Source organism: Nitrospirillum karajorum (genome assembly GCF_036348415.1).
Lineage (GTDB): Bacteria > Pseudomonadota > Alphaproteobacteria > Azospirillales > Azospirillaceae > Nitrospirillum > Nitrospirillum amazonense_B.
The window spans coordinates 487,501-544,358 of the sequence record NZ_JAZBQB010000003.1; the positions used below are offsets into that span (position 1 = coordinate 487,501).

A 56,858-nucleotide genomic window follows, 5' to 3' on the forward strand; every position below is an offset into this window, starting at 1 on the left:
ACCGTGGTCGGCTGCCTCCTTGCGGTTAGCGCACCGGCTTCGGGTAAAGCCAACTCCCATGGTGTGACGGGCGGTGTGTACAAGGCCCGGGAACGTATTCACCGCGGCGTGCTGATCCGCGATTACTAGCGATTCCAACTTCATGCACTCGAGTTGCAGAGTACAATCCGAACTGAGATGGCTTTTGGAGATTAGCTACCCCTCACGAGGTCGCTGCCCACTGTCACCACCATTGTAGCACGTGTGTAGCCCAGCCCATAAGGGCCATGAGGACTTGACGTCATCCCCGCCTTCCTCCGGCTTGTCACCGGCAGTTTCTCCAGAGTGCCCAACCAAATGATGGCAACTGAAGATGGGGGTTGCGCTCGTTGCGGGACTTAACCCAACATCTCACGACACGAGCTGACGACAGCCATGCAGCACCTGTCTTACCGTCCCCGAAGGGAAAAGTACGTCTCCGTACCGGTCAGTAGATGTCAAGAGCTGGTAAGGTTCTGCGCGTTGCTTCGAATTAAACCACATGCTCCACCGCTTGTGCGGGCCCCCGTCAATTCCTTTGAGTTTCAACCTTGCGGCCGTACTCCCCAGGCGGAGTGCTTAATGCGTTAGCTGCGACACCGAAGTTCTAAGAACCCCAACGTCTAGCACTCATCGTTTACGGCGTGGACTACCAGGGTATCTAATCCTGTTTGCTCCCCACGCTTTCGCGCCTCAGCGTCAGTATCGGTCCAGTGAGCCGCCTTCGCCACCGGTGTTCTTCCCAATATCTACGAATTTCACCTCTACACTGGGAATTCCACTCACCTCTCCCGAACTCAAGCCGCCCAGTCTCAAGCGCAATTCCCAGGTTAAGCCCGGGGATTTCACGCCTGACTTGAGCAGCCGCCTACGCGCCCTTTACGCCCAGTAATTCCGAACAACGCTAGCCCCCTTCGTATTACCGCGGCTGCTGGCACGAAGTTAGCCGGGGCTTCTTCTCACGTTACCGTCATCATCGTCACGTGCGAAAGAGCTTTACAACCCTAAGGCCTTCATCACTCACGCGGCATTGCTGGATCAGGGTTGCCCCCATTGTCCAATATTCCCCACTGCTGCCTCCCGTAGGAGTCTGGGCCGTGTCTCAGTCCCAGTGTGGCTGATCATCCTCTCAGACCAGCTACCGATCGTCGGCTTGGTGAGCCGTTACCTCACCAACTACCTAATCGGACGCGGGCCCCTCCTTCGGCGATAAATCTTTCCCTGACAGTCTCCACAACCATCAGGCTCATCCGGTATTAGCTCCAGTTTCCCGGAGTTATTCCGAACCAAAGGGCAGGTTCCCACGCGTTACTCACCCGTGCGCCACTAAGGCCGAAGCCTTCGTTCGACTTGCATGTGTTAGGCATGCCGCCAGCGTTCGTTCTGAGCCAGGATCAAACTCTCAGGTTCTGTGCGGTATCCCAATCGCCGTCGCCGGCAATCAAGAACCTCGGCGGAAACCAACCTTCGTCGGCACCTAAACCCAAGTCCGTTCCTGAACCCCCGATCGCCCGAGGGTCATTTTCAGAGCATGTATTCAAGATGCGTTCTGGTCGTTTCCATGTTGCTGCCCGTACCGGGCCCATCATCGGAACCGCCGTCTGCGCATCCCTTCTCAAGACGTTCACTTGTTCAAGAACCCGTGACCCAAACGCAAATACGCGCTCAAACCACAACCCCATCCTTGACCGATCCCCAGAAGGATCAGCCCACACCCGGACAGGAAGGGCAAATTCCGTTTCGTCCAGCGGCGTCACCGCCAGAACCGCAACCCCTCAATCACCAGCGTCAACCGCCAGAACTCAGGGATCGCTTCGCCGTCGCGCCGTTCGTTGTCGCCCGCCGCGTCGGTGAACGGGGTTATAGTGACCCCACCGGGGGCCTGTCTACAGCTTTTTTCGTCCGACCCTCACTTTTTTCGAAACGCGGCGTAGCCCCTATCCAGGTTCCACCCCAAGGCCCGCAGGGCGCCTGGAAAAACGGAACCTAGGCCAGACCCAGCTGGCGCAGTTCCGCCAGGATGTGGGGCGGCAGGTCCTGTCCGCCGCCGGCTTGGTCCAGGTCGGGCGGCGCGTCCTCCGGCTTCAGGTAGCGCCAACCCTGGAACGGCCGTTTGGGCTGCGGCACCGTTTCCACCAGCTCGGCATCCAACAGCATGCGGCAGACCTCATCGCCCTCGGGCGACCGCAGCAGGTCGAAGCCGACGAAGCGCGCCCGGCAGCACAAGATGCCCTTCACCACCCAATAGAGGGACCCGCCATCCAGCAATTCCGCCGTGCGGGTGGGCATGCGCCGCGTGTAGGTCGGCACCACGCGGTGACCGTTCCAGTCCATCTGATTGCGATTGCGCCAATCACGCATGTCGGCAAGGTCGGGGGCGCCCACGGCGAGGCGCAGCATATGAAGGGGCATGGTCTCACGAAGCCGATATCACTCAGGGTCCGTGAGACTACGAGCTTAAACCCTGGGGTCAAGGCACCCCATCACAGGGGCGCCGTCACAGGGGCCCCAAAGGGAGAAGCCCGAGGATCAGGCGGTGGCCGAGGCGTTCAGGGAACGGCACTTGGCCTCGAACCCTTCGGAAATGAATTCCGGCCGCTTGAACATGCCCTTCAGCCAAGCCGCCAGCAGGCACAGTTCCTCCAGCTTCAGCACCTCATCCAAGGTGCCCTGGGGGAAACGGATCGAGAAGCTGTCGGCAACGATGTCCAGCACCTCTTCCACCTGCTCGATGGTGAGGCCGCAGTCGGTCTCCAGCACCGCGGTGCGGGTCAGGATTTTTTCGTCGACGCCATAGTCGTCGCGGATCAGTTTCACGATCCAACGAAACAAGTGCATCCAGTTGCTGACGCCTTCGATCGACCGGCTCACGGCATCCCGCCCCTCAAGTTTCAGGCCCCGCATCGGGGCGGTCGCCCCTACCCCGACATGGCTTTCGGCCTCAACCCCTATCAGAGAAGCGTTAAGACTTTTTTGACATGGGCACCAGAGATGTTTGGCGACAATTCATCGTTCGGGGGGGCGCCGGCTACTGGAATAGCTGAAAATGGCGTTGAAGCCGAACAGCAGCAGCAGCATGCCGACGATGACCTCGGCCGCCACCACCAGCCGGATGAAGCTGCCCACCGGCACGATGTCGCCATACCCCACGGTAGACAGGGTGACGACAGAGAAATAAAGGCTTTCGGCGAAGCCGATCCGCTGCGGCATGCCGCCGATCATGAATTGGTTGAGGGGCGCGAACCGGTCAACCACCGTGTAAAGGGCGGCGAAGATGATCACCAGCAGGGAATAGAAGGTGAAGAAGGCGAAGGCCGGCTCCGCCAGTCCCGCCACCTGCTCGAAGAACTCCTCGAACAGCAGCCCCGTCTCCAGCAGCAAGACCACCACGTCGTAGCTGACCAGCAGCACGATGAAGGAGATGAACCCCATGGCGGCGACGAAGGCGTCGCGGACCACGGGCTGGGATGTCTCCGGTGTCAGCAGGAAGGTGGCGGCCCCCACCACGCCCAGGGGCAGCACCCAGCCGAAGGCCCGGCCGAAGCGTCGCAGATCGCGCCGGGTCGGCCCCTGAGGACGGCCATGGACGATGGCGCGGATGCCGGCGCGCCGGATGACCACGCCCGCCAGGAACGCCGCCAAGGGTAGGACGAAGCCCAGCCCCAGCAGATAGGCCGGCAGTTTGGCGAAGTGCGCCTCGACGAAGAATTCGAAAATGATGGCGTAGATGCCGACGAAGTTGGCCAAGCCGATGGTGAAGAAGCGGCTGCCGGGAAACAGCAGGTGGCAGGAGCCCACGACCACGACCACGGCGCCCAGCAACGCCAGCGTCAGGCCCGGATCGGCCCCCTGGATGGTGAGGGAAATCAAGGCCAGCAGACCCACCGTCAGGGCGATGGGCGTCACCAGCGAGCGCTTGCGACGGCGGCGGGGCGTGGCGCTGGCGTTCATCACCAACCGCCCTGCGCCAGCCAGCGTTCCACCTGCACCAGGCGGTCGGCGCCCCAGAACCCCTCCCCCTCCACGAAGATGAAGGGCGAGCCGAAGACGCCCCGGGCCATGGCCGCATCGGTGGCGGCGCGCAGCGCATCCTTCACCGCCGGTTCCTGCACGCCGTTCCGCACCGCGTCCCCATCCATGCCGATGCCGGCGGCAACATCGGCCACCGCGTCTATCCCAGAAATGTCCCGCCCCTCCCGCCAATGGGCGCGATACAGCGCCTTCGCCAAGCTCCGCGCCAAATCGACGTCGCGGGCGGCTGCCCAGTAATAGGCTCGTGAGGGCGTGACCGCGTTGATCGGCATCACCTCAGGCCAGGTCAGGGGCAGGTCGTAATAGCGGGCGCAGCGCACCACGTCATGGCGCAGATAATCGCCCTGCAAAGGGCGTTGGACAGTGGCCGCCACGCTCGTGCTTTTGAACACCGCCCCCAGCAGGATGGGATGCCAGGCGACTGTCCGGCCATGACGCGCGGCCAGTTCATCGATGGCCATGGCGGCGAAATAGCCGTAGGGCGAGGCGAAGTCGAAATAGAAATCCAAGGGCTGCGCAGCCATCGCGGGTGGCCCCATCCTGATAGGAGGACGGCCGCCCCTGCCGGCGCGGCCGTCCCCAGTATGCCCACCTGCCGGATGAGATCCAGCGTGTCAGTGCAGACGCTCGATGGCCACGGCCGTCGCCTCGCCACCCCCGATGCACAGGCTGGCCACGCCCCGGGCCAGGTCATAGCGCTGCAGCGCCGCCAGCAGGGTCACGAGGATGCGGGCCCCGGACGCCCCGATGGGATGGCCAAGAGCGCAGGCGCCGCCATGGACGTTGACCTTGTCGTGCGGAATGTCGAACTCCCGCATCGCCGCCATGGGCACCACGGCGAAGGCCTCGTTGATCTCGAACAGGTCGACATCCCGGGCCGACCAGCTGGTCTTGGCGAACAGGGTTTCAATGGCGCCGATGGGGGCGGTGGTGAACCAGTTGGGTGCCCGGGCGTGGCTGGCGTGACCGACGATGCGGGCCAGGGGCGTGAGGCCGCGCTTCTCCGCCACGCTGGCGCGGGTCAGCACCAGGGCGGCGGCGCCGTCGCTGATGCTGGCGCTGCTGGCCGCCGTGACCGTGCCGTCCTTGCGGAACGGGGTCTTCAGGGTCGGGATCTTCTCGGGCTTGCCTTTCAGCGGCTGCTCATCGCGGGTGATGACGACATCGCCGCCCTTGCCCTTGACCGTGACGCCCACCGTCTCGCCATCGAACCAGCCGCCCTCCACCGCGGCCTTGGCGCGGCGCAGGCTTTCGATGGCGTAGGCGTCCTGCATCTCGCGGGTGAACTGGTAATGGGCCGCCGTATCCTCGGCGAAGGTGCCCATGGCGCGGCCGCGGTCGTAGGCGTCCTCCAGCCCGTCCAGCGCCATGTGGTCATAGATGGTGGCATGACCGTAGCGATAGCCACCCCGCGCCCGGTCCAGGAGATAGGGGGCGTTGGACATGCTTTCCATGCCACCGGCCAGCGCGATGTCGACGCTGCCCGCCACCAGCAGGTCATGGGCGACCATGGCCGCCTTCATGCCGCTGCCGCACATCTTGTTGAGGGTGCTGCAGGGCACGGACTGCGGCAGGCCGGCGGCCAGCGCCGCCTGGCGACCGGGCGCCTGGCCCTGCCCGGCCTGCAGCACGCAGCCCATCACCACCTCGTCAATGGTATCGGGCGCCAGGCCCGCGCGGTCCACCGCCCCCTTGACCGCGGCCGCCCCCAGCTGGGCGGCCGGCAGGCTGGACAGGTCGCCCATCATGCCGCCCATGGCGGTGCGGGCGGTGCTGACAATGACAATCGGATCAGTCGACATGGCTTATCTCTCCCGTTTGATTGTGTGTGGCGGCAGCCGCGTCCGTGACCTGGGCATGCCAGGCGCGGCGAACGAAATCCAGGCCCTCCGGCTCACCCAGCAGGCGGCAGGTCATGGTCTGGGCGAAGGCGATACCCACCATCTGGAACGCGAACAGGGTGCAATCGAGGTCGGGGCGAAAATGGCCCGCCGTCACCGCCATGGCGGCACCCTGCTGGATGAAGGTGCGCAGGCGGCGCTGCGCGCCCGCGATCTCATCGCGCAAGGGGCCGGGCCGGTCATCCAGTTCCAGGCTGGCCGCCTGGATGGGGCAGCCGCCCGGGAAGGGCGGGGACTGGTTCCAGGCCCACCAGCCCTCGGCAAAGGCCTCCAGCCGGGGCAGGCCGCGCGGCAGGGGCAGCACCGGCCGGATGACATGGGTGGTGAAGCACTCCTGGGCCTGCCGCAGCACGGCCACCTGCAGCTGCTCCTTGGACCCGAAATGGGCGAACAGGCCGCTTTTAGAGAGGCCGGTACGCTCCGCCAGCAGGCCGATGGTCAGGCCTGACAACCCGTCCGTGCTGGTGAGGCTCAACGCCTCCTCCAGGATGGCGGCGCGCGTGCGGACACCCTTGCTCATGGATGAAAAATAAACGAACGATCGTGCTATTGTCAAGGCGAGAGGCGGCAGCGGGAACGGAAAAGGCCGCCCCGGATCACTCCGGGACGGCCCTTTTCGAATCAAACCTCCAGGCGCTGTGGGCGCCGGATCAGTTCCCCTCACCCGCCTCATGCATCTGGGCGTCGACCACGGCCAGGGCGGACATGTTGACGATGCCGCGCACGGTGACGGACGGGGTCAGGATGTGGGCCGGTTGGGCGGCCCCCAGCAGCACCGGCCCCACCGGCTGCCCCTCGCCCAGGGTCTTCAGCAGGTTGAAGGCGATGTTGGCGGCGTCGCGGCTGGGCATGATCAGCAGGTTGGCCATGCCTTTCAGGCGACTGTTGGGGAACACGCGGTTGCGGATGTCCTCGGAGATGGCGCTGTCGGCATGCATCTCCCCCTCAACCTCCAGCGTCGGGCACTGCTGCTCGATCTTGGCCAGGGCGGCGCGCATGGTCAGGGCCGAGGCGTCGCCGTGGCTGCCGAAGTTGGAATGCGACAGCAGGGCCACCTTGGGCACCACGCCGAAGCGCCGGACCTCTTCCGCCGCCAGCGCGGTCATGGCCGCGATCTGGTCGGCCGTCGGCTCCGGCGTCACATAGGCGTCGGCCAGGAAGAAGGTGCCCTTGGGCAGGATCAGCACCGACAGGGCGGCCGGGATGGTCGTGCCCGGCTTCAGCCCGATGACGTCCAGCACATGCTTCAGGTGCCAGTCGTACAGGCCGACGGTGCCGGCGATCATGGCGTCGGCGTCACCCTTGCGCACCATCAGCGAGCCGATGACGGTGGTGTTGTTGCGCACCACCTGGCGGGCGCGGTCCGGGCTGACGCCCCGCCGCTCCATCGTGGCGTGGTAGCTCTGCCAGTAATCGGCGTAGCGCGGATCGTTCTGCGGGTCGACCAGTTCGACATCGCGGTCCAGCGCGATGCGCAGGCCCAGCTTCTCGATACGGCGGGCCACCACATCGCGACGACCGATGAGGATGGGCTTGGCCAGGCCATCGTCCACCACGAACTGCACGGCGCGCAGCACCCGCTCCTCCTCGCCCTCGCAATAGACCAGGCGCTTGGGCGCCTGCTTGGCGCGGGAGAACACCGGCTTCATCAGCAGGCCGGAGCGGAAGACGAATTGCGACAAGCGCTCGCGGTAGGCGTCGAAATCGGTGATGGGCCGGGTGGCCACGCCGCTGTCCATGGCGGCCTTGGCCACCGCCGGCGCGATCTCCAGGATCAGGCGCGGATCGAAAGGCTTGGGAATGATGTTGTCCGGGCCGAAGCCGGCGGACTGGTCACCGTAGGCGGCCGCCACCACGTCATGCTGCTCCGCCATGGCCAGGCGGGCGATGGCCTCCACCGCGGCGATCTTCATCGCCTCGTTGATCTGCGTGGCGCCCACATCCAGGGCCCCGCGGAAGATGAAGGGGAAGCACAGGACGTTGTTGACCTGGTTGGGATAGTCGGAGCGGCCGGTGGCGATGATGGCGTCGGGCTGCGCCGCGCGCGCCTCCTCCGGCATGATTTCCGGGGTGGGGTTGGCCAGCGCCAGGATGACCGGCTGGCCCGCCATCTTGGACACCATGGCCTTGGTCAGCACGCGCGGCGCCGACAGGCCGAGGAAAATATCAGCGCCATCGATGATGTCGTCCAAGGTGCGGGCGTTGGTCTTCTTGGCATAACGCGCCTTGCGCGGGTCCATCAACTCGGTGCGGCCGTCATAGACCACGCCCTTGATGTCGCTCACCCAGATGTTGTCCACGGGCATGCCCATGTCCACCAGCAGGTCCAGGCAGGCCAGCGCCGCGGCGCCGGCGCCGCTGGCCACCAGCTTGACCTCGTCGATCTTGCGGCCGCGCAGCTTCAGCGCGTTGGTGATGGCGGCGGCGACGATGATGGCGGTGCCGTGCTGGTCGTCATGGAAGACCGGGATCTTCATGCGCTCGCGCAGCTTGCTTTCCACGTAGAAGCATTCGGGCGCCTTGATGTCCTCAAGGTTGATGCCGCCGAACGTGGGCTCAAGCGCCGCGATGATATCGACCAGCTTGTCGGGGTCCTTCTCATCGACCTCGATGTCGAAGACGTCGATGCCGGCGAACTTCTTGAACAGGACGCCCTTGCCCTCCATCACCGGCTTGGCGGCCAGGGGACCGATGTCGCCCAGGCCCAGCACGGCGGTGCCGTTGGTGATCACGGCCACCAGGTTGCCGCGCGAGGTCATCTGGCTGGCCTCGGCCGGGTCGGCGACGATCGCCTCGCAGGCGAAGGCCACGCCGGGCGAATAAGCCAAGGCCAAGTCGCGCTGAGTCGCCAGGGGCTTGGTCGGTTGGACGGCGATCTTACCCGGCGTCGGCAGCCGGTGATAGTCTAGGGCGGCTTCGCGAAACTCGTCGGACATGGGGCCGGTCTCTTCTGCGGGGGACTGGGTCCCGAACAGCCTCACAGGCGCCCGTGGCGCCACCGTCGCGGCGGCCCCACCGGCGCCGTCAAGCGTTCGGCGCCCTTCCTGCTTAGGCCCCAGGGCCCGCCATTGTCCAGAGGCGATGGACGGCAAGGTGCCATTCAGCCGGGGCGCGACCGGCTGCCATGCGTTTGATCGGCCTGGAAAAGGCGCCCGGAAACGCGAAAGGCCGAACCAAGCGGTCCGGCCTTTCAGGTGTATGGTGCGGTCAAGAAGACTCGAACTTCCACGGGTTGCCCCACAGCGACCTCAACGCTGCGCGTCTACCAATTCCGCCATGACCGCATCATGTCAGAACCTCGCCGGCAAGGGCTTGCCAACGGGTGAACGGGGGAATAGCAAATCGCCGATCCCATAGCAAGCCCCCGTGTGGCCCTTATGGGATGGGACCCCCTATATAAAGGAGGGGATCCCCGGACCCCGGCGTCGCCCGCATGCGGCGTCGATGAAAAACGCCTTCACACGATGGGTAAGCGCCGCGCCATGTCCCCCCTCCCCTCACCCGCCCAGCCCGAAACCCATGCCCCGTCCATGGAGGGACCGGAATGGCGCATCAGCGACCAGCCGGTGGCCTACCCCGAGGCGGTGGCCGCCATGGAGGAACGGGTGGCGGCCATCCGCGCCGGCACGGCCCCGGAATTGGTGTGGCTGCTGGAGCATCCGTCGCTGTACACCGCCGGCACCAGCGCCAAGGCGGAGGATTTGCTGGACCATGGCCGCTTCCCCGTGTTCCAGACCGGGCGCGGCGGGCAGTACACCTATCACGGTCCCGGCCAGCGCGTGGCCTATGTCATGCTGGACCTGATGAAGCGGGGCCCCGATGTGCGTGCCTACGTCACCAACCTGGAAGAATGGATCATCCGCACCCTGGCCCTGTTCAATATCAAGGGGGAACGGCGGTGCGGCCGCGTGGGCATCTGGGTGGACAAGCAGCCTTATGGCGGCCTGCCGGGCCAGGAGGACAAGATCGGCGCCATCGGCGTGCGCGTGCGCCGGGGCGTCACCTTCCACGGTATCTCACTGAACGTCGACCCGGACCTGAGCCACTTCGGCGGCATCGTGCCCTGCGGCATCACCCAGTACGGCGTCACCTCCATGCACGCGCTGGGTCACTTGGCCAGCCTGCACGAGGTGGATGCGGCGCTGCGCGATGCCTGGGCCGGAGTTTTCGAAACAGCGGAAGGTGGGGCGGCGGCCAGTTGCGGTCCCAGCGGCGGCCAGTAACGGCCGGCCGCCGCCAGCCGGCGCTCAACCCTCGGCTTTCGCCTTCAGCAGGTCGCGGATCTCCTCCAGCAGAACCTCCTGCCGGGGCGGGGCGGAAGCGGCCTTGGTGCGGAAGCGGTTGACCTGCTTCACCAGCAGGAACACGGCGCCGGCGACGATGAAGAAGCGGATGACGACGTTGATGAAAACGCCATAGTTGATGGTGGCGGCGCCCGCATCCTGCGCGGCCTTCAGGCTGGCGTAGTGCTCCCCGTTCAGGGCGACGAAATAGCTGGAAAAATCGATACCGCCCATGAGGTAGCCGATGGGCGGCATAATCAGGTCATTGACCAGCGAATTGACGATGCCGGTGAAGGCGGCGCCGACGATGATGCCGACGGCCAGATCGATCACGTTGCCCCGGCTGATGAACGACTTGAACTCTTCCCACATGGCTCGTCCCCCTTCTTGTGTTGAGGCCCCGGTTGGCTGGGGCGGTTCATGGGTTGATCGCCATACTATGACGCCCGCCGCCCGGCCGGGTCACTACCCACACGATGTAGGGCCGATGGAAGCTGCGGTGGAAAGCGTCACGCGCATGCCGGGAATCGACAGGGCCGGTCCCGTCGCCGGGCCGGCCCTGTGCGTAAACCGTCTCCGGTTCGTTCTTAGGCGAGAATGTACAGCCCGCGCTGGCCGTCCATGGGCTTGAACTTGTCCGTGATGCCCAGCACCGTCTCTGCCCCACCCAGGTACAACACGCCATCCGGCGGCATCTGCTTGGCGATGGCCTCCAGCACCTTGGTCTTGGTCGGCTGGTCGAAATAAATCAGGACGTTGCGGCAGAACACCACATCGAACTGGCCCAAGGGCGACAGGTCGGTCAGCAGGTTGTATTCCCGGAACGTGGCCATCTGCCGTATCTGCGGCGACAACTGCCATTTGTCACCCACCTGCTTGAAATACTTGACCAGCATGGTGATGGCCAGGCCGCGCTGCACCTCGAACTGGGTGTAGATGCCGGCGCGCGACTTTTCCACCATCTCGGAGGACAGGTCGGTACCGACGATCTCGATACGCCAGCCGGCCAGGCGGGCATTGTCCTCCGACAGCATCATGGCCAGGGAGTAGGCCTCCTGCCCGCTGGAGCAGGCGGCCGACCAGATGCGGATGGACTTCTTGGTGGCCCGCGATTCCAGCAACGCCGGCAGCACGACCTGCTTGAACTGGTCGAAGGGCTTCTGATCGCGGAAGAAGGACGACTCGTTGGTCGTCATCGCCTCCGTGATGTCCTTCAGCAGGGTTTCGTCCTTGCGGGCGCGAACCGTGGCCGCCAGTTCATCCAGCGTCTTCAGGTTCCATTTCCGCGCCACGGGCATGAGGCGCGATTCCAGCAGGTAGGCCTTGTCCTTGGTTAGGACCAAGCCCGAACGCTGCTTCAGCATCGTGCAGAACATGTCGAAGTCTTCGACCTTCATGCCGCCGTCCTCAATGCGATCTTGCGGATAAACGGACCGATCTCCTTCAAGGGTAGGATGGAACTGCACAAGCCCGCCGTTGCCACGGCGCCCGGCATACCCCATACCACGCTGCTGGCCTCGTCCTGACCAACAACCATCCCCCCGGCCTGGACCACCTGGTCGCAGCCGCCACGACCGTCATGCCCCATGCCGGTGAGGATGACCGCCAACACCTTACGCCCATAAATCTTAACAATACTGCGCAACATGGGATCGACCGCCGGCCGACAGAAATTTTCCGGCGGGTCCTTGGTCAGCTGCGCGGTGGTGACGCCGTTGCGCGACACCAGCAGGAAATGATTGTCGCCCGGCGCCACGTAAGCGCGGCCGCCGACGATGGGCTCCCCGTCCTTGGCCTCCGCGCACTCGATCCCGCATTGGCGGGTTATGTGCTCGGCCAGGATGGTGGTGAAGGTCGCCGGCATGTGCTGTGTGATGACGATGGGCTGCTGCAGCCCGCCCCGGAAATGGGCCATCACCTCGAACAGCGCCTGCGGTCCACCGGTGGAACTGCCGATGGCGATGATGTCAGGCCGAATGTCCGGCGCGGGCCGGAGGACGACCGGCGCCTGTTCGAACAGGCGGCTGCGGATGGGCGACGGTGCCGCCGCCGATGCGGTACCGGTCACCGGCGCTACGCCACCGGGAACCGGCGCGATGACGGGGCGCGGAGCCAGGGGGCGCGACGGCGTCCCCTTCGACGGGTCCGCGCGGCGCGCGGCCTCGCCCAGGGCCTGGACCTTGCTGACCAGTTCCGCCTTGAAGCTTTCGGCCCCCGTCAGCTCCCGCGTCGACGACGGCTTGGTGACATAATCGGAGGCGCCGGCCCGCAAGGCCCGCAGGGAGATGTCGGCGTTCTTGGCCGTCAGGGTCGAGGCCATGATGACCTTGACCGCGGGGTCGGCGGCGATGAGCTGCGGCAAGGCGGTCAGGCCGTCCATCACCGGCATCTCGATGTCCAGGACGATGACGTCCAGGGACTGACGCTGCAGGGTGTTGATGGCCATCTGGCCATTGGCGACGGAGGCGACGACACGGATGGTGCCGTCGCCTTCCAGCGTACGCGTCAGCAAGCCACGGATGACCGCCGAATTGTCCACAACCATGACCCGGTACGGCTCGGTGGTTGCGGCCGCCGGTGAAGCGGCCTGGGGTCGTCCGGGGATATCGTTCATGATCTTATGATTCCCGGGCGTCAGAGAAGCCCGACCTGCTCGAACTTGGTTTGGATGATCTCGCTGTCGAAGGGCTTCATGATGTATTCATTCGCCCCGGCTGACAGCGCTTCCTGGATGTGGGCCAGATCGTTCTCGGTGGTGCAGAATACCACTTTGGGCGTCTGGCCCCCCGACATCTTACGCAGACGTCGCAGGAACTCGATACCGGTCATGACCGGCATGTTCCAGTCCAGCAGGATGGCGTCCGGCATGGAAACCGCACACGCATCCATGGCCTGCTTGCCATCCTCGGCCTCTGAACAGGTGAAGTTCAGTTCTTCCAGGATCTTGCGCGCGACCTTGCGGACGACGCGGCTGTCATCGACGACCAGGCAGGACTTCATGCAAAGGACCTCGGGTTGCTAAGCGCTCGAAAGCACCGGTGGTTGAAGCCCAGGCTCAGGCAGCTTCGGTATTAGCGAAATTCAACAACCGCGACACGTCAAGTACAACGAGAAGATTTTCACGAAGACGATAAATACCCGTGGACACCTCGCGCCAACGCGCGTCCATGGTGGCCGGCTGGCGCTCGAAATCGTCCGAGGTCAGGCTCAGCACTTCGCCCACGCTGTCGACCATGAGGGAGTAAAGCTCCCCCTTATGGTCCACGACGATGCTCATGCCGGGCTTGTCGGCCGCCCGCGGCGGCAGGCCCAGGCGCAGGCGGACGTCGATGGCGGTGACGATGCGGCCACGCAGGTTCAGCGAACCGGCAACCTCGGGCGGGGCCAGGGGAATGCGGGTGATGCGCTGGGGACCCAACACGTCCTGGACCTGCAGGACGGGGATGCCGAACACCTGGTCGGCGATGGTCATGGTGACGAAGTCTTCGTTCTTGACGACCGCGACTTCAGTGCTGGCGGTGCGCTTGGCGGGCAGGTTGGTACTCATGCGGCACCCTTGGTCTCGGAGATGGTCTGCTGCAGCGTGAAGAGCAGCGCGTCACGGTCGAACTTCGCCACGTAGTCGGTGAAGCCGGCCTGGCGGCCGCGATCGAGGTCGCGCGGGGTGGCGTGGCTGGACAGCGCCACCAGGGGCACGTTCTGCCAGCGGCTGTTGCCGCGGACGGCCTGGGCGAACTCGAGCCCGCTCATGCCGGGCATCTCGATATCACTGACGATGACGTCGAAGTCCTCGCCGGATTCGCAGAGCCCCAGGGCCTCATCCGCGCTCTGCACGGCCGTCACGTTGTAACCCGACACGGTCAGCAGGGGGGTCAGCAGGTTGCGGAAGAAGGGGCTGTCGTCGACCAGCAGCACCTTGTGCAGGCGCTCGTCCTCGAAGCGATCGGTGGCGTTGCCGAACCAGTCGCGGAAGGCCTGGGTCAGGTAGAAGCCCGCATCGATGACGTCCGTCGCCTTGTCGGCGATGATGGCGCTGCCCATGAAGCCGGCGCGTTCCGTGCCCAGTTCCACCTGCAGGCGATCCTCGACGATGTCGATGATCTCGTCCACCACCAGGCCCATGGAGCGGTCGCCGTCGGCGAACACCAGCACCGGCTGGCGCTTGTCGCGCTGCACCTGCCAGGACGGGTCGATCGGCACCAGCGGCATGAGCTTGCCGCGGTACTGCACGACCGGCTGGCCGTTGGACGCCTCGACCTGGTTGAGGTCGATGTCTTCCAGGCGGGCCACCAGCGACAGCGGGACGGCCTTGGGCGCGCCCTCGCCGGCGCGGAACAGCAGCAGGGCCATGCGGTCGTCCTGGCGGGTGGCGTGCTTGGCCTCCGCGGCGGCGGCGGCCGTGTCGTGCATACCGCCCGAGATCTCGCCGGAGAAGCTGGCGATGCCGTTCGGGTCCAGGATCATGATGACGGAGCCGTCACCCAGGATGGTGTTGCCCGAGAACAGCTCGATATGGCGCAGGATGGGGGCCACCGGCTTCACCACGATTTCTTCCGTGTCGAAGACGCGGTCGACGATGATGCCGAAGGTGTAGTTGCCGACCTGGGCCACCACGATGAAGGTTTCGCGGTTGTCCTGGTCGCCGTCGCCCAGCTTCAACAGCCGTTCCAGGCTGACCAGCGGCAGCAGGCGGTTGCGCAGACGCAGAACCGGGGTGCCGTTGATCCGCTCGATCTTGTGCTCGCTGTCGTTGGCGGCGCGCACCAGCTCGATCACGCTGATCTGCGGGATGGCGAAGCGCTCGCCACCGCATTCGACGACCAGGGCCGAGACGATGGCCAGGGTCAGCGGGATCTTGATGGTGAAGGTGGTGCCGCGGCCCTCGATGGACTTCAGCTCGATCGTGCCGCCGATCTTCTCGATGTTGGTCTTCACCACGTCCATGCCGACACCGCGGCCGGAAACGCTGGTGACCTTGGCGGCGGTGGAGAAGCCGGCCTTGAAGATGAACTGCTGGATCTGCTGGTCGGACATGCCGGCCAGTTCGGTCTCGGTGGCAAGACCGTTCTGCAGGATCTTGCGCTTGATCGCCTCGATCGCCAGGCCCTTACCGTCGTCGGCGATCTCGATGATGATGTGACCGCCCTCATGGAAGGCGTTCAGCGTGATGCGGCCGGTCTCGGACTTGCCCTTGGCCACACGCTCGCCCGGCAGCTCCAGGCCATGGTCGGCGGAGTTGCGGACCATGTGGGTCAGCGGGTCCTTGATCAGTTCCAGCACCTGACGGTCCAGTTCCGTCTCGGCGCCCAGCATCTGCAGGTCGATCTTCTTGTGCAGTTCGTGCGCCAGGTCGCGCACCAGGCGTGGCAGCTTGGCCCAGGCGTTGCCGATGGGCTGCATGCGCGTCTTCATGACGCCTTCCTGCAGCTCCGACGTCACATGGTTCAGGCGCTGCAACGGAACCGCGAATTCGCTTTCCTTCTGGCTGCGCAGGATCTGCAGCAGCTGGTTGCGGGTCAGCACCAGCTCGGAAACCATGGTCATCAGGTTTTCGAGCAGGTCGACGTTCACGCGGATGGTCTGGTTGGCCAGCGACAATTCACCACCATCACCACCCCCCCCGGCGGGAGGCGGGGGCGGGGGCGGGGCGGCCTGGGGAGCGGCGGCGGGAGCCGGCGGGGCGGCCTCGGCGACGGGCGCGACCTCGCGGGTGGTGGTGGCGGCCGGCACCGAGGGAGCGGCGGCCACGGGGGCCGGCGGCGGGGCCACGGGCTCGGGCACAGGCTCCGGCGCCGGGGGAGGTGGTGGTGCGGCAGCGGCCGGGGCCGCGGGTGCGGCGGCGGGCGCCTCCCGGCCTTCGGCCAGGGCGTTCAGGCGGTTGATCAGATCTTCGTCGTTACCGGCCGGCTCAGCTTCCGTCTTTTCCAGGACCAGCAGGATCGACTTGATGGCGTCCAGGGATTCCAGGATCAACGTCACCGCGTAGGGGCTGACGTTCAGCTCCCCATCACGGAAGCGGCCCAGCACGTTCTCAGACGCGTGCGCCACCGCTTCCAGCCGAGGCAGACCAAGGAAGCCGCAGGTGCCCTTGATGGTGTGAACCAGCCGGAAGATATTGCTCAGCAGGCTGGGGTCATTCGGGTTCTGCTCAAGCCGCACCAACTCAACGTCCAAGACCGCTATGTTTTCGTTGGTCTCGGTCAGAAATTCGCTCAGCAGATCATCCATGGTCCACGTCCCGTTGCCATGCGCGTATCAGGGCCGTCCCGGGCGGGCGGTCCCGTTTGGAATTGAGGTGTCAGCCCCGGCCCCCGTCCTTAATCGCGACGGGGTGGCGCCACTCCCTACACCCATCTTTTCCAGAAAGACGATTAAGAACACGTTACTCCTGCGAGATTGATGGCGTGCCCTGGGCGACAAGACAAGCGATAAACGCGTTAAGCTTCTCTATCGGCGCGAAAGAACCTTGCGGGCGGATCAGGATGCCCGGCGCAACAGCTGGAAATGCAATGCTTCCGGGGCCTTGGCGTCGACGACGATGTGCCAGCCGCACTGTTCGGCAAAGCGGCCGGTGACATAAGCCTGCACGCTGCGGGGGGTCAGGTCCGCCTGGGCCAGGGCCCCGTCCAGGGCCTGGCGGACCTCCTCGCGCAGGTTGAGGACGGGCCCCTCCGCCGTCACGGAAAGCGCGGGATTCCCGCCCCCGGCGGCAAGCGTGACAACCCCTCCGTGGGGCATGGCCTCCTCCGCCAAAAGCCCCAGGTTCAGCGCCAACTTCAGCAGGCCGTCGTCGGGCTTGGGCATGACGTCGGCCGGCCATTCCAACCGCACCCGCCCGCCCCGGAACCAAGCGCCCAGCACGGTCCGCGCCTCCGCCGCGGTGAAGGAACCGCTGTTGCCCGCCGCCCCGTAGGCCAAACGAAACAGCCGCAGCCGCCGGGTTGCCTGGTCGGCGCTGTCGGCGATCAGGGACATGGCCTCATCCGCCATGGATTGTCCCATTTCCTCAATGAGTTCCACGCCGTTGGCGATGGCGCCCACCGGGCTTATCAGGTCATGGCACAGGCGGGAGCACAGCAGCTCCACGACATGAAGTTCCAGGGAAACCGTCATTCGTAGGGGGCCTTGTCTTCAATGCCGGCGCAGGAAGCCTTGCGCGGAGGGCGTGGCGGTACATAGTGGTTGGAGTGCCAGTATATTAATGATTGGCGGCCCCAAGGCAGGATTTAGCGCCCCCTGGCCCTAGAAAAACGGATAAGGGCAAAAGGATAGGTGAGATGTTTTTTGCCGCCTCCGCCTGCCGGCCCCCGTCAGCCCCAACCCTCTAGCCCAAGGATATATACCCCATGCCCCCTTTCACCCCCGAATCAGGCGCGGTCACGGCACTGCTGACTCCCGGGGCGTATGTCATGCACCCCAATCAACCCGATTGGGGCCTGGGGCAGGTGCAGTCCGCGGTCGGAACGTGGGTCACGGTCAACTTCACCCACGCCGGAAAGGTGACCATGGACGCTGCCGTCATCGCCCTGCGCCCGGTGGAGCCGGAGGATTGGGCCCCGTAACCGCGGACAGGCTTCCGAGGGGGGTGCCGTTGCCGCCATCACAGCGCGACGGGGGCTGAATTGCTATGGTCGCTGTACCATATTGGCGATGACGGGCGGCCAGGCCCTGAAGGTCATGGCTCCAGGACGTTTGGTTTGTGCTTGATTTGAGGATGGCTGAGACGATGGCGGATGGCGCCCTGAATACCGCAGCCCTGAATACCCCACTTGGGCAAACCGGGCCGGCGCGTGACCGTCTTCCGCTGGTGGACCCTTTTGGGCGGTCCATCCGCTACCTGCGCGTTTCCGTAACCGATCGGTGCGACTTCCGCTGCGTCTACTGCATGGCGGAGGAAATGACCTTCCTGCCCAAGGCCCAGGTGCTGTCGCTGGAGGAGTTGGAGCGCTTGTGCGCCGCCTTCATCCAGACCGGCGTGCGCAAGCTGCGCCTGACGGGTGGGGAGCCGCTGGTGCGCCGGGGCATCATGGATCTGGTCCGCCGCCTTGGCCGCCACCTGGATACCGGCGCCCTGGATGAACTGACCCTGACCACCAACGGCAGCCAGCTGGCCAAGTACGCGGACGAACTGCGCGCCGCCGGCGTGCGCCGGGTGAACGTCAGCCTGGACACCCTGGATCCCGACCGCTTCCAGGCCATCACCCGCTGGGGCAAGCTGGCCCCCGTTCTGGACGGCATCCGGGCCGCCAAGGAGGCGGGGCTGCACGTCAAGATCAACTGCGTGGCCTTGCGCGGCGTGAACGATGGCGAGGTGCATGACCTGGTGGCCTGGTGCGGCCGCGAAGGCCATGATCTGACCTTCATCGAGGTCATGCCCTTGGGCGACATGGACGGCGGCGACACGGGCGGGGATGGCGGCCAGGGCGGCAGCGTCCGGGCGGACCAGTATTGGCCCCTGTCCCTGCTGAGGGCGGAGCTGGCCAAGCGCTGGACCCTGACCGACCTGCCCGTCAGCACCGGCGGCCCCGCCCGCTACGCCCAGGTGGCCGAGACGGGCGGGCGCATCGGGTTCATCACGCCCATGACCCATAATTTCTGTGAGAGCTGCAACCGCGTGCGCCTGACCTGCACCGGCATGCTGTACATGTGCCTGGGCCAGGAGGACGCCGCCGACCTGCGGGCCGTCATGCGCGCCGCCCCCGGCGACGACGCGGCCCTGCTGGCCGCGATCAAGGACGCCATCGCCCGTAAGCCCAAGGGCCATGACTTCATCATCGACCGTCGTCAAAAAACCCCGGCGGTGGCCCGGCACATGAGCGTCACGGGCGGCTGACCGATCCGCGGCCCCCGGTCGCCGTCGCCCACCGACACCGTTTCCGGTCCCCGGCATTCCTTTGACGGGCTTGATCCGTTAAGGTGGGCGTCCATTCCGGTTAACGGGCCGTTCCGGTCGCGTGCCCCGTGTCCTCCCTCCCCCTTGTCCTGAACCCAGGCGACCCCGCCATGCTTGACGAACCCACCCGCCCCGCCGCCCCTGCTCCGGGTCAAGCCCCCGGCACCGCGGCGGAGGGATCGGCCGCGCACGGCACACCGGTTCCCCTGCCGGCAAAACCGGCCTTCTGCATCGTCGCCGCCGAAACGCCCGAGGCGGAGGCCGCGCGCGCGACCCTGTCGGAACGCTATCGCACGGTGCGGGCGGAGGATGCGGACGTCATCGTGGCGCTGGGCGGTGACGGCTTCCTGCTGGAAACGCTGCATCGCCACCTGCCCCTGTGCAAGCCGGTCTATGGCATGAATCGCGGTTCCGTCGGCTTCCTGCTGAACAGCTTCAGTCCCCGGGGGCTGACCGACCGCGTGCGCCGGGCGCAGCGGGTGGCGCTGAACCCGTTGCGCATGGTGGCCGTCAACGCCCAGGGCCGGCATGAGGCGCTGGCGTTCAACGAGGTTTCGCTGCTGCGTGAGACGCGCCAAGCCGCCAAGCTGCGCATCAGCGTGGATGGGGTGGAACGCCTGGCCGAATTGGCCTGCGACGGCGCCCTGGTGTCCACCCCGGCCGGCAGTACCGCCTACAACCTGTCGGCCCACGGCCCCATCGTGCCCTTGGGCGCCGGCATCCTGGCCCTGACCCCCATCAGCGCCTTCCGCCCCCGCCGCTGGCGCGGCGCCCTGCTGCCCCATACCGCCAAGCTGCAGTTCGACATCCTGGAGGGTGCCAAGCGCCCCGTCAGCGCCGTGGCCGATTTCACCGAAATCCGCGACGTCGCCCGGGTGGAGGTGTGCGAGGACCGCAGCGTGGCCAGCATCCTGCTGTTCGATCCGGAGATGAACCTGGAGGAGCGCATCCTCAAGGAGCAGTTCACGCCTTAGTTCCGGTCCTACTCGGCCGCCAAGCGCCGGTCGCCCACGCGGGCCAGGGCGAAGGCGTGGATGGCGCGCATCAGGTCTTCCAGGTCGCGGGACAGGCGCCAGTAGCCGTCGTGGCGCTCCAGCGTTTCCTCATCCATGTACAGGCGCCGGTCGATCTCCAGCTGAAGGCTGTGGCGGCCGCGTGTCGGCACGCCGTAGCGGCGTACCAGTTCCACGCCCTTGTAGGGGTCGTTGTGGCGGACGCGGTAGCCCATGCCGCGCAGCTTGGCGGCCACGAAACGGCTGAAGGACGGGTCGCAGCAGGCGCCGTCGCGATCACCCAGCACGAAGTCGGCGCCGGCGTCACCCGTGCCCAGGGTGGGCATGGAATGGCAGTTGAGATGCCAAACCTGGCCGAAACGGGCGTGCAGCCCATCCAGCGCGGTCTTGAGCTGGGCATGATAAGGGCGCCAGTAGCGCTCAATACGGGTCTGGACCTCCCTCACCGTCAGCTTGGCGGCGTAGAGCGCCTCACCGGGGCGGCTGACGGTACGCACCAGGCCCATGCCATGGCGGCTTTTTTCCGAAGGGTTCAAGGGGCCCGGCCAAGGATCGGCCAGGCAGGCGGGGTCGATGTCATCCTCCGCCCGGTTCACATCGATGTAGCTGCGCGGGAACAGCGCCTGCAGCAGCGTGGCGCCCAGGGCGGGGGCGCGGGCGAACAGTTCGTCCACATGCGCGTCCTCCGACTGGCGTAGCAGCATCAACGGACAGCGGGGGGTGAAACCCAGGGGATAGGCGGACCCACTGTGGGGCGAGTCATAGACGACAGGAACGGGCGTGCCTTCCGGATCATGGCGCACCAGTACATCGTCGATGACGTATTTCATACCCACCTCGCAACCGCCAACTGCGGCGGAACAAACAACCGCCGGACTGCCTTATCATGGCCCCGCCAGCATAGCGCAGACCGGGGCGTGCCGTCCCTTTTCATGATACCGTCCCCCATGGCGCTTTCCATGGTTGAAAGGACCCGGCACTATTGCCGAACCAGCCAATGTGGAAAAGGCGGCCATGGTTCCAAGGGGTTCGGACCCGATACTCAGGGATGGGGGCGTATGATGTGGGACCGTCTGGGTCCACCCCTGGGACCGGCCACGCCCCAGCCCCCCTAGCCATGCCCGACCTGCGCGCGCACCGCGCGGGCAACACCGGCGTGCCCTATGTCTGGCGGTTCGAAGGCAAGGCCGAGGGGCCGCACGTCGCCGTCGTGGCGCTGATGCATGGCAATGAGCCCTGCGGCGCCGTCGCACTGGACCGGTTGCTACGACGGGGTCTGCGGCCGACGCGCGGCACCTGGACCCTGGCCTTCGCCAACACCGATGCGGCGGCGGGCGGCCGCCTGTTCGGGCCCGCAGGCACGCCCGCCCGCTATCTGGACCAGGACATGAACCGCCTGTGGGCGGGGGCCCGGGCGTCGGGACCACCGCCCGGCCACACCCATGGCCGGGAACAGGCGCGTGTGGCGGCGTTGGCGCCGCTGATCCTGACGGCGGACCTGCTGCTGGACCTGCATTCAATGCAGGTGCCCTCGCCCGCGCTGACCCTGTGCGGCCGGTCCCCGCGGGGTCGGGCCCTGGCGGTGCGGCTGGCCGATCCAGGCTGGGTCGTGGCGGATGACGGGCATGCCGACGGCCGGCGCCTGATCGACCATCCCCGCTTTTGCGGCCCCGGCGCCGAGGCCACCGCCATCCTGATGGAATGTGGGCAACACGCCTCGCCCGCCGCCGGCGCCCAGGCATGGCGCGGGCTGATCCGCTTCCTGGCGCTGTCGGAAACCCTGGACGCGGCCACGGTCCGCACCTTGCTGGGGGAGATCAACGCCCCGGCCGTGCCGCCCCGGCCGACGGTGGTGGATGTGACCCACGCCATCCAGGCGCAGACGGACGAGTTCGCCTTCGTGCGTCCCTTCCAGGGGTTGGAGCGTATCGCCACCGCCGGCACCCTGCTGGCCCTGGACGGGAAGCAGGCCATCCATACCCCCTACGACGACTGCGTGTTGGTCATGCCCACGCGCAGCGCCCGGCGGGGTCAGACCACTGTCCGGCTGGGGCGCGTCCTCTGATCCCCCTACGGGACGGAGACCCCTTGCCGGGCGCGGGTCACATGAACTGGGCGCGATTCAGCAGATCGTAGAAATTGCGCAGCACGGCGGCCTTCTCGGCCTCGGTGGCCAGACCCTCGACGAACTTGGCGTCGAAATTGGGCTGGCGCAGGTGGCTGATGATCTGGTCGCGCACGATACGCCGCGCCTTGGGGCTGGCCAGCACCTCGGCAGCGGCGAACTGCACCAGGCGTGTCGCGCGGACGCGCAGGCTGGCCGCCGGATCATCCAGCCGCTCGATCACCCGACCATCGACGATGTAGGCCGCCACCAGGTCATCCAGCCGGGACCCCAGCTTTTCCGCCATCTCACCCGGCAGGTCCCCACCTTCCATCACCAAGCGGTAGAGGGCGGCGCTGGCCTCCATCTTCGGCTTCAGCGGGAGGGCCCGGTCCACCAGGTCATTCAGGCCGGCCGAACGGTTGGCGACCTCCAACGCCTGGGCGGCGATGGCCGCGCCATCCGTGGCGGCCAGGTCGGAGCGGGCCAGGCAGGTCAGGTAAACCAGACGCTCCGCGCCGGTGGGCAGCAACTGCAACACGGATTCGAGCGCCAGGCGCCGCCCCTCCGCACCGCCCTGCTCGATGAAACGCTGATAGCCCATCAGCACCGCCTCGGCCATGGCCGGACCGCCCAGCAGCCCATCCAGGCGGATCAGGCGGCCGACGAAGGCGCGGTACTTGGCGATTTGCTGGAACGGCTCACCATGGGACAGGCGCTGCGTCCCCCGTACCTGGCGCCGCAGGAAGTCCAACAGGACCGCGCGGGTTTCCTTGCCATGCGGGCCCGCCACCCAGCGGCTGATGGCCGCGGTGCATTCCGGCGACATTTCCGCCGGCTGCGGCTCGAACGTGCCGCTGATCAGGTCGATCAGGCGATTCAAGGCGGTCACGAGATCCGGCTGGCGGCCCAGCATGTCGCGCACCATGTCGGGCGCGGTCAGGACATCGGCCAGTAACTGATCCAAAAGGGCCGCGTGGTCGGCGGGCAGGCTGTCGTCGGCGGCGAGTTCGATCAGCAATTCCGCCTTGCCCAGAAGGCCGCGGATGTTCACCAGATCGCGGCAGACGATCACCTTGCCCAGGTATGCCGCCTCTTCCGCCGCCGTTTCGGGCGTGGCGGCGGGGGTCGCGCCCAGAATCTCATCCACCTGGCGCATGGTGGCGGCAAAGCCGATTTCCTTGGGATAGGGCAGCGTGCGGTTGGCCACCGCCCTTTCCGCCCGCTGGCGCAATTGTTCCAGCACCCCCAGGATGACGTCGCGGCGGGCGCGGCTGTCCTCCCCCGTTTCCTTGACCTGCAAGGTCGCGATTCGGCTGACGGCGTTGGGGACCAATGCCTCGAAATTCAGGACGCGCTTCGCCTCGTTGGCGTTGTGCAGCAGTTCCGAAGCCGTGACGCCTTTCTCATCCAGGTATTGGCGCAGCACCCGGGAGATCAGCACCCGGCTGTCGAAGGCCATATACTCCTGGGGCACGCGGCAGTAATGCGCCTCATCCACCGGGACCGGCGCGATGGGGCGCTTGGGCTCCTGCCGGTATTCGGTGTGGATGATGGTGTCCACCGTCTCCCCACCCCGGCCAGGGCGGACGAATTCGCGGATGATACGCACGCCAGTGCGGGTGGGCAGGATGCGGGCGGCCAGCGCGCGGGCATCCTCTTCCTTGCGGCAAATCTGCTCGGTAAGCCAATGGTCATCCTTCAGGTATTGCACCTCGAAGGAAATGCCCCGCGGCTCGCTCAGCGGCGGCGGCCGTTTCGCCTTATCCTGTAGCAGCCCCAAGACCATCGCCCGCCCCGACCGGCAATATGCCCGTGGGGCGGGGAAGCCCCTTCCCCGCCCTCACCAGGCCAACCTTCGGCCTATGGGCAGCCCCGCCGCTAAGCCGAACGCACCACCGATGTATGGATGCAGGCTTAAAGGTGACGTCGCACAAGCGGGTAGTCAACCGAATGATGTATGCCCACCGGGGGAGTCGGCTGCTTTTTATCCCAGTTGAACAGGGAGTTAACGGTCCGGCTTGCCCTTTGTCCAGGTGGGGTTGGCGCTGAACAAGGGTACAGTGGAAATGGCCATCTTGGCCGACGCGTCCTTCACCTGGCGGCTGTAGACGACATAGATCAGGGTGTCGTTGGCCCGGTCATAGATGCGCCGGACGGCGATGGACTTGAAGATCAGGCTCTTGCGCTCGGAAAACACCTCCTCCCCATGCTTGGAGGTGTCGATCTTGCCGATGACGATGGGACCCGTCTGTCGGCACGAGATCGAGGTGTTGGACGGATCCTCGAACCAGTTGCCCTTGCGCAGCCGGTCGATGACGCTGCGGGAGAAACTGACGATGTGGCAGGTGACCCCTTGAATGTCGGGGTCAGGCACGGCCTCCACCGTCAGCTCGTTACCTGTCCAATCGTTGCTGAACGATCCCACCTCATCGGCCCGCACCGCGCCGGGCACGACGGAAAGGCCCACCACCAGGGCCGCGACAGCCCCCGCCGCCAGCAGGCGCCTCAATTGGTCAACTCTTCCATGGTCTGGCGGACGATCTGGACGATCTGGCCACCACGGCCGGCCACGTCGAACCCGGCGGCGTTGCTGATGACCGACAGCTCGATTTCCGTCGTGGGGGCGTAGCGCGCGATCTCCGCCACCACGCTGTTGGACAGGATCTCCTCCTTGTCCACGCCCAGCGCCTTGGCGACATCGGTGCGCCAGCTGTTGATGGCCGATATGATGGCCAACTCGATCTGGGCGGTTTCCTCCTTGCGGCGCAGGTCGCGGTATTGGACCAGCACCCGCCAGGCGCCGTCGGCATAGGCAGTATCGATGCGCGAGACTTCCACCGTACGCAGGAACGAGGCCAGGCGGGTCTCGTCCTCGTCATGCACGGCGTCACGGATGGAGAAGGTGCGGATTTCCAAGGTCATGCCCAGTCCCGGTCAGAGTAGCCCGGATGGTCCGCCCGGCGCCGAGGCCGGCGGGCCGCTTCCGTGGATAAGTGGCAATATAACCGAGGCCGGGCCGCTTTACAGGGGGCTGAGGTCCCGACGCGTTGGTTTTTCGGGTTGGGTTTGCGGTTTTTCGCCTCGCGCCCGCGGGCGGATTTCACTAATAGCAGCCAGATCGTTCATCGGCCGACGCAACACCGGTGCCGCCGCCGCCGCTAAAGGGAAAACGACCATGCCCACGATCCACGTTATCGACGCCGATGGCGCGGAGCACGTCCTCGAGGGGGACGTGAAGGCCTCCCTCATGGAGAACCTGTGCGATCACGACTTGCCGCTGGACGCCGATTGCGGCGGCTCTTGCGCCTGCGCCACCTGCCACGTCCTGGTGGACCCCGACTGGGCCGCCCGCCTGGCGGCCCCCAGCCTGGATGAGCAGGCGCTGCTGGAGGAGGAGGCGAGCTACCAGCCCGGCCGGTCGCGCCTGTCCTGCCAGATCGATTTCCGGGCCGAGCTTGACGGCCTGCGCGTGACCCTGCTGCCCCGCCGCTGAAGCGGGCGGCATCGCTAAAAACGAAGGGCGCCAAAAAACGAAGGGCGCGGACCTTGGACAGGTGCCGCGCCCTTCGCTTTTCACCACGCCGGCTCAATGGCCGGCGGGGCCTTACTTGGAAGCCAGCACCCGCTCGGACGCCAGTTCCGCCAGGATGCTCCAGCGGGACAGCGAGATGAAGTGGGAGTAGACCAGGCCCAGGTAGCCGCGCTTGCGCCACTCCAGGAACACGTCGTCCGGCAGCTCGTTGAACTTCTTCTCATCGATGATGGTGAAGCCGGTCAGCGTCATGCGGCTGTTGTCGTGCGACAGCGTCAGGTCCAGGCGCTGTTCCACCAGCAGGCCACGGTCGAACAGTTCCTTGCAGAAGGCGCTGGTGGCGACGGCGGACTGGTTGAAGGTGGCGCAGAAGTTTAGGGCGTCGTTGCCCGCCGGGCCGGCCTTGTCACCCTCGAACAGGGGGACGTCGCCGTCCGGACCCACCAGGTTGGCGTCCTCTTCCAGGCACAGCACCAGGCGCTCACGGTCCGGCGTCTCCATCATCAGGAAGGGATAGCGGCGGACATAGGCCGGGATCGGCGTGTTCTTACGCCAGTTGCCCTCGGCGTCCACGAACAGGTTCTCGTCCGGGCGCACACCGGTCAGCACCACGGCGGCCGGGTTGTTGCCCAAGGTGAAGACGATGGGATAGTGGCCGTTGAGGGAGATGAACTCCTCACCCACGATCGGAATGGCGTTGGCGCCGGCGGCATAGGAGAACGTACGCTGCTGCTTCAGCTTCCAGTCACGGTGACGGCTGATGTCGACGGGAACGGGCTCCCGATAGAACGGGGGCATCTGGCCGGCATCGTTGGCGGCGGCGGCGTCGGTCATGGCAAAAGTCCTGATTTACCGGTTAAATTCCACTGACCGGGAATTGGACCCTGATACGCGCGCCCTCTCCCCCGACAGGATGGGCTTTGAAGTGCCGGAATTGTATGCGCAAGTCAACAGCGCCGCGACCCAGCCATGACTTCAGCGCGTGACAAGATGTGACGCCGCCATGAGGCGGCGGGCCGCGCCGTGGAGGCGCAACGGGGGTTCACCGGCTGCGCAGCATCGCCTTGACGCGCTTGGCCCCCACCTCCTGCTCACCCAGCCAAATGACCAGCGTGGCTGAGCCGGACATGACCTGCAGCACCTTCTCCGCCTTGGCGGGTATGCGAATCTTCCGCGTCATGCAGTAGTTCACCAGGGCCGCCGCCACTTCCATCTCGGCGTAGCTGGTTTCGAACACCGTGCCGTAGTCGTCCTCGATGGGCAGTTGGACGATTACCGGGGGCCCCTCGACAATGACGGGGTCCTTGACCATGCCCACGGGCAGCTTGCGGTTGAGACGGCCCGTGAATTCCACGATCGCCGTCGTCAGCTCCCGGTCAGTGAAGCTGATCGCCCGCAATTCCTGCATGCACCGTCCCCTTGGATACATTAACCCCTGAGTGGGGCCGCCCCTGAGTTGGGGCGCGGCATCATATAGGCGACGCGTCCGCCAAGTCACCCCATCGCAAGGATCATAATCATCCCGGCCCATGACGAAAAAGGCCGGAACCCACCAGGTCACCCTGGCAGGCACCGGCCTTCAGCGTCATGGGTATGGATGGGGATCAGGCGACCTTGGCCATGCCCTGGGCGCGGCCGGCGGCCAGGCGCTCCCGCGCCATCTGGTCGGCGACCTCGTTGGTGGGACGGTCCTCGGCGTCGGCGCGGCGGAAAATGTCCGCCAGCGTGCCATGGATGGCCTCCACCTTGGCCAGGATGGCGTCCTTGCTGTAGGCGCCGCCCACCTCGCCGGCCACGTTGATGATACCGCCGCCATTGATGACGTAGTCGGGGGCGTACAGGATGCCCAGGCCGCGCAGCTGGCGACCGACGGCGTCCACCGAAAGCTGGTTGTTGGCGCCGCCGGCCACCACCTTGGCCTTAAGCTGGGTCAGCGACTGCTCGTTCAGCACGCCGCCCAGGGCGCAGGGGGCGAAGACGTCGACATCCTGGGCGTGGATGACCGACGGTTCCACCGCCGTGGCGCCATGGCGGTCGACCACCCGCTTCACCTGGTCGGCGAAGATATCGCTGACGACCAGGATGGCGCCGTCATCCGCCAGGCGCTGGCACAGGTGGCTGCCGACATTGCCCAGGCCCTGCACGGCCACGCGCACGCCCTTCAGGCTGTCCGTGCCCAGGCGGTGCTGCACCGCCGCCTTGATGCCCAGATAGACACCATAGGCGGTGAAGGGCGACGGATCGCCGCTGGCGGCGGCGCCGTGGTTCAGGCCGGCCACATGCTTGGTTTCACGGCCCATGACCTGCACGTCGGCAACGGTGATGCCCACGTCTTCCGCCGCGATGTAGCGGCCACCCAGGCTTTCCACCATGCGGCCGAAGGCGCGGAACAGGGCGTCGGACTTGGCGGTCTTGGGATCGCCGATCAGCACCGACTTGCCGCCCCCCAAGGGCAGGCCCGCCATGACGTTCTTGTAGCTCATGCCGCGCGACAGGCGCAGGACGTCCTTCACGGCGTCGGCCTCGGTCGCGTACGGCCACATACGGCAGCCGCCGCAGGCGGGCCCCATCGTGGTGTCATGGACGGCGATGATGGCCTTCAGGCCACTCTCCGGGTCACGGCCGAACAGGACCAGTTCGTGATTGTCGAAATCCGGAGCGTCGAACAGCATGGGGGCACTCTCCTGCCTGGTGCCCGGAACCAAGGGCGCCGGGCCGGTGATCCCGCCCCATTCCCATAGGACGGGGGCGGAACTGTCTGCGCGACGAAGCTTAGGGGGCAGGACGGGCCGGGTCGATTTCGTTGTTTTATTGCGCGGCGCAGCTTTGGCGAACCCGCAGGCGCCCGCCGCGTAATGTCCTGTCGCGCCTGCCCGGGAGCAAGCGCCTTGGCGGGGAAAGGCCCGTCAGCGGCCGACGCGCAGTCCCGGCGGGCGGCTGGGACGGGCGGCGCCATCCCCCAGGCGGGGCATGACCCGGCCATCGGGAAGGCGGCTGTCCTCCCCGCTCAGCGACGGTTCACGCCGCGCGTCGGCGGGGCGGCCGCGCTTGGGCGCCTTCCGGCTGGGGCGGCGGCCGCTCCACCACCAGATGCCGGCCATCAGCGCGAACAGGGCGCCAACGAAGCCCAGAAGCGCGTTGCGCGCCCAATCCGGGGCGGTGATCTCGGTCGGCGCCTGTTCCGGCGTGTCGCCGGTGGACTGTGTCTCCACCGCGATGCGGCCGGCGCCGGTGGGGCTGGACGCGTCCTGACCCACCGCCGGCTGACCCCCGGCCGGGGCGTCGCCGGGACGCTGGGTCACGGAGGGCGGCGACAGGTCCGCGGGGGCGGACGGCGTGGCGGACGGCGTCCGCGATACGCTCAACACGGTGCTTTCCTGGCCCTGCGGTCCCCGTTCGACGCCGACGGCGGAGCGGGCGGCCTTGGGCTGCACATCCTCCTCCTTCAGGCGCGGTTGCGAGGCCTTGGCGCGGCTGGTGGGGTCGGCCAGGTTGCCCACGGTCTTGTCCACCGGACGGCCTTCCATCATGCGGGCGATGGTGTCCTGGTCCAGCTTGCCCGTCACCTTCAAGCCCTCGGCCTTCTGGTACTGGCGCAAGGCCGCGATGGTCGGCGGGTCCATGCGCGAGGTGGCGCGGCCCTCATACAGCTCTTTTTCCTTCAGGATGTTCTGGGCCCACTGGATGGTGGCGCTGTTGGGCTCCCCCCGTTGGCGTCGGCAGGGGCGGCCCACGCCTGGCCGGCGCCGGCCGTGATCAGCATCACCGCCAGGATGGCAGAGGCGAACAGGGGCCGGTGGGCGTTGGACATCGTGAAACGATCCTTTTTCCAGGTCATGCAAGGCGGCCTGATGGGGGCAAGCACCGGGCAAATCAACGGGCCGCGGCTGTCCCAAGCGTGTTACAATTCATGCCGCTTTGCCATGCGCATTTTAGCCGCCGACCCCCGTGCATGCTGCATTGCACCGGAAAGACGGTGCCGCCGGAACCGGAGGAACATCAAGACCAATTGGGTATGCCTGACGGCGACATGATGACCATGCGACTATAAGCGTTGCCAAAATCACCCCGGATTGTGGGTAAATAATGGCACGGGCGGGCCCAAGACCCCCGTGGCGCATGCCAAATAACATAATAAACCAAGCGAACTAACGGAAAAGGCCTATGACCGCGCATCCCGAAACCGAAAACTGGCAACTTGAAGACACGCCCGTTCTGGACCGTGGCGTTCTGACCGCCCACATGAACGACCTGGGCGTCGATTTGGTCCGCCAGATCGCGGAGAAATATCTGGAGGATGCGCCGAGCAGCGTGGCCGCCGTGCAGGCGGCGCTGGAGGCGCAGGATCTGCCGCTGCTGCAGCGGCTGATCCATCGCCTGGGTGGCGGCGCCCAGACCGTGGGCCTGGCCGCCCTGTCGGCGCAGGCCAAAAAGGCGGAACACGCCTTGCGCCAAGGGCAGAGTGAGGAGGGTCTGCGCGAGGCGACCCGCCTGCTGGCGCGTGTGAACAGCGACCTGAAGGCGCTGGAGGAATTCCGCGCCGCCCTCAAGGGCTGATGACCGACACGGGTTGGGCCCAATCCGAAAAGGATCGGGCCCGATGGTGCTTAGAGCGTGCGAAGCGGTGCGGCGACTTACACCGGGCCGGTGACGTCGGCGCCCAGGCGGTAGCCCAAGCCCTTCTCCGTCAGGATCAGACGCGGCTGGGCGCCGCCGTCGTTCATCTTGCGCCGCAGGCGGCTGACCAGCACATCGATGGTGCGGTCGCTGGGGTTGCGGTCGGTGCCGCTGACGGCGTCGATCAGCTGGTCGCGGGTGACCACCCGGCCGCCCGAACGGACCAGCAACGCCAGCAGTTCGAATTCACCGCGCGTTACGCGCACTTCCATGCCCTGCGGATCGATCAGGCGGCGGCGCGCCAGGTCGATGGTCCAGCCGCCGAAGCGGCGCACCGTGCCCTCGGCCCGGCGCATCTTGCTGGGATGGGTGCGGCGCAGCAGGTTGCGCGCGCGGGCCAGCAGCTCCCGCGGGTTGGGCGGCTTGGTCACATAGTCATCGCCACCGGTTTCCAAACCGAAGACGCGGTCGTCCTCATTGGCCCGGCGGGTGACGATGATGATGCCGACGTTGGAGATCTCGCGGATGTCGCGGGCGATGGAAAACCCGTCCTCGTCCGGCAGCTCGATATCCAACAGCACAAGGTCGGGGGGCTGCCGGATGATGGCTTCCCGCGTCTGCTTGCCATTGGCGGCCTCGGCGATCATGAACCCGGCCTGATGAAAGTACCCTGCCAGCAAGGCCCTGGTCGCCGGCTCGTCCTCAACGATCAGGACCAGCGGCGCTTCCACACTCTCCGTCATGACTCTTCCAACCCCCCTGCCGGCCATTGCCCCAAATGCACCGCCGGACGTTGGCGACAGAATGTCTCTCGCGGCCTGTTAACGCAAGTCCCTGGCGAACCAAGGCCGTATGGCCTTTTCCTAGGGAAAAAGGCCGAGGCGAAGCCACGAAACCTATCCAAAAAAGCATAGGGCGGGCATCGCGGACAATCACCGCGAGCACCCGCCCCATGCCGGACCCTACCGCCGGAGGATCGTCAAGCCCGAGTCTTTGCCCGAGTCTTGAGGAGGAAGAGGTAAGGGGTCAGCCGCCCAGCCCCAGCAGGTCGGCATTGCCGCCGAAGGCGGTGATGTTGACGGTCAAGGTCTTTTCCGTGGCGAAGCGCAGCAGATAGTGCGGGCCGCCGGCCTTGGGGCCCGTGCCGGACAGGCCGTGCCCGCCAAAGGGCTGCACGCCGACGACGGCGCCCACCATGTTGCGGTTGATGTAGGTGTTGCCGCAGTTCAGGCGCTTGAAGATTTCCTGCGCCCGACCCTCCAGCCGGCTGTGGACGCCCAGGGTCAGGCCATAGCCGGTGGCATCGATGTCGGCCAGCACCTGGTCCAGGCTGTCGGCCTTCCAGCGCACCAGATGCAGGATGGGGCCGAACACCTCGCGCGGCAGGCGCTTCAGGCTGTCGATCTCATAGAGGCGGGGACCGAAGAAGGTGCCGTTGGCCAGGGCCGCGCCCGGGTCGCAGGCATGAATGAGCTTGGCCTCGCGGTCCATGCGCGCGGCATGGGCCACCAGGATATTACGGGCGTCCTCATCGATGATGGGCCCAACGTCGGTGGCCAGATCCAGCGGATCGCCCAGGGTGACCAACTGCATGGCGCCCTTCAGCAGGTGCGCCATCTGGTCGGCCACGTCGTCCTGCACGAACAGGACGCGCATGGCGGAGCAGCGCTGCCCCGCCGACTGGAAGGCGGAGGTGATGCAGTCGTCCACCACCTGTTCCAGCAGGGCGGTGCTGTCGACGATCATGGCGTTCTGGCCGCCGGTCTCGGCGATCAGGGGGACGATGGCGCCGTCGCGGGCCGCCAGCGCCCTGTTGATCAAGCGGGCGGTCTCGGTGGAGCCGGTGAAGGCCACGCCGCCGATGCGGGCGTCGGCCACCAGGGCCGCCCCCACCGTTTCGCCATCGCCCGGCAGCAGGTGCAGGATGTCACCCGGCACGCCGGCCTTGTGGAACAGGCGCACGGCGCGGGCGCCGACCAGGGTGGTCTGCTCCGCCGGCTTGGCCGCCACGGCGTTGCCGGCGGCCAGGGCGGCCGCCACCTGGCCGGTGAAAATGGCCAGCGGGAAGTTCCACGGGCTGATGCAGACGAAGGTGCCGCGGCCATGCAGCGACAGCTCGTTGCTTTCGCCCGTCGGGCCCGGCAGGCGGGTGGGCGCGCCGAACTGCTTGCGGGCGAGGTCGGCGTAGTAGCGGCAGAAATCCACCGCCTCGCGCACCTCGGCGACGGCGTCGCCCCAGGTCTTGCCCGCCTCGCGGATCAGGATGCCCAGCAGGGCCGGGGTGTCGGCCTCCAGCGCGTCGCCCATGGCGTCCAGGATGCGGGCGCGGCCCTCGCCGCCCAGGGCGTCCCAGCCGGGCTGGGCCTTGGCGGCCAGCGCCAGGGCGCGGTCGATATGCTCCGCCGTGGCGTCGGCGGTGGTGCCCACCGTGCGGGTGCGGTCGGACGGGTCCAGCACCGGCCGGGCCTTCTGGCCGGCCAGATCCTGGCCGCCGACGATGGGGCCGGCCGTCCAGGCCTGGGCCAGGGCGGCGTCGATGCCGGCGCGCAGGGTCCGCACCGTGGCCTCATCCGTCAGGTCGACACCGCGGGAGTTGGCGCGGTCGCCGCCATAAAGCTTGTCGGGGGTGGGGATACCGGCATGGCGCAGCACGGGCAAAGCCTCCAAAAGGGCGATGGGGTCGGCAACCACCTGGCCCACCGGGATGGCCGGGTCCATGTAGGCGTTGACGAAGTTGCTGTTGGCGCCGTTCTCCAGGAGACGGCGGACGAGATAGGGCAGCAGGTCCTCATGCGTGCCGACGGGCGCGTAGATGCGCACGCGCGGCACGTTCTTCAGGCGGTCGCGCGCGGCGGCGTACAGCAGGTCGCCCATACCGTGCAGGCGCTGGAACTCCAGGTCGCGGTTGTCGCCCGCCAGGTGCAGGATGGCGGCGATGGTGTAGGCGTTGTGGGTGGCGAACTGCGGATAGATGGCGTCCTTGGCCGCCAGCATCCGCCGCGCGCACACCAGATAGCTGAGGTCCGTGGCCGCCTTCTTGGTGTAGACGGGATAGTCGGCGTGGCCCTGGGTCTGGGAGAACTTGATCTCCGTGTCCCAATAGGCGCCCTTCACCAGGCGCACCATCAGCCGGCGCCCGGCGGAACGGGCCAGCGCCGCCAGCCAGTCGACCAGATGGGCGGTGCGCTTCTGATAGGCCTGGATGGCCAAGCCCAGGCCGTTCCAGCCGGCGAGGTCGCCATCGCGCGCCAGGGCTTCCAGCAGGTCCAGCGAGATGTCCAGGCGGTCCGCCTCTTCGGCGTCGATGGTCAGGTTGATGTCCCAGCGCTTGGCCGCCAGACACAGGTCCTTCACCCGGGGCAGCAGCTGGGCCATGACGTCGGCGCGCTTGGCGAAGACATAGCGCGGGTGCAGGGCCGACAGCTTGATGGAGACGCCGGGGGCGGCATAGGGCCCACGGCCGGCCGCCGCCTTGCCCACCGTGTCGATGGCGTTGAGATAGGACGCCTGGTAGCGGTCCGCCTGTTCCCAGGTGCGCGCCCCCTCGCCCAGCATGTCATAGGAATGGACGGTGCCCTCGGGCTTGGCCTTCTTCGCCTCGGCCACCGCCTCGGCGATGGTGCGCCCCATGACGAAGTGTTCGCCCATGACGCGCATGGCCTTCATCATGGCGGCGCGGATGACGGGCTCGCCCGAGCGCTGGACCAGACGGCGCAGCAGGCCGGGGGCGTCACCCTGCTTCTTGGTGTCGACCTCCACCACCCGGCCGGTCAGCATCAGGCCCCAGGCGGCGGCGTTGACGAAGGCGCTGTCGGACTGGCCCAGGTGGTGGTCCCACTGGCCCTTCGTGATCTTCTCGGCGATCAGCCGGTCGGCCGTGGCCGGGTCGGCGATACGCAGCAGGCACTCGGCGATGCACATGAGGGCGATGCCCTCCTGGTTGGACAGGCCGAATTCCTGCATGAAGGCATCGAGCGGCCCCAGCTCCGACCGGCGGGCGCGGGCGGCGTTCACCACGTCCACCGCCTGGGCGTCGATGGTCCGGCGCTCCTGCGTCGTCAGGCCGTGCGCCGCCAGCAGGGCGCGCACCGCAGTCTCCTCATTCAGATGCTTGGCCCGGCGCAGGGCCGCGCGGGGGCCGTCAAGATCGGGCGTGGCCGGGGAGGAAGAGCTGGACGGGGCGGTCGCCTGGTACATGACACTGCCTGGGGCTGGGGTGGGCGGTTGATGTCGCGGATTATGGCGAGATCATCGGCATATTTCCCGCCAATTTAGGGCATTTTTCAGTATATCATCCGGTCATGGGGCCCTTCGGACGATGAAAATATGACCCGCCAAACCGCCGACCAGTTGGACCGCATCGACCTGAACATCCTGCGCATCCTGCAGGAGGATGGACGCCTGTCGAATGTGGAGTTGTCGCGCCGCGTGAACCTGTCCCCCACCCCGTGCCTGGAGCGGGTGCGGCGCCTGGAACGCGACGGCTATATCCAGGGCTACGCGGCGCGGCTGGACCCGGAACGGCTGGGCCGCAGCCTGATGGCCTTCATCGAAGTGCGGTTGGACCGCACCAGCCCCGACGTCTTCAAAATCTTCGCCGACGCCATCGCCCCCATGGACGAAATCCAGGAATGCCACATGGTGGCCGGCGGCTTCGACTACCTGATCAAGGTGCGGGTGGCCGACATGGCGGCGTACCGCGCCTTCCTGGGCGACAAGCTGTCCAGCATCCCGGGCGTCGCCCAGACCCACACCTATATGGTGATGGAGGAGGTGAAGTCGACGGCGGCCATCCCGGTGCCGGTGCGGTGAAAATTAACCATCTTTGGAATCTGCGGAGGCTGTTGTCGCCTTGCGCTGCTCAGCTTTCTCTGACCAAGAGGCGAACCAGAAAATACCCAGAACCGCAGCAGCCGCTAATGTTATTGAATATATAAATAAAAAATTCCCGACAAACCAGAACAACTCCCCCAAATATTTCCTTAAAAAAATGGTGAGCGAGTTTTTTGAAAATGATTCAATGTTGACAATTGTCAATATGCCTGAAATAGGCCTGGATTTTGCCAGAATAGCATATAACAAAGCACTTACTTGGACCAAAAGAAAATGGACAAATGTTGATAAAATCTGACTGAACGGACTTGGCCTCCCACTTTTAGGCTTCCGACGTAAGGCGGAGATAAAAGAACTATCTCCCCAAGCAGTTAATATGGCTACACCGCCAAGCGTGAACCCTAACATGTTAGGCAATATCGAGAGAGGGGCATCCCACCACCCAACCGATGGATTATCAGGAAGCCCACTCTTATGCCAGGAAGGCCAAGTTATAATTGTTATTATTAGCGACATGTGCGCATATGGCGACGCAATAACAGCCTTTAAGCCTCCATACACAGCCCAATAGCTGGCAAGCTTATCATAAACACTCCTATACGGCCTAAAAAAGCTCATTATAGCCTTCGAAGAGAGACCATAAATTTTTCAGCAACGTTCCAGAACGCTGCCCTTGCAAGCGTAAGCTTAGGATCATAACGACCCGAAACTATCATAGGAATATCTTTCGACGACATCTCAACTAAATTTCCACTTTCGTCCCGACCTCGGGCCTGGACTTTACCATTCCGCAAAGCAACCTCAGCTATTTTTTTTGTACTCTCCGCTGGCGTAAAAGATTTACCAGGAACTGCGGAATAATCTAGTATTAATTTCTTAGCATTCTGACTATCAAGCAGCTCTTCTATTTCCTCATCAAGATCAAGATCGTCGGCATTTGGCCTCTGAATTTCTATTACTAAAGACCTGATATTATAAATAGAAAATATCTTTGACAATCCTTCTTTATCACCAATTACATCGACAGAAACATGCCCGAAGTCTTTTATTATTTCATCATCATGAAAGAGAATATCTAAAAATTTCTCTACGGAATATGGGCTGATCGGCCGATCACCACCTTCTTTTTCGAATGCGAATATATGCCCATCAACAAAGAACATAAAATCAAACGAAACGTAATTCGGCTTCATGAATGGCGGTATATTAATAGACCTGACATCGCCATCATCCGCCTTTTCGAGATTTTCAGAATCAAACCATGGCTGATTCATATCTATTTCTGTGAATCTCGCCACAGAACCGGTGATTACATTGCTAGAATCAGAGTACCTAAGAGAGCTGAGCAATAAATGCTGATCTCCACGAATTCGAATAGGCCGCTTTAATTGGAAAGCGCGAAAGAAAAGATCAACATAGAGTTGACTGGAATGCGGATGCAGTCGCACATTTACACCAGCGACCACAATACGTTTATGACGCGCCATTCTTATTGCCCCATCCATAATGCGTATTTCTATATATTGCCTCTTGAAGCAAATATGTCAACTAATATTAGCACATTGACTATCTATAACAACATAAGGTGGGTAACCATCCCCTCCGCCGCCGCCGCCGCCCCGCTGAAGCAGGCCTGCAGCAGATAGCCGCCGGTGGGTGCCTCCCAGTCCAGCATTTCCCCCACGGCGAAGACGCCGGGCAGGCGGCGCAGCATCAGGTGCTCGTCCAGTTCGGTCAGCTTGATGCCGCCGGCGGTGGAGATGGCGCGGTCCATGGGGCGGATGGCGGTCAGGGTGATGGGCAGGGCCTTGAGGCGCTGGGCCAACGCGACCGGGGTGGCGAGATCGGCGGCCGGGACGCCTTCCCGCAGCAGGGCGGGGATCACGCCCTCCATCCCCAGGGCTTTGCGCAGGCGGTTCTTCAGGCTTTCGGACGGCGGCGCACGGCCCAAGCGCGCCGTGATGGCGGCCAGATCCAGGTCGGGCTTGAGGTCGATGTGCAGCACCGCTTGGCCGTCGCGGGCGATGGCCTCCCGCAGCGGCGCGCCCAGGGCGTAGAGGGCGCCGCCCTCCAGGCCGGTGCGGGTCACCACCGCCTCCCCCCGGCTGGTCCGGCCGGCGAAGGACAGGGCGATGCGCTTCAGGGGCAGGCCCTCCGCCCGCTCGATGAAGGCGGGGGACCAGGCGACGTCGAAGCCGGCGTTGGCGGCACGGAAAGGAGCGAGGTCGATGCCCTTCGCCGCCAACAAGGGCGCCCAGCCACCGTCGGAGCCCAGGCGCGGCCAACTGGCGCCGCCCAGGGCCAGCAGGGTGGCGTCCGCCGGCACCGCCAGCGGCCCCTCCGGCGTGTCGAAGGCCAGCGCGCCGCCGTCGGTCCACCCGGTCCAGCGGTGGCGGGTCTTCAGCGTCACGCCCAGCCCGTCCAGCCGGCGCAGCCAGGCGCGCAGCAGGGGGGAGGCCTTGAGGCCCACGGGGAAGACGCGGCCGCTGCTGCCCACGAAAGTCTCGATACCCAAGCCATGCACCCAGGCGCGCAGGTCATCCGGCGTGAAGCGCCGGATCCACGGCGCCACCACCGGCGCCGCCGCGCCATAGCGGGTGAGGAAGCGGTCCAGCGGTTCGGAATGGGTGATGTTCAGGCCACCGCGCCCGGCCATCAGGAACTTGCGCGCCGGTGACGGCATGGCGTCATAGACGGTGACGGCGATGCCCTTGCCAGCCAACGCCTCGGCCGCCATGAGGCCGGCGGGGCCGGCACCGATGATGGCGACCGATGGGCGTCCCCGTCCCGCTTTTTCCGCCGTTTGCGGCACCGCTCAACCCTTTCTCAACACTCTTAGCCGCTTCTAGGCATGGCGACCCGCCGCCGTCAATGCGCGCGACCCGGCATGGCCCCCGGCACGGGTCCCAGCACGGGCCGTCAAAAGGCGGGTGGCGCCTGCGCCCGACGCATCACATAAAGACATCTTTATGTTTGCATCTGTATCCCCACATCACTAGGGTGGCGAACATTGTTACCTGAGAACCGGCGGCTTCGACGCCCGAAGGCCCGCCGGTGGAGTGCAAGGATCATGGCCCTGACCCGTTCCGAACGCCTGGCCCGCCTGCCGGACCTGCTGAAGCAGCGCATCCTGGTGCTGGATGGCGCCATGGGTACCATGATCCAGGGCTACAAGCTGGATGAGGCCGGCTATCGCGGGGAGCGGTTCAAGGATTGGCACCGCGACGTGCGCGGCAACAACGACCTGCTGAACCTGACGCAGCCGCAGATCGTGCGCGAAATCCACCAGCAGTATTTCGACGCCGGCGCCGACATTGTCGAGACCAACACCTTCAATTCCACCAGCATCAGCCTGGCCGATTACGGCATGGAGGATCTGGCGTACGAGTTCAACAAGGCCGGCGCCGCCCTGGCCCGCGCGGCCGGCGACGCGCTGGAGGATGCCGACCCGTCGCGCCCGCGCTATGTCGCCGGCGCCATCGGCCCGACCAACCGCACCGCCTCAATCAGCCCGGTGGTGACCGACCCCGGCTTCCGTAACGTGGACTTCGATGAGCTGCGCGCCGCCTACCGCACCCAGGTGGAGGGCCTGATCGACGGCGGCGCCGACATGCTGCTGGTCGAAACCATCTTCGACACCCTGAACGCCAAGGCCGCCCTGTTCGCCGTCGAGGAGGTGCTGGAGGAAAGGGGGCTGGAACTGCCGGTCATGATCTCCGGCACCATCACCGACCGCTCCGGCCGCACCCTGTCCGGCCAGACGACGGAGGCCTTCTGGAACAGCCTGCGCCATGTGAAGCCGTTGAGCATCGGCCTGAACTGCGCGCTGGGCGCCGACCTGATGCGCCCGTATGTCCAGGAACTCAGCCGCATCGCCGACACCTATGTCAGCGCCCACCCCAACGCCGGCCTGCCCAACGAGTTCGGCGGCTATGACGAGACGCCGGAACAGATGGCCGACGCGCTGCGCCACTGGGCCGGCGACGGGCTGGTGAACATCGTCGGCGGCTGCTGCGGCACCTCCCCCGTCCATATCCGCGCCATTGCCGAGGCGGTGAAGGGCATCACCCCACGACCGCCGGCCGACCGCCCGGCGCGCATGCGCCTGGCCGGGCTGGAGCCGTTCGAGATGCCGGCGTTCTGATCCACCCCACCCAGACCCCAGCGCCTCACCCCTCGTTTCGCTTCCGGAATCAGCCGCCATGACCCAGCCCCGCACCGCCGTCTTCATCAATGTGGGTGAGCGCACCAACGTCACCGGATCGGCCAGGTTCAAGAAGCTGATCCTGAACGGCGATTACGAGGCGGCCCTGGCCGTCGCCCGCCAGCAGGTGGAGGGCGGCGCCCAGATCATCGACGTGAACATGGACGAGGCCATGCTGGACAGCGAGGCCGCCATGGTCCGCTTCCTGCGCCTGATCGCCTCGGAACCGGACATCGCCCGCGTGCCGGTCATGATCGACAGCTCGAAATGGAGCGTGATCGAGGCGGGGCTGAAAAACGTCCAGGGCAAGGCCATCGTCAATTCCATCAGCCTGAAGGAAGGCGAGGACGCCTTCATCGCCCAAGCGCGCAAGGTGCGCCGTTATGGCGCCGCCGTGGTGGTCATGGCCTTCGACGAGAAGGGCCAGGCCGACACGGAGGAGCGCAAGGTGGCCATCTGCCGCCGCAGCTATGACGTGCTGGTCAACAAGGTTGGCTTCCCGCCCGAAGACATCATCTTCGACCCCAACATCTTCGCCGTCGCCACGGGCATCGAAGAACACAACAACTACGCCGTCGACTTCATTAACGCCACGCGCCGCATCCGGACGGAGCTGCCGGGCGCCCATGTCTCCGGCGGCCTGTCCAACGTCTCGTTCAGCTTCCGCGGCAACGAGACGGTGCGCCAGGCGATGCACGCCGTGTTCCTGTACCACGCCATCGCCGCCGGCATGGACATGGGCATCGTCAACGCCGGCGAGCTGCCGGTGTACGAGAACATTCCGGCCGAGCTGCGCGAGCGGGTGGAGGACGTCATCCTCAACCGCCGCGAGGACGCCACCGACCGGCTGCTGGAAGTGGCGGAGAAGTACAAGGGCGGCGGCGCCAGGAAGGAGGCGGACCTCAGCTGGCGCCAGGCGCCGGTGAACCAGCGCCTGACCCACGCCCTGGTGCATGGCCTGACCGACTGGATCGACGAGGATGTGGAGGAGGCGCGTCAGGCCGCCGACCGCCCCCTGTCGGTCATCGAGGGCCCGCTGATGGACGGTATGAACGTGGTCGGCGACCTGTTCGGCGCCGGCAAGATGTTCCTGCCCCAGGTGGTGAAGTCGGCCCGCGTCATGAAGAAGGCCGTGGCCTACCTGCTGCCCTACATCGAGGCGGAGAAGGACGGCGCCGCCAACCGCAGCAACGGCAAGGTGCTGCTGGCCACCGTGAAGGGCGACGTGCACGACATCGGCAAGAACATCGTCGGCGTCGTCCTGCAATGTAACAATTACGAGGTCGTGGACCTGGGCGTCATGGTGCCCTGCGCCCAGATCCTGGAAACGGCGCGCAAGGAAAAGGCCGACATCATCGGCCTGTCCGGCCTGATCACCCCGTCGTTGGACGAGATGGTGTTCGTGGCCAAGGAGATGCAGCGCGAGGGCTTCGACCTGCCGCTGCTGATCGGCGGCGCCACCACCAGCAAGGTGCACACCGCCGTCAAGATCGACCCGGTGTACCAGGGGCCCGTCGTCCATGTCATCGACGCCAGCCGCGCCGTGGGCGTGGCCGGTAACCTGGTCAGCCTGGCGGCCAAGGCCGACTACATGCAGAATGTGAAGGGCGATTACGCCCGCATGCGCGAGGCGCACGCCCGCGCCCAGGCCAACCGCGCCCGGCTGCCCCTCGCCGATGCCCGCGCCAACCGCGCCAAGCTGGACTGGACGGCATACGAGGCGCCGCAGCCGCTGAAGCCCGGCCTGACGGTGTTCGAGGATTACGACCTGGCGGAGCTGGTGTCGCGCATCGACTGGCGCCCCTTCTTCCAGGCCTGGGAACTGGCCGGCACCTTCCCCGCCATCCTGGAGGACGCCGTGGTGGGCGAGGCGGCGCGCAACCTCTACGCCGACGCCCAGGCCATGTTGCAGCGGATCATCGGGGAGAAGTGGCTGACGGCCCGCGCCGTCATCGGCTTGTGGCCCGCCAACGCCGTGGGCGACGACATCGAGGTCTATGCCGACGCCAGCCGCACGACGGTGACGGCCACGCTGCACACCCTGCGCCAACAGATGGCGCGGGAGGCCAGCCGCGACCGGCCGCATCTGGCCCTGGCCGACTTCGTGGCGCCCAAGGAGACGGGTGTCGCCGACTGGATCGGCGGCTTCGCCGTCACCGCCGGCATCGGGCTGGAGGAACGGGCCAAGGCCTTCGAGGCGGCGCATGACGACTACAGCGCCATCCTGCTGAAGGCCCTGGGTGACCGCCTGGCCGAGGCCCTGTCGGAGCGCATGCACGAGCGCGTGCGCTCCGAACTGTGGGGCTATGCCGCCGGCGAGGATTTGAGCAACGAGGATCTGATCGCGGAAAAGTACCGCGGCATCCGCCCGGCCCCGGGCTACCCCGCCTGCCCCGACCATACGGAGAAGGGCATCCTGTGGCAGTTGCTGGACGCGGAGAAGAACGCCGGCGTCACGCTGACCGAAAGCTACGCCATGACCCCCACCGCCGCCGTCAGCGGCCTGTACTTCGCCCATCCGGACGCCAAGTATTTCGGCCTGGGCAAGGTGGAACGCGACCAGGTGGCGGACTATGCCGCGCGCAAGGGCATGGACCTCGCCACCATGGAACGCTGGCTGGCCCCCAACCTGAACTATGAGCCCACCGCCGCCGGGGACGCGGCGGCGGCGTAAGGCTGCACCCCCGGCGTTTCCAGGACAGGCCCGCCACCAGGACGGCGACGCGGGGCGATGGCGCCAAGATGAGCCAGTTGGGTACGGAAGGCGTTGCGGGTCATGCCCAGGCTTTCCGACGCCCGCATCTGGTTCCCCTCGGCAAGTTCGAACGCGCTGCGCACGGCGGTCTGAACCAAACGTTCGTAAATATCGGGCTCGCCATCGGCGACGGCGCGGGCGACCAGTGCCCTGACCGCTCTTTCCAGATCATGGGGGGGCGGTTCCCTCGTGGCGGGTCCGCGGCCGTGCGCTTCGCAGCGCAGCCGTATATCATCCGGAACGATCAGCGGGCCAGGGGCCAGCAAGACGGCGTTGTGCAGCACATTGCCCAACTGACGGATATTGCCCGGCCATGGAGAGCGGGCAAGCTGGTCCAGCGCCTCCGCACTCAGCGTCAAATCCGGCCGACCGAGCCGTTCCTTGTGGAGATCGACGAAATGTCGGGCCAACGGCGGAATATCGCCCGGCCGCTCGCGCAACGGGGCCAACCGGACCGAGGCCACGTTCAGTCGGAAATAGAGATCCTCCCGGAAGCGTTTGGCCTCGACCGCCGCCTCCAGGTCAACGTTGGTGACGGCGATGACGCGGACATCGATGGGAATGGCCTTGCGCGAACCGACGCGCACCACCTCGCGTTCCTGTAACACGCGCAGCAGCTTAACCTGAAGGGCGGGCGGCAGGTCGCCAATCTCGTCAAGCAGGAGGGTGCCGCCGTCGGCCACCTCGAACCAACCGGCCTGCGTTTTATGGGCGCCAGTGAAAGCCCCTTTCTCGAAGCCGAACAGGTCGGCCTCCGCCAGCGTGTCGGTAAACACACCGCAGTTGACGGCGACGAAGGGGCCCGTGGCGCGGTGGCTGCGGCTGTGGATGTAACGGGAGACAAGTTCCTTGCCGGTACCGGTTTCGCCGAACACCAGAACCGTGGCGTCGCTGGGAGCCAGCCGGTCGAGATCAGCCTGCAACCGTTGCGACTGCGGATCCTGGAACACCATTGCGGTGTCGCTGATCCCAGGCTTGCGCGCATGGCTGGCCGGGTCGAACACAAGGGCGCGGCGCTGTTCGTCGCCAGCGACATCGGCAGGTGTCGAGGCGGACCAGCGGTCACAGGGTAGGATCCTGGTCATAAGGGCTCCTGCGTCCTGGGGTGGGTATCGTCGAGCCATCCCGACAATTGCCCGTTCTGGGTGTTGGTAAACGCAGAAATATCACACAAATAATTGGTTTATATAATCGTTATTTGACAGCTCAATATGCATATCTCCTGCTGCATGCGCACCAGCGTCAATGTTATTTCTGTTGCGTTTGCAGCAGGAGAGGCTGCACGACTAGAGGAATTATATTTAAATATCAATGCATTAACTCATTGGCACATCCCTTGCCATTAAGGACCGACCTGTGTGGCAATGGAGATTGTGTAAAATGGGCAAGATCAAGGTCGTTACCATTTCCGGCAATTTCGGCGCCTGGTCCCGCACCCGCGTTCTAATCGACACCGTGGTGGAAAGGATCGAGGCGCAAATCGCCATCCAGCGCACCGACATCGTGGTCGGGGATCTGGCACCGGACTTGGGAGCGCTGACCGATCCGAAGGCGATTCCGCCACGCGTGGCCGGGGCGCTCGCCGCTATCACCGGCGCGGACCTGCTGGTGGTCGGCTCCCCCGTCTACAAAGGCGCCTACACGGGCCTATTCAAGCATCTGATCGATTTCATCGACCCGACCGCGCTGGACGGCGTGCCAGTGGTGCTGACCGCGACCGGCGGCAGTCCGCGCCACGCCCTGGTGATCGAACACCAGTTGCGCCCGCTGTTCGGCTTCTTCCTGGCCCACACCATCCCGACGGGGCTCTTCGCCCAGGACAGCGACTTCACCGACTACCGCCTGACCAACCCCGAGATCGCCACCCGCGCCGCTCGTGCCGCTGAGGAGGCGGTGCGCATCGTCGCCCTTGGCCAGCCCGCCATCCCGGACGCCGCCTGACCCCTCCCCCTTCTTTTGAGATTCCGTCATGACCGCCACCAAGATCGCCACTCCCGACGCCGTGAAGTTCGCTTATTGGGTCCCGAACGTGTCGGGCGGCCTCGTCATCAGCAAGATTCCCCAGCGCACGAGTTGGGATATCGACTACAACCGCAAGCTCGCCCAGATCGCCGAGCAGGCCGGTTTTGAGTATGCCCTGACACAGATCCGCTTCACCGCCGGCTACGGCGCTGAAAACCAGCATGAATCCGTCGTTTTTTCCCACGCGCTGTTGGGGGCTACGGAAAAGCTGAACGTCATCGCCGCGGTGTTGCCCGGCCCCTGGCATCCGGTGCTACTGGCCAAGCAGGTCGCCACCATCAGCCACGTCACCAAAGGTCGCATCGCCGTCAATATCGTCAGCGGCTGGTTCCGGGGCGAGTTCCAGGCGATCGGTGAACCTTGGCTGGACCATGACGAGCGTTACCGCCGCTCCGAAGAGTTCATCCGCGTCATCCGCGGCGTCTGGTCCCAGGAGCGTTTCTCATTCAACGGCTCCTATTACCATTTTGAGAACTACGCCTTGAAGCCCAAACCGTTGGCGCCGCTGCCGGAGGTCTTCCAGGGCGGCAGTTCCCGCGCCGCCCGCGACATGGCGGCGCGCGTGTCCGATTGGTATTTCACCAACGGCAATACGCCGGACGGGATCAAGGCGCAGATCGACGACATCCGCGCCAAGGAGGCCGGCACCGGCCACCGCGCCAAGATTGGCGTCAACGCCTTCGCCATCGTCCGCGAGACCGAAGAGGAGGCCCGCGATGTCCTGAACGAGATTCTGGAAAAGGCCGATCCCGAAGCGGTCAAGGGCTTCCATCATGAAGTCCAGAACGCGGGCAACGCCTCACCGGAGCGGGAGGGCAACTGGGCCAAGTCAACCTTCGAGGATCTCGTCCAGTACAATGACGGCTTCAAGACCAATCTGATCGGCACGCCCCGCCAGGTGGCGGAGCGCATCATTGAGCTGAAGGCCATCGGCGTCGACCTGGTCCTGCTCGGCTTCCTGCATTTCCAGGAGGAGGTCGAGTATTTCGGCAAACACGTCATCCCGCTGGTCCGCAGGTTGGAAGCGGCCAACGCCCAAGCCGACGTCGCTGGCGACGCCGCCTGACCAACCCCACCGTAAACAAACCACAGACGAAGGATACGAGGAAATGACCACCGCCATCCTCGAGGCTCCCACCACTGCCACCCGTCACACCGCGGATGCCGCCACGCCAAGGGGCGTGCCTGGCCTGCCACGGCCCACCAAACCCGCCCACATCATCAAGGACGATGCCGAAGCGATCTCCGTGGCCGAGAGGCTGGCCCGCGACGTCGCGGACACCGCCTCGAAACGCGACCGAGAGCGGCTGCTGCCGGTGGCGGAACTGGACGCATTTTCGCAGAGCGGCCTGTGGTCAATCAATGTGCCAAAGGCCTTCGGTGGACCGGAGGTATCTTATGCCACGCTGGCCAAGGTGGTGCAGATCGTGGCGGCGGCCGACCCGTCATTGTCGCAGATCTCGCAAAACCATTTGGGCGTGGTCGCCGCGATCCGCACCGTGTCTGATGAAGCGCAGCAACGCCTGTTGTTCGGCGAGGTGCTAAAAGGCATCCGCTTCGGCAACGCCTTTTCCGAGTTCGGCACCAAGCGCGCGGCGGAGTTCGCCACACGCTTCGTCGATGATGGTGACCATGTGCTGGTGACCGGCCGCAAGTTCTATTCGACCGGCGCCCTGCTCGCCCACTTGGTCCCCATCGTCGCGGTGGATGACCAGGGCCGCGCCTGGTACGCCATCGCCGAGCGTGGCGCCCCCGGGCTGACGGTGATCGATGACTGGTCGGGTTTCGGCCAGCGCACCACAGCCAGCGGCACGGTCATGCTGGACAAGGTCAAGGTGCCGAAGACCCACCTGGTACCCGGCTACAAGGGCTACGAGGTGCCAACCGCCGATGGCGCCATCTTCCAGATCATTCAGGTCGCGGTGGACAACGGCATCGCCGAGGCGGCCATCCGCGATACGCTCGAGTTCGTACGTACCCGCAGCCGCCCCTGGGTAGACAGCGGGCAGGATCGGGCGTCGGACGATCCCTACACCATCCAGGCGGTCGGCCGTTTGACCCTGCGGCTACACGCGGCCGAGGCCCTGCAAGAAAAAGCTGGCCTCGCGGTGGACGCCGCTGTCGCCGCCCCTGGCACCGAGACCGTCGCCAAGGCCCAGCTTGCAGTGGCCGAGGCGAAGATCCTCAGCACTGAGATCGCGTTGGAAGCAAGCAACACCCTGTTCGAACTGGCCGGCACCCGCTCGGTCCTGGCGGAGCATAATTTCGACCGGCATTGGCGCAACGCCCGTACCCACACGCTGCATGACCCGGTCCGCTGGAAGTACGCAATTCTCGGCAACCACGCCTTGAATGGCATCAATCCGCCACTGCACGCCTGGAGCTGACAGGGGCATCACCAGGGCGGCGGACATGCGGGCGATTCCGACTGACCGCCGCCCTGGATCGAATTTCCAAGCGCTTAGGAAATAAGCCATGCCGCCCCCGCGCGCCTAATCCTCCGGCCAAATATCGGTTTGGCGATAGGCGCAGTTATAGCCCCACACCTTGCCATTCCAGGTGAGCCGCCCGTCACTTGGGCCGCCGTCGAAGTCGCCCTCACCGGCGGGGCCGAAGCGTTGGGCGAAGGCCGCGCGGATATCGGGTCGGCAGTCGCCCGCGCTGGTGAGGGACCACAAGGTCGCCGGCCTTCTGGTGTTCCACACGATGGGGGAACCGGTGCCGGTGGTCGCCGCCGGTTCCGGTGCCGGCCGGTCGATCCGGCGTACGGAGGAAATGGCCTGGTCCAGGCCGATGCGGGACAAGTCGTTGATGACATCCCAAGCGCTGACCGTCACGCAGTCACGACAGCCCGCGTGGCGGCACACCTCCCACGTTCCGCCCGTGACCGTCAGGGACCGTGCCCGGTCGTTCCAACCGCTGCCGGCCAGGTTCTCGACATCATCCTCAATATCGAGGGTGCTTCCGCCCCGGTCCTGTCCCGAATACAGGATGATCCCGGCGTCGTACGCCCATGCGGTCCCCGTCCCGGACAGGGCGGCACCCAACGCCAGACCCGTGGCAATCAGCAGCCGGGCGGTGACACCTGACATTCCCGTCCCCCATCATCACTGCCAGATGTTGATCTGCTCCGGCGTGCAGCGGTAGTGCCAACGATCCCCATTCCAGAAGATGCGGCCTTCCCACTCCTCACCCCGGAAATTGACGTCGCCCGGCGGGCCGAAGCGCTGGACGAAGGCGTCATAGATGCGGCGGCGGCAATCGCCCATGGGTGGGGGCCCGTCGCGCCGATCGTCATTCCAGGTGATGCCACCCCCGTAATTGGGCGGGGGTGGCGGGGGCTGGTCATAAACCGGCGGACCGGAGGGACCATTGTTCCAGGTGATGCCGCCGCCATAGCCCGGCGGCGGGCCATAGGCGGGCGGTGGCGGCGGGTCGTAGACGGGCGGCGGGGGCGGTTCCGGCTGGTAATAGCGGCCGTCGATCTGCCGGGCGGAGGAGATGGCGTTGTACAGCCCGATCTCACCCAGATCACCGATGCGGGTGCCGCGGCCCACGCGCTTGCAGTTGCGGAAGCCGGAGTCCTTGCACACCTCCCACTCGCCTGAGCGCACGATCATGGATTTGGCGCGGTCGTTCCAGCGCCCCATGTCGGCCAGGTTTTCCACGCCATCGCGGATGGTCAGCGCGTCGCCCCGGAAGAAGGCTTCGGAATACAGGGTGATTTCCCCCGCCAGCGCACCGCCAGCGGTCATTAGGGTGCCGGCCAGCACGGCCGCCCCCATCACTCGGTGCATCAATCGTGTCATGACGGTCCACCCTGTCGCCCGGCCCGACGGCATGTGCCGCCCGGCCCATTCAGTACCGGCCCAATTCCTTGCAATCATCGTTCGCAAGAATGCCTGCCGGCGGATTTAACCTAAAGCCAGGAGAATGGCGAGCCCGTGGCGGCGCGGTGGCATCATCCGGATTTCAGGTCGCGCCGGGAACCGCTCAGGCGGCCTTGGGCGCCCGCACCCCCAGCATATGGCAGATGGCGACCGTCAGGTCGGCGCGGTTCAGGGTGTAGAAGTGGAAATCCCGCACCCCTTCCCGCTCCAGCCGCAGGCACTGCTGCACGGCAACGGTGGCGGCCACCAGCTGGCGGGTTTCCGGCTCCGCGTCCAGGCCGCCGAACAGGTCCGCCATCCAAGCGGGCACGGCGCAGTTGCACTTGGCGCCCAATTCCACGGCGCGGCCGAAATTGGTGATGGGCAGGATGCCCGGCACGATGGGGATGTCGATGCCGGCCGCCGCCACCCTGTCGCGGAAGCGCAGGAACTTGTCAGTATCGAAGAAGAACTGGCTGATGGCGCGGGTGGCGCCGGCGTCCACCTTGCGCCGCAAATTGTCGATGTCGGCGGCGGCGCTGGCGGCCTCCGGATGGGTTTCGGGGAAGCAGGCCACGGAGATTTCGAAATCAGCCACCCGCTTCAGCCCTGCGACCAGATCGGTGGCGTAGGCATAGCCGCCGGGGTGGGGCTGATAGCCGCTGCCGCCCAGGCCGCCACTGCCATCCGCCGCCTGGGGCGGGTCACCGCGAAGCGCCACGATGTGGCGGATACCGGCGTCCCAATAGGCGCGCGCGATGGTGTCGATCTCCTCCCGCGTGGCGGCGACACAGGTCAGGTGGGCGGCTGCAGGAATGCCCGTCTGCTGCTGGATGGCGGTGACGGTGGCGTGGGTGCGCTCCCGCGTGGAGCCGCCGGCGCCGTAAGTGACCGAGACGAAGGCCGGGGACAGCGGTGCCAGGCGGTGAATCGCCTGCCACAGCGTCTGTTCCATCTTTTCCGTCTTGGGCGGGAAGAATTCGAAGCTGACGCGCAGGTCCCGCGGCACGGTCACCAGCGGCTCCCCTCCACCCAGGGCCCCACCCAGGGCACGGTCGGTGTCGGCGCTTTCGTTCACGATGGTCATGGCGGCTTCTCGGGGTTCTCGGAATGTCAGGAGGCGGGCCGCTGGCCGGACCACAGGGTCACGGTCAGGGGGGTGCCAGGCAGATGCACGGGTGCCGCCGCCATCAGACCGGCGTTGGCGAACCATTGCGCCATATCCGCATCGGTGAAGCCCAGGCGGCGATGGGCGTGGTCGGTCCGCAGGTTCTCCAGGGCGTGGCTGGCGAAGTCGACCACAACCAGGCTGCCGCCGGGGCGCAGCACGCGCGCGGCCTCGGCCAGCACCTCCTGCGGTTCCTCGGCATAATGCAGCACCTGGTGGATGATCACCATGTCCTGGCTGCCGGTGGGAACCGGCACCTGGTACATGTCCGCCAGACGGACCTGGACATGGCGCAGGCCGGCCTTTTCCAGGTTCGCCCGGGCCACCGCCAGCATCTCGCGCGAGGCGTCGATGCCCAGGGCCCGGGTGACGTGGGGGGCGAACAGCTCCAGCATGCGGCCGGTGCCCGTGCCGATGTCCAGCAGATCGCCGATACCGCCGGCGGGCACCAGGGCCAGCAACGCCTGCTCCACCTCGCGCTCCGGCACATGCAGGCTGCGCACCTCGTGCCAACGGGCGGCGTTATCACGGAAATACTGGGCCGCCGTCTCCTGGCGCGCGCGCTTGATCTGGTCCAGCCGTTCCAGATCCAGCGCCAGGCCCGGATCGTCCGCCGGGATGGCATCCACCAGGGTACGGGCCAGTTCCGCGACCGCCCCGCGTTCCGCCAGTCGGTAATAGGCCCAGATGCCCTCGCGGAAGCGGTCCAGCAGGCCCGCGTCGCACAACAGTTTCAGGTGGCGGGACACGCGCGGCTGGCTCTGCCCCAAAATCTGGGTCAATTCGCTGACCGTCAGCTCACCATGGGCACACAGGGCCAGCAAGCGCAGGCGCGTCGGTTCGGCCGCCGCCTTCAATGCCCCCAGCAGAAAATCCATGGTCCACCAAATCCCGCGCCGTCGTTATCGCTGGATCGTTTGTACATATAAAGATGTCTTTATGCGAGAAAATTCATGCCGCCGCCGGGCCCCGTCGGATCGACATCAGGGCGGGGTGTTGCGGGAGGCCTACGACGGGACGCCGAGCGCTCCAGGCGCCGTCCCGGCACCCCCTCGCCGGATGGCTGAATCCTATATCGAAGGTTGGATAGAAAATGGCCCCACCCTGGCCCACCTCATAGTGGTGCCTGGATTTGGCCACAAAGTATGCCAATCATTCCCCCCAGTAACCAACTTAACCGTGGGTTGACGCATGCGCCTCATGTCGCTGACCGTGCCGGATGGGTCCTTGGCTTCCAGCCCAAAGCGGCCCCCTCCGGCCCGCTGGGGACGGCGTCTGGCCCCCCCATTACTTGCCTTGATGGCCTTGCTCGGCACATCCGCCTGCGCCCACAAGCCCGACGGCACCCCGATGCAGCCCGCCTTGGCGGGCCCGGAGGCCAATGACCCGCTGGAAGGGATGAACCGCGGCGTCTTCTGGTTCAACGACCAGGTGGACCAGGCCGTGTTGCGCCCGGTGGCCCAGGCCTACCGCTGGGCCATCCCGCCGGCCCTGCGCGACGCCGTGTCCAACGTGCTGAACAACGTGCGCTCCCCCCTCACCCTGGCCAACAACCTGCTGCAAGGCGACTTCGAGGGCGCTGGCGTGACGGTGGAGCGGTTCGTCATCAACTCCACGGTGGGCATCGGCGGCCTGGTCGACGTGGCGGCCGCCAATGGCATCCCCTATCATTATCAGAGCCTGAGCCAGACCTTCGCCGTCTGGGGCATCGACGAGGGCCCCTATCTGGTGCTGCCCTTCCTGGGCGCCTCCTCCGTCCGCGACGCCGCCGGCTTCGGGCTTGAGGCATGGGGCGATCCGGTCACCCGCGTCGCCGGCAACACCGACAACGACTGGGCCAACTATACCCGCGTTGGCTTGACGGTGCTCGACGCGCGGTCAACCTATTTCGAGGCGCTGGACGATCTGCGCAAGAACAGCGTCGATTACTACGCCGCCATCCGCGCCGCCTATCGGCAGCAACGCGACGGCTATATCCTGAACGGCAAGGCAGATCCGCGCCAATATCCCACCATTCCCGACTACTCCCAGAACCCCGACCCGTAATAGAAAGGCGCCCGGCGCCTGGGCGTCGGCCATGCCGCCGCCATGATGGAAGCGGGACGCCCGAAACTGTACTGACCCGCCGTGACCCCCATCACTGCATCAGCCCCCGTCCCCAGCGGACAGTCTTGACACACGAAGAGATCAACAAGGCCATGACCAACATGCTGACGCGCCGTACCCTTTTGCTCGGCACCGCCACGATGGGCCTCGCCCTTTCCCTGGGCCTGCCCTTCGCCACCCCCGCGCTGGCCGCCGCCGATGCCGGCGCGGCCGTGAAGTTCGTGCAGGGATTGGGCGACCGGGCCATCGGCGTCCTGTCCAAGCCCGGCGCCTCGAAGGCGGAAATCCAGTCCACCTTCACCCAGCTGCTGGAACAGAATTTCGACCTGCAGACCATTGGCCGCTTCGTCCTGGGCCGGTACTGGAACATCGCCAACGACGCCCAGCGTCAGGAATACATGAAGCTGTTCCAGACCATGATCGTCTCGGTCTACGCGGAACGGTTCAGCCAGTACGCCGGTGAGACGTTCAAGGTCGGCAACGCCCAGCCGGACGGTGAAAAGGACGCCATCGTCAACAGCCAGGTCATCCGTTCCAACGGTCCGGCGGTGAATGTCGACTGGCGCCTGCGTTCCAAGGACGGCAGCTTCCGCATCATCGACGTGGTGGTGGAAAACGTCAGCATGAGCCTGACGCAGCGTTCCGAGTTCGCCTCCGTGATCGAAAGCCATGGCGGCGACTTCAACGCCCTGCTGGAAGCCCTGCGCGACCGTATCCAGAAGGCCAACGCCGGCGTGGCCCAATAAAGCCGGCAGAATTGAGAGAATTGGCAGTTGGAATGGCGCCCCGGGGCAACGACCCCGGGGCGCCATTTCTTTTTGGCGCTGGGCACCGTAGCCTCCCTCCATGCTTGTGGAATGGATCACCAGCGGCCTGACGGCCTGCCCACCCGCCGCCCGGCGGCTGGGATATCATCGCGAAGCGGCGGCCATCGCTGCCCGGGGGCGCCGCCGCGCCCGCGACTGGGCGCCCCACCTGGAAAACAGCCGGCGGCAGGTGGCCGAGGCGGCGGAGCGGTTCGGCCGGGGCGGAACCCTGCTGGTCCTGGGCTCCGGCTCGCTGCTGGACCTGCCGCTGGTGGCGCTGCTGTCCCGCTTCGAACGGCTCATTCTGGCCGATATCGCCCATGGGCCGGCGGCTCGCTGGCGGGCTTGGCATGAGTCCCGGCTCCGTCTGGATCTCGTGGACCTGACCGGCCTGGTGGACCGCATCGCCGCCGGCCACCCTCTGGCACCCGGGTGTGACGCTTATGTCGGCACCGCCTTGGACTTGGTCGTGTCGCTGAACCTGGCGTCACAGCTGCCCCTGGCGGCACGGGGCCTGGTGGCGGCGCAAGAGGGGGAAGCGGCGGCCGATCGGCTGGCGGCGGACATCGTGCGGGCGCACCTCGACCACCTGGCGCGCCTGGCCACCCCCTGCCTGATCCTGGCGGATGTGGAGCGCCGGTGGCGGGACGGCCACGGACGCGTCCAGTCGGTCGAGGACCCGTTGTTCGGCCAGGCACTTCCGGGGAAACGCCTGGCCACATGGTCATGGGACGTGGCGCCGCCGGGTGAAATCTCCCGCGATACCGGCTTTGACACCACGGTGGCCGCGCATCTGCTGCCGCCGCCCCATCACTCCTGAGGCCGGAGCGGTCATGAGAATGTCATGCGCCCAGGGTCGCAACCGACGGTCGTTGATGATAGACGCCGCGCCATCGCAGGCCAGGGGCGCACGCCATGACCGAGGATTCACTACCTGAACGCACCAGCCTCTACCGGTTCATCATGCGCCGGGTGGGCGACCCCTGGGTCAGCGAGGACCTGGTGCAGGAAACCTTCATCCGGCTGTTCACCTATCGCCTGAAAAGCACGGTGGGGGACAGTGCCGCCCTATGCTTCCGCATCGCGCAGAACCTGGTGCGCGATCATTTCCGCGCCAGCCATCGCGCCGCGGCCGAAGAGCTGGGCGACGACCTGGCGTGCGACGCCCCCCGGGCGGAGGAGGTGATCATGCACCGTCAGCGCGTGGCCGCCTTTCAGCGGGCCTTGGAGGCCATGCCCCCCTTGCGCCGGGAGGTCTTCGTCCGCCGGCGCCTCAAGGGGGAAAGCCTCCGTGATATCGCGCAGGCCCTGGACATGAGCGAGGCGGCGGCGGAAAAGCATGTGGTGCGCGCCCTGGAGTGGTTGCACCAGGAAATGGCGCGCGGCGACCGCGCCCGCCCGCTGGCGAGCCGGAAGGAGGGCACGCCGTGATGGCCGACCACAGCACCAATGGCCCCCCCGATGTGGCGGAGGAGGCCGCCCGGTGGGCTTTGCGCCGTGCCGATGCCCCCCTGCCGCCGGCGGAGGAGGCCGCGTTCCAGGCCTGGCTGGCCGCCGACCCGCGCCACCGCGACCGGTACCAGGCGCTGGCCACCACCCTGGGGGATCCCGCCCTGGCGGAGGCGCTGGCCGCACTGGACGCCTCAGCCCCCGGCCGCAGTGCCACCCGGACCGCCGTGGTGGCCCGCGTGCTGCCCCGCCTCGCGCTGGCGGCCTGCGCCGTCGCGGCCATGGTCATGGCCTGGCCCACCCTGGATCGCGCGCTGGCCACGCCCCTGCGCTATGAGACGGCCAACGGCCAAGGGCGCAGCGTCGCCCTGCCGGACGGAACGCGGCTGGACCTCAACGGCGACACGGTGGTCGAGGCACGCTTGGGCCACGGCCACCGGTGGCTGACCTTGAGCCGGGGCGAAGCCTTCTTCGACGTGGCGCACGACAGCGACCGGCCGTTCGAGATTCAGGCCGGCGACCGCGCCGCGATCACCGTCCTGGGCACCGCCTTCGATATCGACCTGACCCGCGACGTGGTGGAACTGTCCGTCTATCGCGGCCGGGTGCGCCTCAGCGCCACCGGCGGCCGGCGCGAGCTGACGGCGGGACAGCGCGCCGATGTCCATAACGGCCAGCTTCAGGCCATGGCCGACTTCAACCCCACCGCCGAGGATTGGCGCCAGGGCTGGCTGGAAACGGAGGGCGTCACCCTGGGCCGGCTGGCCGAACGGCTGAGCCGCCGCAGCGCCGTGCCCATCGTGCTGACCGACAGCCGCTTGGCCGCGCGCCAGATCTCCGGCCGCTTCCGGCTGGATGATCCCGCCCGCCTGCTCGGCACCCTGGGCCGGGTCCACGGCTTCACCGTGGAGCGGGACGCCGATCGCCTGGTGCTGCAACCCACGGCGTAGGCCCCGTCTCATAAGCTTCACAAAATTCGCTGTCCGGTTTGCGAAGGCCCGACCGTCTTCCGGCCCGAGGTCGCGCCCACCGGGGGACGCGGCCACGGGATTTGGGGACAAGAATGAAGAACCTGGATACGGCCCTCGGCCGCGCCCTGCGCCACCTGCGCGCCTCAGCCTCCGCCCTGGCCCTGGCCACGGCGGCGATCACGACCACGGCGCCGGCCGCCCTGGCGGCGCAGAGCGTGACGCAATTCACCATCGCCGCCGGCGACCTGCGCGCCGCGCTCAACGCCTTCTCCCGCGCCACCGGCTTACAGGTGCTGGCCGACCCGGCGCTGCTGGACGGCAAGCGTACTGGCGGCCTCAGCGGCGCCTTCAGCACCCCGGACGCGCTGGGCCGCCTGCTGGCGGGCACCGGACTGGACTACACGCTGGACGGCGACAGCGTCGTGCTGAAGATGGGGGCCACCAAAGCCGCAACCTCCACCCCGCCCGTGAGCGCGGCCCCCGCCACCAGCCTGGCTGCCGCCGATGCCAGCCCGCTGGAGGAAATCATTGTCACCGGCTTTGCCGGCAGCGTCACCCGCGCCCTGGACACCAAGCGTCTGGCGGACAACGTGGTGGACGCCATTTCGGCGGAGGACATCGGTAAATTTCCCAGCCAGAACGTGGCCGAGGCCATGCAGCACATCCCGGGCGTCACCATCTCCCGCGATCGGGGCGAGGGCCTGTTCGTCCGCATCCGCGGCCTGGGCCCGGATTTCGAGGTCACCACCCTGAACGGCCGCAGCATGGCGGTGAACGAGAACGTGCGCGACAGCGGCCAATCGGGCCGCAACTTCCGCTTCGATACCCTGCCGTCCGAACTGGTGTCGGGTATCGAGGTGGTGAAAAGCCCCCTGGCCAGCCAGGATGAGGGCGCCATCGGCGGCCTGGTGAACATCCGCACCTTTCGCCCGCTGGAGCTGGGCGACCTGACCTTCACCGGATCGGCCAGCGGCAGCTACGCCCAGCTGGCCGACGCCGCCGACCCCCACGTCTCCGGTCTCACCAGCTGGAACAACGACGCCAAGACCTTCGGCGTCCTGCTGGCTGCCGTGTATGACGAGCGCACGGTGCGCCAGGATCGCGTGCTGGGCAGCAACTGGACCCTCTATCCCAACGGCATCGACACCAATGGCGACGGCAAGGCCGACAGCGGCCCGGTGATCGACGCCAGCGGCGTCCGCCCCACGCTGGAGATGCAGCACAGCCGCCGCGTGGGCATGAACGCGGCGGCGCAATGGGCGCCAAACGACAATTTGGAGGTCGGGCTGGACGTGCTGTTCACCCGGCTGAACATGCACTACGACGAAAAGACCTACTCCGCCGACTGGACCATATCCAAAGCGGTCCCGGGCAGCGTGGTCATCAAGGACGGCGCCGTTGTGGCGGCGACCGCCCCGGTCAGCGTGCAGATCGGCCGCGAGGAGTCCGACCTGCTGCACACCAACTATCAGGTGGGGCTGAACGGCAAGTACCGCATCGACGGCTGGACCCTGTCGGCCGACGGCGCCTACAACCGCGCCGACAGCGGCACGCCCACCCCCATCCGCCGGTCCCGCATCCTGGGGTCCGCCGGCCAGGTCAGCTTCAGCATGCCGTCGTCGGACGATGGCGTGCCCAGCCTGAACTATCTGACCGCCGACCTGAACTCCATCACCCTGCTGCCGGGCCGCCGGCTGGAATGGCGCACCGAAAACGCCAAGGACACGGAAGGCGCCATCCAGTTCGATGCGGAGCATGATTTGGACTGGGGCCCCTTCGCCAAGATCCAGATGGGCGCCAAGTATCGTGACCGGGGCCGCGACTACGACCGTCGCGACCTGACCATCACCAAGAACATCGCCGGCCAGTATTTCCCCGCCAGCTATTACGACAGCTTCCCGGTCAGCGGCTTCCTGGCCGACGCCTCCGGCACCCTGCCCCGCACCTGGCTGGTGCCGGACACCGGCGCGTTCTACAGCCGCATGGACCCCGCCGTGGTGGACCAGCCGCTGACGGCCGCCGACCTGCGCAATTCCTACAAGGTGACGGAGACCATCAGCGCCGGTTACGTCATGACCAGCCTGTCCACCACCCTGTTCGGCCTGCCCCTGCGCGGCGACGCCGGCGTGCGCGTCACCAACACCGACCAGACGTCCAGCGGCAGTGCCACCAGCGGCACCCGGGCCATCCCGGTGCGGTACGAGCGCATCTACACCAACGCCCTGCCCTCGGCCAACCTGGTGCTGGAGTTGCAGCCCGACGTGCAGCTGCACCTGGCG

At 66.2% G+C, this 56,858-nt stretch carries 51 protein-coding genes, 1 tRNA gene and 1 rRNA gene (2 of these 53 only partly in view); 20 read left to right on the forward strand and 33 right to left on the reverse strand.

The window, feature by feature from the left end:
• The 9 genes from UCD39_RS15840 to UCD39_RS15880 form a co-directional block, all read right to left on the reverse strand.
• A 16S ribosomal RNA gene (locus UCD39_RS15840) occupies positions 1-1,428 on the reverse strand; it reaches 70 nt to the left of the window's first position.
• A 576-nt stretch (positions 1,429-2,004) separates the two neighbouring features.
• Positions 2,005-2,430, reverse strand: a complete 426-nt coding sequence (locus UCD39_RS15845; RefSeq protein ID WP_330496920.1) for a DUF1489 family protein — start codon at positions 2,428-2,430, stop codon at positions 2,005-2,007.
• A 117-nt stretch (positions 2,431-2,547) separates the two neighbouring features.
• The gene (locus tag UCD39_RS15850; protein WP_145736161.1) at positions 2,548-2,889 is read right to left on the reverse strand and encodes an acyl carrier protein; all 342 of its coding nucleotides are present in this window, start codon (positions 2,887-2,889) and stop codon (positions 2,548-2,550) included.
• 135 nt (positions 2,890-3,024) lie between these two features.
• Positions 3,025-3,969 (reverse strand): ion channel, encoded by a 945-nt coding sequence (locus UCD39_RS15855; protein WP_330496921.1) that lies wholly within the window; start codon positions 3,967-3,969, stop codon positions 3,025-3,027.
• Positions 3,969-4,574 (reverse strand): 2-hydroxychromene-2-carboxylate isomerase, encoded by a 606-nt coding sequence (locus UCD39_RS15860; RefSeq protein WP_330496922.1) that lies wholly within the window; start codon positions 4,572-4,574, stop codon positions 3,969-3,971. The genes UCD39_RS15855 and UCD39_RS15860 overlap by 1 nt, the downstream gene beginning before the upstream one ends.
• A gap of 90 nt (positions 4,575-4,664) precedes the next feature.
• Entirely contained in the window at positions 4,665-5,852 is a 1,188-nt protein-coding gene (locus UCD39_RS15865; RefSeq protein ID WP_330496923.1) for an acetyl-CoA C-acyltransferase, read from the reverse strand.
• Positions 5,842-6,471, reverse strand: a complete 630-nt coding sequence (locus tag UCD39_RS15870; protein ID WP_145736155.1) for a TetR/AcrR family transcriptional regulator — start codon at positions 6,469-6,471, stop codon at positions 5,842-5,844. The genes UCD39_RS15865 and UCD39_RS15870 overlap by 11 nt, the downstream gene beginning before the upstream one ends.
• Positions 6,472-6,601: 130 nt before the next feature.
• On the reverse strand, positions 6,602-8,887 hold the full coding sequence (locus UCD39_RS15875; RefSeq protein WP_145736153.1) for an NADP-dependent malic enzyme: 2,286 nt from the start codon (positions 8,885-8,887) through the stop codon (positions 6,602-6,604).
• A gap of 263 nt (positions 8,888-9,150) precedes the next feature.
• Positions 9,151-9,235, reverse strand: a tRNA-Leu gene (locus UCD39_RS15880).
• A gap of 198 nt (positions 9,236-9,433) precedes the next feature.
• Here UCD39_RS15880 and lipB point away from each other — a divergent pair.
• A complete protein-coding gene (gene lipB / locus UCD39_RS15885) occupies positions 9,434-10,174 on the forward strand; it encodes a lipoyl(octanoyl) transferase LipB (RefSeq protein WP_330496924.1) in 741 nt (246 codons plus the stop codon).
• A gap of 24 nt (positions 10,175-10,198) precedes the next feature.
• Here lipB and mscL read toward each other — a convergent pair whose 3' ends face one another.
• From mscL to UCD39_RS15920, 7 genes are all read right to left on the reverse strand, one after another.
• Positions 10,199-10,606: a large conductance mechanosensitive channel protein MscL gene (mscL, locus tag UCD39_RS15890; protein WP_330496925.1), complete on the reverse strand. Its 408-nt coding sequence runs from the start codon at positions 10,604-10,606 to the stop codon at positions 10,199-10,201.
• Positions 10,607-10,821: 215 nt separating this feature from the next.
• Positions 10,822-11,631, reverse strand: coding sequence for a CheR family methyltransferase (locus UCD39_RS15895; protein WP_145736147.1), 810 nt, complete (start codon positions 11,629-11,631; stop codon positions 10,822-10,824).
• Entirely contained in the window at positions 11,628-12,848 is a 1,221-nt protein-coding gene (locus UCD39_RS15900) for a protein-glutamate methylesterase/protein-glutamine glutaminase (RefSeq protein WP_330496926.1), read from the reverse strand. Before UCD39_RS15900 ends, UCD39_RS15895 begins: the two co-directional genes overlap by 4 nt.
• Positions 12,849-12,868: 20 nt before the next feature.
• The gene (locus UCD39_RS15905) at positions 12,869-13,234 is read right to left on the reverse strand and encodes a response regulator (protein ID WP_145736143.1); all 366 of its coding nucleotides are present in this window, start codon (positions 13,232-13,234) and stop codon (positions 12,869-12,871) included.
• Between the two features lie 55 nt (positions 13,235-13,289).
• Entirely contained in the window at positions 13,290-13,781 is a 492-nt protein-coding gene (locus UCD39_RS15910; RefSeq protein ID WP_044559593.1) for a chemotaxis protein CheW, read from the reverse strand.
• Positions 13,778-16,462 carry a hybrid sensor histidine kinase/response regulator gene (locus UCD39_RS15915; RefSeq protein WP_330496927.1) on the reverse strand — a complete coding sequence of 895 codons (2,685 nt, stop codon included), beginning with the start codon at positions 16,460-16,462 and terminating at the stop codon, positions 13,778-13,780. The genes UCD39_RS15910 and UCD39_RS15915 overlap by 4 nt, the downstream gene beginning before the upstream one ends.
• A 249-nt stretch (positions 16,463-16,711) precedes the next feature.
• Positions 16,712-17,347 (reverse strand): histidine phosphotransferase family protein, encoded by a 636-nt coding sequence (locus tag UCD39_RS15920; RefSeq protein WP_330496928.1) that lies wholly within the window; start codon positions 17,345-17,347, stop codon positions 16,712-16,714.
• A gap of 233 nt (positions 17,348-17,580) precedes the next feature.
• Between UCD39_RS15920 and UCD39_RS15925 the strand changes: the two genes are divergently transcribed.
• The 3 genes from UCD39_RS15925 (at position 17,581) to UCD39_RS15935 (ending at position 20,101) form a co-directional block, all read left to right on the forward strand.
• Positions 17,581-17,796: a DUF3553 domain-containing protein gene (locus UCD39_RS15925; RefSeq protein WP_330496929.1), complete on the forward strand. Its 216-nt coding sequence runs from the start codon at positions 17,581-17,583 to the stop codon at positions 17,794-17,796.
• Between the two features lie 242 nt (positions 17,797-18,038).
• Positions 18,039-19,067 (forward strand): GTP 3',8-cyclase MoaA, encoded by a 1,029-nt coding sequence (gene moaA, locus UCD39_RS15930; protein WP_330498470.1) that lies wholly within the window; start codon positions 18,039-18,041, stop codon positions 19,065-19,067.
• 170 nt (positions 19,068-19,237) lie between these two features.
• Complete coding sequence (locus UCD39_RS15935; protein WP_330496930.1) at positions 19,238-20,101, forward strand: NAD kinase; 864 nt, start codon at positions 19,238-19,240, stop codon at positions 20,099-20,101.
• A gap of 8 nt (positions 20,102-20,109) precedes the next feature.
• Here the strand turns inward: UCD39_RS15935 and UCD39_RS15940 are convergent, their stop codons facing one another.
• Positions 20,110-20,970 (reverse strand): N-formylglutamate amidohydrolase, encoded by an 861-nt coding sequence (locus tag UCD39_RS15940; RefSeq protein ID WP_330496931.1) that lies wholly within the window; start codon positions 20,968-20,970, stop codon positions 20,110-20,112.
• Positions 20,971-21,257: 287 nt separating this feature from the next.
• Here UCD39_RS15940 and UCD39_RS15945 point away from each other — a divergent pair, with 287 nt between their 5' ends.
• Positions 21,258-22,205, forward strand: a complete 948-nt coding sequence (locus UCD39_RS15945; protein ID WP_330496932.1) for a M14 family metallopeptidase — start codon at positions 21,258-21,260, stop codon at positions 22,203-22,205.
• A 37-nt stretch (positions 22,206-22,242) separates the two neighbouring features.
• Here UCD39_RS15945 and UCD39_RS15950 read toward each other — a convergent pair whose 3' ends face one another.
• The 3 genes from UCD39_RS15950 to UCD39_RS15960 form a co-directional block, all read right to left on the reverse strand.
• Positions 22,243-24,027, reverse strand: a complete 1,785-nt coding sequence (locus tag UCD39_RS15950; protein ID WP_330496933.1) for a hypothetical protein — start codon at positions 24,025-24,027, stop codon at positions 22,243-22,245.
• 225 nt (positions 24,028-24,252) lie between these two features.
• Complete coding sequence (locus UCD39_RS15955; RefSeq protein WP_330496934.1) at positions 24,253-24,756, reverse strand: CreA family protein; 504 nt, start codon at positions 24,754-24,756, stop codon at positions 24,253-24,255.
• Positions 24,753-25,169: an HRDC domain-containing protein gene (locus UCD39_RS15960; RefSeq protein ID WP_330496935.1), complete on the reverse strand. Its 417-nt coding sequence runs from the start codon at positions 25,167-25,169 to the stop codon at positions 24,753-24,755. The genes UCD39_RS15955 and UCD39_RS15960 overlap by 4 nt, the downstream gene beginning before the upstream one ends.
• Before the next feature lie 253 nt (positions 25,170-25,422).
• Between UCD39_RS15960 and UCD39_RS15965 the strand changes: the two genes are divergently transcribed.
• Positions 25,423-25,740 carry a 2Fe-2S iron-sulfur cluster-binding protein gene (locus UCD39_RS15965; RefSeq protein WP_330496936.1) on the forward strand — a complete coding sequence of 106 codons (318 nt, stop codon included), beginning with the start codon at positions 25,423-25,425 and terminating at the stop codon, positions 25,738-25,740.
• A gap of 111 nt (positions 25,741-25,851) precedes the next feature.
• Here UCD39_RS15965 and UCD39_RS15970 read toward each other — a convergent pair whose 3' ends face one another.
• The 4 genes from UCD39_RS15970 to UCD39_RS15985 all read right to left on the reverse strand — a co-directional run bounded on the left by UCD39_RS15970 (position 25,852) and on the right by UCD39_RS15985 (position 29,513).
• Complete coding sequence (locus UCD39_RS15970) at positions 25,852-26,613, reverse strand: SapC family protein (RefSeq protein ID WP_145736126.1); 762 nt, start codon at positions 26,611-26,613, stop codon at positions 25,852-25,854.
• A gap of 208 nt (positions 26,614-26,821) precedes the next feature.
• Complete coding sequence (locus UCD39_RS15975) at positions 26,822-27,187, reverse strand: hypothetical protein (protein ID WP_330496937.1); 366 nt, start codon at positions 27,185-27,187, stop codon at positions 26,822-26,824.
• 196 nt (positions 27,188-27,383) lie between these two features.
• Complete coding sequence (locus UCD39_RS15980) at positions 27,384-28,451, reverse strand: Glu/Leu/Phe/Val family dehydrogenase (RefSeq protein ID WP_330496938.1); 1,068 nt, start codon at positions 28,449-28,451, stop codon at positions 27,384-27,386.
• Between the two features lie 234 nt (positions 28,452-28,685).
• A complete protein-coding gene (locus UCD39_RS15985) occupies positions 28,686-29,513 on the reverse strand; it encodes a peptidoglycan-binding protein (protein WP_330496939.1) in 828 nt (275 codons plus the stop codon).
• 430 nt (positions 29,514-29,943) lie between these two features.
• Here UCD39_RS15985 and UCD39_RS15990 point away from each other — a divergent pair, with 430 nt between their 5' ends.
• Positions 29,944-30,336, forward strand: a complete 393-nt coding sequence (locus UCD39_RS15990; protein WP_330496940.1) for an Hpt domain-containing protein — start codon at positions 29,944-29,946, stop codon at positions 30,334-30,336.
• A gap of 77 nt (positions 30,337-30,413) precedes the next feature.
• Here UCD39_RS15990 and UCD39_RS15995 read toward each other — a convergent pair whose 3' ends face one another.
• A complete protein-coding gene (locus tag UCD39_RS15995) occupies positions 30,414-31,139 on the reverse strand; it encodes a response regulator transcription factor (RefSeq protein ID WP_145736117.1) in 726 nt (241 codons plus the stop codon).
• Positions 31,140-31,422: 283 nt separating this feature from the next.
• Positions 31,423-34,593, reverse strand: coding sequence for a bifunctional proline dehydrogenase/L-glutamate gamma-semialdehyde dehydrogenase PutA (gene putA, locus UCD39_RS16000; protein WP_330496941.1), 3,171 nt, complete (start codon positions 34,591-34,593; stop codon positions 31,423-31,425).
• Between the two features lie 129 nt (positions 34,594-34,722).
• Here putA and UCD39_RS16005 point away from each other — a divergent pair, with 129 nt between their 5' ends.
• Together UCD39_RS16005 and UCD39_RS16010 are read left to right on the forward strand one after the other, a co-directional pair.
• The gene (locus tag UCD39_RS16005) at positions 34,723-35,208 is read left to right on the forward strand and encodes an Lrp/AsnC ligand binding domain-containing protein (RefSeq protein ID WP_040843736.1); all 486 of its coding nucleotides are present in this window, start codon (positions 34,723-34,725) and stop codon (positions 35,206-35,208) included.
• Between the two features lie 13 nt (positions 35,209-35,221).
• Positions 35,222-35,527 carry a hypothetical protein gene (locus tag UCD39_RS16010; protein WP_330496942.1) on the forward strand — a complete coding sequence of 102 codons (306 nt, stop codon included), beginning with the start codon at positions 35,222-35,224 and terminating at the stop codon, positions 35,525-35,527.
• Between the two features lie 319 nt (positions 35,528-35,846).
• Here UCD39_RS16010 and UCD39_RS16015 read toward each other — a convergent pair whose 3' ends face one another.
• Positions 35,847-36,716 carry a DUF4747 family protein gene (locus tag UCD39_RS16015; protein ID WP_330496943.1) on the reverse strand — a complete coding sequence of 290 codons (870 nt, stop codon included), beginning with the start codon at positions 36,714-36,716 and terminating at the stop codon, positions 35,847-35,849.
• 83 nt (positions 36,717-36,799) lie between these two features.
• The gene (locus tag UCD39_RS16020) at positions 36,800-38,041 is read right to left on the reverse strand and encodes a TIGR03862 family flavoprotein (protein ID WP_330496944.1); all 1,242 of its coding nucleotides are present in this window, start codon (positions 38,039-38,041) and stop codon (positions 36,800-36,802) included.
• Between the two features lie 258 nt (positions 38,042-38,299).
• On the opposite strand from UCD39_RS16020, the gene UCD39_RS16025 reads away from it, so the two are divergent.
• Positions 38,300-39,373 (forward strand): homocysteine S-methyltransferase family protein, encoded by a 1,074-nt coding sequence (locus UCD39_RS16025; RefSeq protein ID WP_330496945.1) that lies wholly within the window; start codon positions 38,300-38,302, stop codon positions 39,371-39,373.
• A gap of 58 nt (positions 39,374-39,431) precedes the next feature.
• Positions 39,432-42,107 (forward strand): methionine synthase, encoded by a 2,676-nt coding sequence (gene metH / locus UCD39_RS16030; protein WP_330496946.1) that lies wholly within the window; start codon positions 39,432-39,434, stop codon positions 42,105-42,107.
• Here the strand turns inward: metH and UCD39_RS16035 are convergent.
• The gene (locus UCD39_RS16035) at positions 42,068-43,192 is read right to left on the reverse strand and encodes a sigma-54 interaction domain-containing protein (protein WP_330496947.1); all 1,125 of its coding nucleotides are present in this window, start codon (positions 43,190-43,192) and stop codon (positions 42,068-42,070) included. The two genes, metH and UCD39_RS16035, sit on opposite strands and share 40 nt — an antisense overlap.
• 376 nt (positions 43,193-43,568) lie before the next feature.
• Between UCD39_RS16035 and msuE the strand changes: the two genes are divergently transcribed.
• The 3 genes from msuE to UCD39_RS16050 are packed head-to-tail and all read left to right on the forward strand — an operon-like array spanning position 43,569 to position 46,597.
• The gene (gene msuE, locus UCD39_RS16040) at positions 43,569-44,129 is read left to right on the forward strand and encodes an FMN reductase (RefSeq protein ID WP_330496948.1); all 561 of its coding nucleotides are present in this window, start codon (positions 43,569-43,571) and stop codon (positions 44,127-44,129) included.
• A gap of 28 nt (positions 44,130-44,157) precedes the next feature.
• Complete coding sequence (sfnG, locus tag UCD39_RS16045; protein WP_330496949.1) at positions 44,158-45,276, forward strand: dimethylsulfone monooxygenase SfnG; 1,119 nt, start codon at positions 44,158-44,160, stop codon at positions 45,274-45,276.
• A gap of 43 nt (positions 45,277-45,319) precedes the next feature.
• Entirely contained in the window at positions 45,320-46,597 is a 1,278-nt protein-coding gene (locus UCD39_RS16050; protein WP_330496950.1) for an SfnB family sulfur acquisition oxidoreductase, read from the forward strand.
• A gap of 105 nt (positions 46,598-46,702) precedes the next feature.
• Here UCD39_RS16050 and UCD39_RS16055 read toward each other — a convergent pair whose 3' ends face one another.
• The 4 genes from UCD39_RS16055 to UCD39_RS16070 form a co-directional block, all read right to left on the reverse strand.
• Complete coding sequence (locus tag UCD39_RS16055) at positions 46,703-47,302, reverse strand: beta/gamma crystallin-related protein (protein WP_330496951.1); 600 nt, start codon at positions 47,300-47,302, stop codon at positions 46,703-46,705.
• A gap of 15 nt (positions 47,303-47,317) precedes the next feature.
• Entirely contained in the window at positions 47,318-48,019 is a 702-nt protein-coding gene (locus tag UCD39_RS16060) for a beta/gamma crystallin-related protein (protein WP_330496952.1), read from the reverse strand.
• Positions 48,020-48,203: 184 nt separating this feature from the next.
• On the reverse strand, positions 48,204-49,166 hold the full coding sequence (metF, locus tag UCD39_RS16065) for a methylenetetrahydrofolate reductase (RefSeq protein ID WP_330496953.1): 963 nt from the start codon (positions 49,164-49,166) through the stop codon (positions 48,204-48,206).
• A gap of 26 nt (positions 49,167-49,192) precedes the next feature.
• Positions 49,193-50,125, reverse strand: a complete 933-nt coding sequence (locus tag UCD39_RS16070) for an ArsR/SmtB family transcription factor (protein WP_330496954.1) — start codon at positions 50,123-50,125, stop codon at positions 49,193-49,195.
• 421 nt (positions 50,126-50,546) lie between these two features.
• On the opposite strand from UCD39_RS16070, the gene UCD39_RS16075 reads away from it, so the two are divergent.
• The 6 genes from UCD39_RS16075 to UCD39_RS16100 all read left to right on the forward strand — a co-directional run.
• Positions 50,547-51,293: an MlaA family lipoprotein gene (locus UCD39_RS16075; RefSeq protein WP_145736099.1), complete on the forward strand. Its 747-nt coding sequence runs from the start codon at positions 50,547-50,549 to the stop codon at positions 51,291-51,293.
• A 125-nt stretch (positions 51,294-51,418) separates the two neighbouring features.
• On the forward strand, positions 51,419-52,099 hold the full coding sequence (locus tag UCD39_RS16080; RefSeq protein WP_246130870.1) for an MlaC/ttg2D family ABC transporter substrate-binding protein: 681 nt from the start codon (positions 51,419-51,421) through the stop codon (positions 52,097-52,099).
• Positions 52,100-52,199: 100 nt separating this feature from the next.
• Positions 52,200-52,979 (forward strand): hypothetical protein, encoded by a 780-nt coding sequence (locus tag UCD39_RS16085; protein WP_330496955.1) that lies wholly within the window; start codon positions 52,200-52,202, stop codon positions 52,977-52,979.
• 95 nt (positions 52,980-53,074) lie between these two features.
• On the forward strand, positions 53,075-53,590 hold the full coding sequence (locus UCD39_RS16090) for an RNA polymerase sigma factor (RefSeq protein ID WP_330496956.1): 516 nt from the start codon (positions 53,075-53,077) through the stop codon (positions 53,588-53,590).
• Entirely contained in the window at positions 53,590-54,558 is a 969-nt protein-coding gene (locus UCD39_RS16095; protein WP_330496957.1) for a FecR family protein, read from the forward strand. Before UCD39_RS16090 ends, UCD39_RS16095 begins: the two co-directional genes overlap by 1 nt.
• Before the next feature lie 113 nt (positions 54,559-54,671).
• On the forward strand, positions 54,672-56,858 hold the 5' portion of the coding sequence (locus UCD39_RS16100) for a TonB-dependent receptor (RefSeq protein WP_330496958.1). It continues 753 nt past the right edge of the window; only the first 2,187 of its 2,940 coding nucleotides appear in the window; it begins with the start codon at positions 54,672-54,674; the stop codon falls past the right edge of the window.

Excerpts from the sequence above, each read along its gene's own strand:
- UCD39_RS16005 (WP_040843736.1), top strand. The coding sequence starts at position 34,723 with ATGACCCGCCAAACCGCCGACCAGTTGGACCGCATCGACCTGAACATC.
- UCD39_RS15940 (WP_330496931.1), bottom strand. The coding sequence starts at position 20,970 with ATGAAATACGTCATCGACGATGTACTGGTGCGCCATGATCCGGAAGGC.
- UCD39_RS16025 (WP_330496945.1), top strand. The coding sequence starts at position 38,300 with ATGGCCCTGACCCGTTCCGAACGCCTGGCCCGCCTGCCGGACCTGCTG.
- UCD39_RS15870 (WP_145736155.1), bottom strand. The coding sequence starts at position 6,471 with ATGAGCAAGGGTGTCCGCACGCGCGCCGCCATCCTGGAGGAGGCGTTG.
- UCD39_RS15900 (WP_330496926.1), bottom strand. The coding sequence starts at position 12,848 with ATGAACGATATCCCCGGACGACCCCAGGCCGCTTCACCGGCGGCCGCA.
- UCD39_RS16015 (WP_330496943.1), bottom strand. The coding sequence starts at position 36,716 with ATGGCGCGTCATAAACGTATTGTGGTCGCTGGTGTAAATGTGCGACTG.
- lipB (WP_330496924.1), top strand. The coding sequence starts at position 9,434 with ATGTCCCCCCTCCCCTCACCCGCCCAGCCCGAAACCCATGCCCCGTCC.
- putA (WP_330496941.1), bottom strand. The coding sequence starts at position 34,593 with ATGTACCAGGCGACCGCCCCGTCCAGCTCTTCCTCCCCGGCCACGCCC.
- UCD39_RS16050 (WP_330496950.1), top strand. The coding sequence starts at position 45,320 with ATGACCACCGCCATCCTCGAGGCTCCCACCACTGCCACCCGTCACACC.
- UCD39_RS15925 (WP_330496929.1), top strand. The coding sequence starts at position 17,581 with ATGCCCCCTTTCACCCCCGAATCAGGCGCGGTCACGGCACTGCTGACT.
- UCD39_RS15935 (WP_330496930.1), top strand. The coding sequence starts at position 19,238 with ATGCTTGACGAACCCACCCGCCCCGCCGCCCCTGCTCCGGGTCAAGCC.
- UCD39_RS15960 (WP_330496935.1), bottom strand. The coding sequence starts at position 25,169 with ATGACCTTGGAAATCCGCACCTTCTCCATCCGTGACGCCGTGCATGAC.
- UCD39_RS16075 (WP_145736099.1), top strand. The coding sequence starts at position 50,547 with ATGGCCTTGCTCGGCACATCCGCCTGCGCCCACAAGCCCGACGGCACC.
- UCD39_RS16090 (WP_330496956.1), top strand. The coding sequence starts at position 53,075 with ATGACCGAGGATTCACTACCTGAACGCACCAGCCTCTACCGGTTCATC.
- UCD39_RS15945 (WP_330496932.1), top strand. The coding sequence starts at position 21,258 with ATGCCCGACCTGCGCGCGCACCGCGCGGGCAACACCGGCGTGCCCTAT.
- UCD39_RS15980 (WP_330496938.1), bottom strand. The coding sequence starts at position 28,451 with ATGCTGTTCGACGCTCCGGATTTCGACAATCACGAACTGGTCCTGTTC.
- sfnG (WP_330496949.1), top strand. The coding sequence starts at position 44,158 with ATGACCGCCACCAAGATCGCCACTCCCGACGCCGTGAAGTTCGCTTAT.
- UCD39_RS15915 (WP_330496927.1), bottom strand. The coding sequence starts at position 16,462 with ATGGATGATCTGCTGAGCGAATTTCTGACCGAGACCAACGAAAACATA.
- UCD39_RS15910 (WP_044559593.1), bottom strand. The coding sequence starts at position 13,781 with ATGAGTACCAACCTGCCCGCCAAGCGCACCGCCAGCACTGAAGTCGCG.
- UCD39_RS15965 (WP_330496936.1), top strand. The coding sequence starts at position 25,423 with ATGCCCACGATCCACGTTATCGACGCCGATGGCGCGGAGCACGTCCTC.
- mscL (WP_330496925.1), bottom strand. The coding sequence starts at position 10,606 with ATGTGGGAAGAGTTCAAGTCGTTCATCAGCCGGGGCAACGTGATCGAT.
- UCD39_RS15845 (WP_330496920.1), bottom strand. The coding sequence starts at position 2,430 with ATGCCCCTTCATATGCTGCGCCTCGCCGTGGGCGCCCCCGACCTTGCC.
- msuE (WP_330496948.1), top strand. The coding sequence starts at position 43,569 with ATGGGCAAGATCAAGGTCGTTACCATTTCCGGCAATTTCGGCGCCTGG.
- metH (WP_330496946.1), top strand. The coding sequence starts at position 39,432 with ATGACCCAGCCCCGCACCGCCGTCTTCATCAATGTGGGTGAGCGCACC.
- UCD39_RS15970 (WP_145736126.1), bottom strand. The coding sequence starts at position 26,613 with ATGACCGACGCCGCCGCCGCCAACGATGCCGGCCAGATGCCCCCGTTC.
- metF (WP_330496953.1), bottom strand. The coding sequence starts at position 49,166 with ATGACCATCGTGAACGAAAGCGCCGACACCGACCGTGCCCTGGGTGGG.
- UCD39_RS15895 (WP_145736147.1), bottom strand. The coding sequence starts at position 11,631 with ATGAAGGTCGAAGACTTCGACATGTTCTGCACGATGCTGAAGCAGCGT.
- UCD39_RS16055 (WP_330496951.1), bottom strand. The coding sequence starts at position 47,302 with ATGTCAGGTGTCACCGCCCGGCTGCTGATTGCCACGGGTCTGGCGTTG.
- UCD39_RS16060 (WP_330496952.1), bottom strand. The coding sequence starts at position 48,019 with ATGACACGATTGATGCACCGAGTGATGGGGGCGGCCGTGCTGGCCGGC.
- UCD39_RS15860 (WP_330496922.1), bottom strand. The coding sequence starts at position 4,574 with ATGGCTGCGCAGCCCTTGGATTTCTATTTCGACTTCGCCTCGCCCTAC.
- UCD39_RS15990 (WP_330496940.1), top strand. The coding sequence starts at position 29,944 with ATGACCGCGCATCCCGAAACCGAAAACTGGCAACTTGAAGACACGCCC.
- UCD39_RS15920 (WP_330496928.1), bottom strand. The coding sequence starts at position 17,347 with ATGACGGTTTCCCTGGAACTTCATGTCGTGGAGCTGCTGTGCTCCCGC.
- UCD39_RS15995 (WP_145736117.1), bottom strand. The coding sequence starts at position 31,139 with ATGACGGAGAGTGTGGAAGCGCCGCTGGTCCTGATCGTTGAGGACGAG.
- UCD39_RS16085 (WP_330496955.1), top strand. The coding sequence starts at position 52,200 with ATGCTTGTGGAATGGATCACCAGCGGCCTGACGGCCTGCCCACCCGCC.
- UCD39_RS15875 (WP_145736153.1), bottom strand. The coding sequence starts at position 8,887 with ATGTCCGACGAGTTTCGCGAAGCCGCCCTAGACTATCACCGGCTGCCG.
- UCD39_RS15865 (WP_330496923.1), bottom strand. The coding sequence starts at position 5,852 with ATGTCGACTGATCCGATTGTCATTGTCAGCACCGCCCGCACCGCCATG.
- UCD39_RS16095 (WP_330496957.1), top strand. The coding sequence starts at position 53,590 with ATGGCCGACCACAGCACCAATGGCCCCCCCGATGTGGCGGAGGAGGCC.
- UCD39_RS15975 (WP_330496937.1), bottom strand. The coding sequence starts at position 27,187 with ATGCAGGAATTGCGGGCGATCAGCTTCACTGACCGGGAGCTGACGACG.
- UCD39_RS15905 (WP_145736143.1), bottom strand. The coding sequence starts at position 13,234 with ATGAAGTCCTGCCTGGTCGTCGATGACAGCCGCGTCGTCCGCAAGGTC.
- UCD39_RS15855 (WP_330496921.1), bottom strand. The coding sequence starts at position 3,969 with ATGAACGCCAGCGCCACGCCCCGCCGCCGTCGCAAGCGCTCGCTGGTG.
- UCD39_RS16070 (WP_330496954.1), bottom strand. The coding sequence starts at position 50,125 with ATGGATTTTCTGCTGGGGGCATTGAAGGCGGCGGCCGAACCGACGCGC.